The following is a 55,761-nucleotide window of genomic DNA, read 5'->3' on the forward strand; positions in this document are numbered from 1 at the left end:
CTACCAGTCCGGCTTTAACCACCATACCTACTTCAACCGGATGTTCAAAAAACAGGAGCGGCTCTCTCCTCTGGCATACCGGAAGAATGTTGAAAGAAGCCTGCCCGGGACCAAAAGGCAGTAACCCGTGGCTTAACCATGCCTCGGAAGCCTCCTACCATTCCGCCACAGAACCATCCTTATGCCGCCAGATGGGATTGCGCCAGCGGTGGCCTGTTTGCGCCATTTCCTCTACAAACTCCTCCGAAATTTCGATGCCCAGACCCGGACCCTGGGGAATGGCCACGTACCCGTCCAAGTAGTGGAACACCGCCGGGTCCCGGAGATAATCCAGCAGATCGTTGCCCTGATTATAATGAATCCCCAGGCTTTGCTCCTGGATAAAGGCGTTATATGCCCCCGCATCCACCTGAAGACAAGCCGCCAGCGCAATCGGCCCCAACGGACAGTGCGGGGCGACAGCAACATCATAGGCCTCCGCCATGGCGAAAATCTTCTTGCACTCGGTAATCCCGCCTGCATGGGAGAGATCCGGCTGGATGATGTCTACATAACCTTGGGATAAGAGCGTCTTGAAATCCCAACGGGAAAACATCCGCTCCCCTGTAGCGATGGGGGTGCTGCTGTGCATCGCAATATCCCGGAGTGCCTCATTATTTTCGGGAAGCACCGGCTCCTCAATAAACATAAGGTTGTAGGGCTCCAGCTCCTTGGCCAGCACCTTCGCCATAGGCTTGTGCACCCGGCCGTGAAAATCCACCCCAATGCCAAAATCAGGTCCCGCCGCTTCACGGATGGCCGACACCCGCTCCAGCACCTGGTCGATTTTGCCGTAGGAGTCGATGAACTGCAGCTCCTCCGTTGCATTCATTTTGACAGCCGTGAACCCCGCATTCTTCTTCTCCAGCGCCGCCAATCCCACATCCACCGGCCTGTCCCCGCCGATCCAGGAATACACCCGCATGGATTCCCGGCAGGCTCCGCCCAACAGCTGATGCACAGGGGCCTGATGGTACTTGCCTTTTATATCCCAGAGGGCTTGGTCAATGCCGGCAATGGCGCTCATCAGAATAGGGCCTCCGCGGTAGAAGCCCCCCCGGTACATCACCTGCCAGTGATCCTCGATATTCAGCGGATTTTTGCCCACCAAACCATCCATCATTTCCTCAACCGCCGTCTCTACCGTGTGGGCCTTGCCCTCCACCACCGGCTCTCCCCAGCCGGAAATCCCCTCGTCGGTTTCTATTTTCAAAAAAAGCCAACGGGGCGGAACCACATATGTTTTGTATCCGGTAATTTTCATGGAATATCCCTCCTGAGCGTTTGGCGAGCCTGCATAACCTCTGACACAAAGCGGCGCGATCTATCCAACAGCTCCTGAAGCTGCTGTTCATTCTTCCCTGCTCCGGGCTGATAAAGCGAGCTGCCCAAACCCGCAGCAGCAGCTCCTGCACGTACATAATCGGCAATGTTCTTCACATTGACTCCCCCTGTAGGCACCAGCGGAATCTGAGGCAGCGGTCCGTGAATATCCCGGATATACTGCGGCCCGAGGGAGCCTGCGGGGAACACCTTAACCATATCCGCTCCCAGCTCATAGGCCTGCAAAATTTCCGTGGGCGTCATAGCACCAGGGATGATAACGGCTCCGTACCGTTTGGTCAGAGAAATGGTTTCAGCCCGCAAGGTGGGGCAAAGGACAAATTGTGCACCTGCCAAGAGCGCGCTGCGGGCAGTCTCCGGATCCAGCACGGTACCCACACCTACGATCAGATCCGTTGGCATCTCTGCCCTGATCCCTTCTATCAGGGACATAACCCCAGGAGTGGAGGCGGGAATCTCCAGCACCCGAATGCCTCCTTCGTACATCGCCCTTACGGAAGCCAAGGCCTCCTCTTTATTTTCTGTCCCCCGGATAATGGCCACCAGAAAGTGGCGGCTGATCTCCTCCGCCAGACTCATACAATCCCTCCTTCAACTGATATGAGCGGATAATGCGCTAGTCTTTTCTTTGCAAAAAAAGCGTAGCATAATCTTTCCGGAAACCCGTGCACATATTTTTGCGATTTTTTATACTCTGTTTGGATTTTTCTCATTTCCGCTTCTCTTTTTAACAGAGCAGAAAAATCCATGTTTTTTGGTTGGGATGTCCATGTAAAGAACTCTGCTGCGCCGTTAAGCTAATAGTAAAGCGTTTCACAAAACCTTTACATGCAGATGAGCATGGGCAGGAAAGGACAAATTCCACCATGAAAATTTCAACACGCATTTATCTGGATGCGGCCCTTCAGAATGTGAAAAGCGTTGCATTCTTTACCTTTTTGCCCGTTTTGATCGCGCGGCTGGGGGCCTCGGATTTCCAGATTGCGCTCTCCAATTCACTTCCCCCGCTGTTCTGCGCCTTGTCTCTGGCTTTCCTGACCCGGCAGCTGCCGGTCACCCGGGGCGTCTACCTCACCAGCGGTTATGTTCGGCAATTCGCCTTCCTCAGTATGGCGGTTTCCGTGATGCTGCCCAATCCCATTCCGGTGCTGCTCTTCTTCTGGGGGCTCAACGCCGTTTCCGTTATGATCACCGGCGCCCAGCAGCCCGCAATTCTCCGGCGTGTGGTGCCTCAGGAGGATTTCCCTAAGCTGTTCAGCAACAACAAGCTGATCGGGATCGTGATTCTGGTTGTAGGCAGCTACGGCATCGGTTATGCCCTGGATGCTACCCAGCAGTTCTTCCCGAAGAATTACGCCATCTCCATGCTGATAGGCTGTTTGGCCACCTTTACCGGGATGAATCTCATCGCCACCTTGGCCCCCCATGAGAAAAAACCCATCCGGCTGCACATGGTCCGGCCCTTCCAGGAATGCAACCGCAAGCTGTGGTGGATGGCCATGAACAACATGGGCATCGCCATGGTTGCGCCTTTGTTTACCATTTACCACGTCAAAAAGCTGGGTTTGTCCAATACGGATATCGCCTTTTTCGTCATCGCCTCAGGCATTCTCTCGGCTATTCTGATGCCGCTCACCCGGCGGGCCATCGAGCGCTTCGGCACCATGCGGGTGTATGCTATCGCCCTGGTGGGTATGGCACTGGTGGTTTTACCCTACGGCAAGGTCAGCCATTACGCCGTGCTGGTGATCCTGCAGGCGATTCTGGGCGGATGCGCCGCGGTAACGGAGGTAGCCACCAACTCGGTGATGATGGAGGAGGCCCAGGCCCACAAAAAAGAGATGGACTTCTTCTCCGACTTCCAGCTCCTGATGAACGGAGGCAATGCCGTAGGCGGACTGCTGTCGGGCCTGCTCCTGACGTTTCTGCCTATCTGGGGCTGCTTCCTCGCCATTGCGCTGGTCCGTCTCGCCGTGCTGTTCCTGCTTAAGCCTGGTCCGGAACGGGCCGGAGGGCTGAAGGAAGGCCAGCGGATGCTTTCGCAGCGGGTATAAATAAGCTCAATGCTTGATGAGAACATTTGATTATAAAAAAATTTCCTCTTCCCAGTTTCTGCAACCCCCCTTATAATGAGGGAACGAGTGTTTGGGAAAGGAAACCTTTTACATGAAATTCGCAACGAATATGAACCGTCTTTGGAAAACCTATGACGCCGCCATCTGGATTCGTGCCATCGGAACGGCACTGACCTCTGTCACCAATTTTATGATGCGGCCGTTTTTGGTGCTGTACCTCTTCGGCCAGCTGGAGGGCAATGTGTTCCTGTCCATGCTGGTGGTATCCCTGTCGCCCTTTATGGGGATGCTGGTGGGGTTATTCGCCGGCAAGCTCAGTGACAAAGTAGGCCGGAAGCCGGTTATGCTGGCCTCACTGTTGATCCAATGCGCCTCCATGCTGGCTTTTATGGCCGCTACCAGCGTCTGGCATTATGCTTTGATCTCCGTGTTCAGCGGCGTCGGCCACGCCTTGTTCTATCCGGCGGCCAACGCCCAGGTTAGCGATGTGGTGCCCGAGGATAAACGCCCCGAGGTGTTCGCTCTGTTCCACACCGCCCTGAATCTGGGGGCTGCCGCGGGACCGCTGTTGGGACTTTTGCTTTTTAACTGGAATATGCATCTTGTCTTCTTCGCCTGTGCCGTTACCACCGGGATTTACGCCCTTCTGGTGTGGTGGAAGGTGCCGGAGACCCTGCAGGCCGTGCCGCAGGCTTCGGCTTCGGCGTCTGCCGCAGGAGAGACAGCTTCCCTGGCAGCCGTAGAGTCCGGCCCCTTCAGCTTGCCCGGCTGGTTCAGAAAGCACAAGCTGCTGGTGTCCATCACCCTCTCCTCCATGCCGGTAACCCTCCTGTATGCGCTGGTGGAGTCCGCTTTCCCGCTTCATTTGCAATCGCGGTTCACCAATTACCAATCCATCTTCGCCTCGCTCATGACCTTCAACGGCCTGATGGTCATTCTGCTGCAGATCTGGATTGCCCGCAAAACAGCCAACATGGCCCTGCACCGGGTCATGGGAGTGGCCTACATCATGTTTGCGTTGGTAGCGCTGGGTTACGGCTTTGCCCCGTGGATTGTGCTGCTGTTCGTGGTGGAATTCGTGTTTACCATCGGAGAAATGATGAACGGCCCCCACTCCCAAAAGCTGGTGTCGGTTATCGCACCCGCCGAGGAGCGCGGCTTTTACTTCAGCTTCTACAGCATGAACTGGCAGGTGTCCCGCTTCTTAGGTCCCCTGTTGGCCGGACTGGTGCTGAGCAAGCTGAACGGGGAGTGGCTGTTCGGGCTGCTGGCGGTGCTGATTGCCGCCGGAGGTGTATCGATGTTTTTTGTATGCAGAACGTATTACCGCCGCACCGTCTCGTCGGCAGCAGAAGCGGCCCGCCCCTGTGAGGCGGTTGCCGCAGCGGAGGCCTCGGCCTAAAGGCAGCGCAGGGCTCTGCGGCTAAATAGAGGAAGGACCGTCGGGCTATGCGCCTGGCGGTCCTTTTTATTGGATTGGCAGCAAGCTTGGCGGCGGCTTGGGGTAAGCATTGCCGAAACCCTCCAGCTTCAGGTACTCCTCCACCTGCCGGGCTTTTTCCTCCACCTTCAGGGCGAACAACCCTAACCTCACATATTCCTTCACCTTCAGCCAAGTCAGCAGCCGGTGCTCCTGAAAAACTATCCCCCCCCCGGTCATTCGCCAGCTTCAACGCCCCTCCAAATGCAAAAGTGCAGTTATTCTACCTCCGCCTCCCCCGTAGAGTGCCCATAATGCAAAAGTGCATCTATTTGGCGGAAAATGACTGCTGGAGAGGAGAACGCCAGGAAATAACTGCACTTTTGCAGGGACGGCCACGAATTGAGGACTTTTCCTCAAAAATAACTGCATTTTTGCAGTTGAGCAAACTAAACAGACGGGGAGGTGCGTTATCGCCAGCCCGCGAACAGGCTTTCTATACCAGATTCCTCGGAATCTTCCGAATGGCTATTCGGAGGCTGGCGTAACAAAAAAACCGTCCCGGAGGACGGCAAAAAGAGAAGGATGATCACGTACACTTCAATTTGTCTTTTATGCTTACGGAAAAGTATCCCCGCAGTCCTGCTCCTTTGCAGCTGCGGCGGTCTGCCGGATAGCAGCCATCCGCTCCACATCAAACAGCTGCCGGATCTCATCGCACATAACAAGCACCCGCTCGGCATCCCCGGGAGTGGGCTCCCCGTGAAAATAATCCTCCAAAGAGCAAATGCCGAAGATAAAATCCAAGGAGCGGATTTCCTTGTTCAGGTCCGGCGGAATATCCGCTACAAGCTCAACCGCATTCATGAGGCAGATAAAATTATGGTTTAGGGGCATCACGCCGTACAGATGGCACATGGCAACCAGATACCGCTCCAGAGCCACAGCCCCTACATTAAATACCAGGCTGAAGCGTTGGCCGCTCCGCCGGAACTGCTCCGTCCGGAGATGGTAACCGATGGCATCCCCGTAATTTTCCTCGAAGGCCTCGTAATCCGGGTCCTTGCTTATAAGCTCCAGCATGGTCGTCATGCGTTCCGACTCCTTTGGGCCGGTCATTTTCATTTTGGGGAATATTTATTACCACACGTTCAAAATCCATTCCTTGTTCTTTTTGTATTCCATATCCGTGAACAGATGGTTGGCCATTTCCTCCGCCAGCCAGATGGCTCCGGCATACCCCACAACCGGATGGCGGTACAGACCGGCCCGGTCATAGGTGGGGAATCCGACACGCACCATGGGGATCTGATTATCGATAGAAATAAACCGGCCCTTGGAATGGCCCAGAATCAGGTCCAGCTCCACCTTCTTGCTTTTGATCCGCTCCTCCAGAGTCATCAGGTCCGCATTCAGCACCACTTCCATATCGAAAGCAACATTCTCCTGAAGCTCCTTGATTCGGGGGTCATTCTTGTAATGGACATTGTCGTCGCCCAGCATCAGCAGCACCGGCTTCATCTCCAGATCCAGACAAAATTGCGCCAGGCCTATGACCAGATCGGGATGCCCATAGATGGCCACCTTCTTGTCCGCCAGGAACATGTGCACCAGGTCCGTCAGAGCATCGATGGCAATGCCCCGCTCCCGCACAAGCGTCGCCGGAATGGCTTTGCCGGTGAGCTTCTTCACATTCTTCAAGAACGCATCGGTATTGCGGATGCCAATGGGGGTGGGTCCGATCACCGTTGGAATAGCAAACTCATTCTCCAGATATTTGGCTGCTTTACCGCCTTCGTAACGGTTCAGGCAAATGGTGCCCAAGGCGTTGGCCGTTCCCTCCAGATCGGCGATAGTGGTGCTGCCGTGGGATTCGCCGGTTTTGTCGGGCAGAAGCGGGGAATCGAAGCTTTCGATTTCGAAGAGAACCGTCGCCTCCACCTCCATTTCCTTCAGCAAATGCTTCAGCGCCGTTACATCTCCCGGATTGACCCATCCGGTAATCAGGTTCAGCTTGCCGTTCGGCTCGCTTTTTTTGGCAAAAAACCGTACAAAATCATGCACTGCTACATCGTATCCCGTCACATGGCTGCCCACAAAGCTGGGGGAATGGATGGGAATCAGATGGACCTCGCGTCCGGCAAACTTTTCCTTCAACAGGCCATTGTTCAGCTTGGTCACAACGCCGTCCACGTCATCTCCGATGACCTCTGTCGAGCAGGTGGTGATAATCGGGACCACCTTCACATCGGGATAGCGCATCAGGAGCACATCCACCGCTTCCTCTACCCGGTTCAATGCACCGAATACAGCACCGTCCTCATGGACGGAAGAAGAGGCCATCAGGAAATTATCCTTGAAATGCTGGGAAAACCAGAGACGGACGAACATGACGCAGCCTTGCCCGCCATGGACAATGCCGATGCAATCCTTAATGCCGATGGCGGCAAATTGCGCTCCTGCAGGCTGGCAGGTAAAAATCGGATTGATGACGCCTGCCCGGTCTTTTTGAATCACTTCACAGCTCATAGGGTTCCCTCCGATTTTTGCTGGATCAATATGCTTTTACCTTCAGCTCCTCATTCAGCGAGCCGGTAATGGTCAGGAAGTCAATACGCTCCCTTAAGGCAGCCATCACTTCCTTGATATCCTCCTTGGTTGCGGAAACGATCCAATCGAAGCGCTCCTGGTACGCCTCAGCCAGCACAACCGCGTCCACCCAGTGGCACCGGTCAGCCGGACTGTCCTTTTCCACCGGCTCCCCGCATAGAATTTGCATGGTTTTCGTCAAGATACCCTCGTTTTGCTTCTCTCTGTCCCAGGCGCGGGAATGAAACTGCCACAGACATTTTTTCATAATATAGTCCTCAAGCTGAGCGACTCTCGCTTGTTTTACCGCCTCATCCATAGAGTTGACCTCCTTAGCAAAATATCCATTACGCCTTTATGCCTGCACGCCTTCCGGCTGCTTCTTCATATACGGATAATCCCGCTCCCGCAGCTTGGTGACGGAATCGAACCCCCCGGTGTATTGGCGCAGGCTGGGCGAGGTACGGACCTCCTCCTTTAACCCGGCATCCGAGATCCTGGCTTGGGTCGCGAATTCCACATCCGTATCAAACTCATCTTTGCTGATATCCAGGCCTGACAGATGATAGATGGGGGAATAGATGGCATTATAGATGTCCCGGGCAAAACGGACCCAACCCTCGTAGCCCTTATACGGCCCGTTATGATAAGCATGGGCGTTCAGATACGGCACACGGACCTTCTTCGCCACCTCGCCGGGACGTTTGCCGGTAAAGATAATATCGGGCTTCAGCTTTTCCATGGCCTCCAGTCCCTCCAGCTCGTTGGGATCGTCGATGGCCAGGGCCCCTTCCTCGCAGCGGGCAATGCCTTTTTCCATATCACCCTGGTGCCCGAACTTGGTATAAACCGAAACCACCTGCAGCCCCATCTCCTCATGGATGGCATTGGCCCAGTGCCACAGCTTGGAGCCCCCCGGCCACAGGCAGACGCGTTTGCCCTTCAGGCGCTCCTTGTACCAGTCCAGCTCCGGCTTCCAGCGTTCGGTTTCCTCCTTGATAATCGCCTCGGCGCGGTCCTCAATCCCGAAGAAAAGACCGATTTTGCGGAGGGATGCAGACAGGGGCTCAAAGCCGAAGCCGTCGATATCCAGACGGGGGATGCCGTAGCGCACCCGCAGCTCATTGCAGATATATTCCGCGGAGCGGGCACATTCCAGCACATTCAGCTGGGCTTTATGCATGGCGCGCAGATCATCATAGGAGCCGTTGCCGGTGAAGGTGGAGAGGATCTGGATGCCCATCCGCTTAAAATAATCCTGCATGACCTCCTGGTCACCCTGGATATTGTATTCGCCCACATAATTAATCACATAATCGCTGGTGATTTCCGGCTCCACTGTACCAACCTTCTGGTTGATCCAGGCAATATTGATTTTATGGTGGCCGCCGGATTGGCTGGGACCGCCAAAGCCCGGAGAGTTGCAGACGAAGATATCCACATCGGGCATTGCCTCCATTACTTCTGCGGCAATGGCGTCAATATCATCGCCGATCAGCGCGGAGGCGCAGGTTTGGTAGATGGTCATCCGTTTAATGGCGGGAAACGCCTTAAAGGCCTCCACAATATTCTGCTTCAGCAGCTTCTCTGCTCCGAACACGATGTGCTTTTCCTTCATATCGGTGGCAAAGGTGTTCTTCAGCTGGAAGTTGTCGTTATCACTGATATAGCGTTTGGTCTGCCAGGTGTCATAGGTACAGCCCACCGGACCATGGCTGATGTGGATCACATCCTTCATCGGCGTGCCAATCACGTGTTTGGCTCCGCAGTACGCACAGCCGCGTTCGGAGATGGAGCCGGGAATGGTGTTCAGGTAACCGAGGGGGAGAGCCATGGACAGGTCCTCGCCGGGTCCCTTGACAACCGCATGCTTTGTTCTTTCGGGAATACATTCGCTGACCTTAAAGGTATGATGAGGCATGGCTTGTTCCTCCTTTTAATCGGCTATGCCGTACTTGGCGACCATTTCCTCCAGGGCATCCATGGACAGAGGCTTCGGGATGACAAAATTTTCATTTTCGATAATTTTTCGTCCCAGCTCACTGTATTCATGGGCTTGATTACATGCGGGATCAAACTCCACCACCGTTTTTTTGTTGAATTCGGCCTTTTGCACAATGTTGTCCCGGGGCATAAAGTGGATCATTTGGGTGCCGATAGCCGCCGAAAACTCCTCCAGGAACTCCCGCTCCCGGTCCACCTTCCGGCTGTTGCAGATGATGCCGCCCAGGCGTACACCGCTTTGTTTGGCGTATTTCAGCAGGCCTTTACAGATGTTGTTGGCTGCATAGATGGCCATCATTTCGCCGGAGGCGACGATGTACACCTCCTGGGCCTTGCCGTCCCGGATCGGCATGGCGAACCCTCCGCAGACCACGTCGCCCAGTACATCGAAGAAGACGAAGTCCAGGTCCTCGGTATAAGCCCCGTTGGCCTCCATCAGGTCAATGGCGGTAATCACACCCCGGCCGGCACAGCCTACACCGGGCTCCGGTCCGCCGGATTCCACGCAGCGGATGTCCTTGAAGCCTACGTTGACCACCTTTTCTGTGGTCACATTCTCCGCCCCGATGTCCCGCAGGGTGTCCATCAGCGTTTTTTGGTTCATGCCGCCGAGAATCATCCGGGTGGAGTCGGCCTTGGGATCGCATCCGTGGATAAATACCTTTTGGTTGTGAAAATAAGCCATAGCCGCTGCCGTGTTCTGCTGTGTCGTGGATTTGCCGATGCCGCCTTTACCGTAGATTGCGATTTTTCTGGTCATTGTAATTCCTCTCCTTCGTTTTCTGAATTTTCTGATTTTTTAATGCGAGATAACGTCTGCTCTCTCCTCAAGTGAGTTTGTAAACACTGTCTATATGCTGCCGCTGCCTCCCATCGTATCTCCATATGGAATTGGTTTAGTGATATCTTATCTTCCATGCGAATAAATCGTCAATGAATTGACGCTGTTTTACGGGGCTAAAAACAATAAATTCAAAGTTTATGTTATGTTAACTTACATATCCCAAGAAAGACGGCTCCACCTGCGGAATGCATTACGTTTTCATACTCATACGTTTGATTTGGGCTTCAGCGTTTTAGGATTCACGGTTATTTTCCCGTCCAAAAGAGAGTTTCAGGCCTTCTCCGGCTTCTTGGCAGCCGCAGGGAAACGCTGTATAGTAGCACCATTCCTATCTATCCCATTCTTGTCCGAAAGGAGAAACGGATATGCCCCTTATTGCGCTGGGCAGCAGCAACGGCGAATGGATCGACGAGCATTTCGTCAGCTGCGGCCGCTTTTACATTTACGATGCTGTTCCCGGACACGCCTGGACGCTGGTGGAGATCCGCACCCATGATACCTCCGCCTGGGGCGGGCAGCATCAGGAAAGCCTGCTGCTGCAAGCCGCAGAATTGGTGAAGGACTGCTCCATTGTGCTGGTCAGCCGGATCGGGCCGGGCGCCCAACAGCTGCTGAAGGAGTCCGGCATCACGGCCATGACGCAGTTCATCTCGCTGGCGCATGCCCAAGACAAGCTGGCGTTGGGTTGAGCGGGTGGTCAGCGCCGCTTCCCGCTGCCCATGGCGAAGGGCCGCCCTTGCCGGGGGCGGCCCCTCTTCTGCGCCGGGGCCACAGCCCCTCCGGCGGCAAACCCAAACAAGCTCCCGGCGGCTACCGGGAGCTTCAACCCCTGCGGCGGCGCACCGCTTACGCGCCGCCGCAGCCAGAACCGTCGGTGCTGCGCAGCACCGGCGTCGGCTCCCCGCAGGCGGAGGGCGCGCAGGCGCCGGGACTGCAGGCAGCGGATGCGCCTGCGCCGGCGGTGCCTGTGCTGCAGGCGCCGGAGCCGCAGCTTCCGCCATACTGCTCCGCAAATTTCATCCGCCGCTCCTCACTGGCGATCTCGGCCCACGCGGTGGCTACGCAAGAGCGGATCAGACCATAACGGGGATGGGCGCGGTTGATTTCACCGTCCTCCCCTACGGCAAACTCCTCATGCATACAGTCATAATGCGCCAGATATTTGCGCAGCTGGATGGCGAACATCACCCTGTGCCTGGCCAGCAGAACAGGGTCATACCCAATCTGAAACCCCTTCAGCAGACTCTCCGAATCCAATGATTCCCCCATCGCCCTTCTCCCCTTTCCCGGCCTCCGGGTGCCCAAACAGCGCCTCCGGCTCCGCCGCATTTTCCTTAGCGGTGATCAATACCGGCGTAAGCCGGATAACGGAGACGGCATTGCCGTCCATGGCGGAGCGGTAACCCTCCACCATCCTTGGCGACATCGCCTGCTTGTAGAAGCCGGGGGTAAACTTCTCCAGCAGCTGCTGGAGCACCTCCGCCGCCTCGACGAAGTCCTGCACCCGCTCCGCCTCCCCAAATACCATCACACTGAAATAGGAGGTGTCCGCATGGCAGGGCACAGGATCGGTTACCGTCCCGTGCTCCCGGTATACCGTAAAGGACACCTTCGGATGGTCCGCCAGAAGCCGCAGCTTTTTTCCCGAGCCCATACCGTGGAAATAGATGCAGCCCTTGTGCCAGACATAATTCACCGGCACCGCATAGGGGTAGCCGTCCCCTGTGATCCCCACCACTCCCACGCGGGAAGCGGCGAGAAACCTATGGATTTTATCCGGATCGCGGCAATCCCGCTTGGCATAGCTTACATGCTCCATCATACCCCGCTGCCTCCTCCCAAGATCCGCTCCTCCAGCCGGTCCAAAAACAGCTCCATCCACATTTGGCAGAAGGCCGCATATTCCGGATGGCCCAAAAGCTCCTCCGGCGTCTGCACATAGTCCGACCTGACCAGCTCTCCGCCGCATTCCTCCACATACCCCCGGAGCAGCTCGGCGGTATTCTCCAGATGGAATTGAAGCCCTACCACCCGGTCCCCCACCACATACGCCTGCTGGCGGCATCCCGCACTGGCCGCCAGCAGCTTGGCCCCGGGAGGCAGCACACTGAACGTATCATAATGCCAATGAAACACCACGGACTCCCGGGGAAAACCGGCGAACAGCGGGTCAGCTCCTGCCGCTTCATTCCAAATAACCGGAAACCAGCCGATTTCCGGCAGAGGATTGGCTGTTACCTTGCCGCCCAGCGCATCCGCGATCAGCTGGCTCCCGAGACAGATGCCCAATACACCCTTGCCCGCCTCCACCGCTGCCCGGATCAGCTTTTTCTCCGCAGCAAGCCAGGGGTACCTTTCCTCCTCATAAATATTCATCGGCCCGCCCATAATCAGCAGCAGATCGAAGCTCTCCGTCCCGGGCAGACTCTCCTTCAGATAAAAACGGGTATAGGCCAACGGGTGGCCCCTCTCCCTGGCCCAGTCCCGGATACTCCCGGGATGCTCCAGCTCAATATGCTGCAAAACATGTATTCTCACAGGCTCCCCCCTCCCAGTCTCAGCGCGTGTTTGCAATGCCTGGCCTGGAGCGAAAATCCAGTTGAATCCGCTCCCCCCGGAGTTATCGGGCATGCCCTAAATAATGGCCCGGATGCCGGTTTCACCCGTTCTCACCCGCAGCGCGTCCTCGATTGGACATATAAAGATCCGCCCGTCCCCCACCTGCCCCGTCCGGTTGATCTTCATTAGCGTGTTCACCACCAGATTCACATCCTCATCCTGCACAATAAGGTTCAACAGCCGCTTGGGAATATATTTCATCCCCGTGCCGGGAAATGCCGCCGCCACGCCGTGTCCGAGGTCACCTTGACCTCTCCGGCAATCCCTCTTTGTTTGCCTCTCCCCAATACCGGAGACACCGTCATGGACGGGTAACCCAACGCATCCAGCGCCTCCTTGGTGGCGGTCATTTTGTTGGGACGGATAATGACAATCAGTTCCTTCATACCTTTTCCCTCCGCTCTGTTCGTCTGCTATAAGCCCTTGGCCCCTGTACGTACGGTAATGGCTTCCTCCACCGGGCTGATAAAGACCTTGCCGTCGCCGAAATGGCCGGTATATGCCTTGTAGCTGATCACCTTCACCACTTCCTCGACACTTTCGTCCTCAACCGCCATCAGGAGCATTACCTTGGGCAGCTCATCATAGTGGACATCCCCCAGGGTAATCCCTTTTTGCTTCCCCCGCCCGAACACATTCAGCTTGGTCAGGGAATAATATCCCGCATCCTCCAGTCCGCTTACCACATCCTCCGCCTTATCCGGTCTGACAATTGCCCGGACCATTTTCATACCTGTCCATCCTCCTTTTTTTGGATAAAAAAAAATGGCATTTCAACCGTGTCCCCCGTCAGCCGATGACGGCATCACCCCCTCTCCATGTAAACTTATGTCCCTTCGCCCCCCTCCTCCAAGGCGGAACGGACAAGCGCCTTTGCCAGCCACAGGGGCGGACGTTCCTTCAGCATGGTCCGCATCTTGTCCAGTTGGCCGATCACCTCCGCTCCCGGCTCCGTTTCCAGCAGCATAATCCCCGCCTTGGATACCCGGCGGGCAGCCTCGCTGCCGATTCCCGACACCATCAATATCCTGCAGCCTTTCAACAGTCTCAGCCGTGCCGCCACGGCACCGGCCTCCTCCCTTTCCCGGAGAGCGGTCTCGGGAAGGGTCAGCGTTTCCAGATACCGGTATCCCTCCGCCGTAAAGTCGAACAGGGAAAAGGACACACACTCCTCAAACGCGCAATCCAGATATTTGCCCTTCAAGGACGCGAATGCCACCCTCATGGCTACACACGCTCCCCGTTCATCAGGACGTTGCCCACACTGTTCAGCAGCTCAGCCATTCCCCGGTATCCCAGGCTTACGGAGTAAGGAGAACCATAGCGGTTCAGCACGGGAAAGCCCATGGGCATAAACCGGATGCCCGACGCCTTGGCCACATGCTCCCCGTATGAATTGCTGATCCATAAGTCCGCCCCCCGGCCGGCCATCAGCTGCAGATCCTGGAGATCCCCTTCCGCCTTCTCTCCCTTCACCAGCTCCAGTGCAGGTGCAGAGAACGGCGCCACTGCCGATAAAGCCTTAATCCCCGCTTCCTGCAGCCAGGCTTGCAGAGCGACCAGATGATCCGGCTCCAAGGCGGCCACCACCCGTTTTCCACGGAAGGCTGCCCGGGTATCCAGAAGGCAATCCAGGGCAAACTGGCGCTGCCACCTGTACTTCATTTGAACGGCATTGCGGCTGTACCGCTGCAGAAAACCGAAGAACTCATCCGTAGCCTCCAGTCCCGACACACTTGGGAAAACCCGGTACGCTATGCCGAATTCTTCCTCCAGCAGCTTGGCCCCAGGCTCCATGCTGCAGCCCACAGCCAAGGTAAAACCTGACGCCGCCATCTCCCAAAGATAATCCAACGGCACACCCCCACGGGAGAGGGACATATGCCCGGCAAGCAGATGACCGGCAAGAGAGGAGGAGAGGTCCGGCAGCACAATGACCTCCAGGCCGAAGGAGGAGATTATCTCCTTCAGCTCCATCACGTCCCCCGGAGTGAGATGGGAGCCGGCTAGCAGATTAATCCTGTCCTTGTGTTTTGTTTTGGAACCGCTTCGCCCCCGGCACCGGGAAACCAGCTCCCCAAGGACCGCTGTGGCCATCTGGGCATAGCCGGACTCCAGGGAGCCCTCGTAATCCGGAAGATACAGATCCAGGAGAAGCTTGTCCTGGAGCAGTCTCTCATGCCGCTTGCGGAAGGAGCGCACCGCACCGGGCAGATCCTCACCCACTGCTTCCGTCATGGAGGAGCCCACTACGGCAACCACATCTGGCTTATGCTTGGTGAAGACAATCTCCAGTACCTCGTGAATGGTTTTTTCCCCGCCAAAAATAAGATTATATTCCTGCATCGCGATATTCTGCAGCGGGACCGGCTCCCGGAAATGACGGGATAGGACGGTCTGGATGGATTCAGCGCAGCCCTGGGGTCCGTGCAGCACCGGCATGGACCGGAAGATACCCTGCAGCGCCAGCACACCGCCAAGGGATTGGCTGACCCGGAAGGGGTTGATGGCTAACGGACGGTCCTGCTGTTCAAAATCCGCTTCCATAGCCGTCCCCCTCCCAAGGCGACTTACGGTGAACCAGCCGCCACACCGGCTGCTCCAGCACATCCAGAAGATCCTGTCCCATTCGCCTTATGCCCGCATAGCCGGAGTAGGCGCTGGTCCGCTCCTGGTCAATATCGAGAAACGGGATTTTTTCCTTTAAGGGCACATATGCGTTACGGCTGGAAACGATCATCAGGTCCGCCCTTCTTTCCCGGTACAGCTTCAGCATCTTCTTCTCGTCGGCGTCCATCTCCAGCACCGTTTCCGCCGCCGCCCGCTCCCTGATCCGGGACAGGTCCTCCTGGGCATTCTTATTGGTGCCGATGCCTACGATCTTCAATCCCAGCTCCTGCAGGGCGGACAGAAAAACCCAGCTTTCCCAGCCATCCGTGAAAAGCACCGCCTTTTTGCCCTTCAGCTCCCGGAAGGAGAGGGCGATATCCTTCTTCAGGCGTTCTTCCTCCTTGCGGATAAACCGGTGGATCTTCCGGTCCAGCTGCGCATCCTGGAAGTGGAAGGCCAGCTGGCGCAGACTGAACCGGATCTCCCTGCTCCCGTAGAAGGAGCCTTCAAAATAAGGAATGCCGAAGCGGTCCCGCATTTTGCGGGCCAGCGTAATCATGGAGCGGCTGCAAACCAGCATATTCACCTTGGCGCAATTGGCGTTTTTCAGCTCCCGGTAGGTGCATTCCCCGGCAATCCGCGACAGAACACGGATTCCCACCCTTGCCAGGAGGGCTTCAATCTCTTTGCCTTCTGCGGCAAAATGATGCTCTCCAATGAGATTGATTTCGTAGGCGGCAGACTTCAGCGGCTTGCCCGTTGCCGTGCCGACCACCTTCTCGAACAGCGCCTCTCCGGCAAGCCGGTGGCCCATATTCATGCTGCCGGCAAAACCGGGATTATGGACGGGAATCACGGGGAGACCCCAGCGTATTTCCGCCTCTGCACATACGGCATCCAGATCCTCCATGGCCAGCAGGGTAATACATGTGGCATAAACGAAAATACAGGGAGGATGGTACCGGTCGGCAATGTATCCGATGGCCCGGAGCAGTTTCTTTTCCCCTCCCAGCACAATGTCTTCTTTGGTCAAGGCCGTGGTGAAGGCAAACTTCGTCATTGAAACGCCAAAAGAGCCGCGCAGGAGCATTCCCCAGCTGTTCTCCAGACATCCCGGTGTGCCGTGCACCAAATGGGCGGAGTCGGATATAGGCACCAATGCACCCTGTGAGCCCTGAAAAGCGCAGCCCTTAATCACTTCACCCGGTTTCGGCCGTGAGCAGCCCTTATGCTCCTGCGAGTTATGCTCACAATCCGGTTCAACAAACAAATTCGCGCCTTCCTTCGGCATCACAATCCCTCCCCTTCTAGAAATCAAGAAAATCGATACTACTTATATCTATTTATAATAATTTATAACATAACCAAACTCAATGCTTCTCTTGGATGTTTCCAACTTTGGCAGAAATTCTGTCAGATAAACTAACACATGTATTACACTAAGCGCTTTCAAATTGAATTGGTACGGCTTTCTTCCCCGGCAAAATACAAAAAAACCGCATCCCCGGCACTGAGGCCCGGTTATGCGGCAATATTCCTTTCCTTGATCAGAGTACAACATAAAAGCTAGTTTCCTGCGGATTGCTTTTGGCATTGATTTCGCCCCGGTGCTGCTGGACAATGGATGCGGCGATGGCCAATCCCAGGCCATATCCTCCATGCTGCCTGGAGCGGGACGGATCCGCCCGGTAGAACCGGTCGAATATTTTATCCAAATGCTCCTGGAGGATGCCTGCCCCCGTATTGGAAACCGCCAGCTGGACACGGCCCTGCAGCCTGCACAGCTGCAGGCGGACCCAGCCTTGGGGCCGGTTGTATTTCACCGCGTTGTCCAGGAGAATCAGCACAACCTGTTTGAGCTGCTCTTTGTTGCCTGTAACCGATATGCCGGGTTCAATGTCATATTCCAAGGTCAGCCCCGTCTCGTAGATAACCGCCTCCATGGAAAGCGCCACACTCTCCACCGCTTCGCTCCAGTCAAACGGGACATGCAGCGGCAAGGAGCGGCCATCGTCCATCTCGGTCAGATAGAGGAGATCATTGGTCAGTTTTTTCATACGCTCCGTTTCGGATTTGATCCGCAGCAGCCATTTTTCCTGCTGCTTGACCGTATCCTCTCCATTCTGGAGGACTACGTCTGCATTGGTGCTGATCACCGTCAACGGCGTTTTCAGCTCGTGGGAGGCATCCGCAATAAATTGCCTCTGCTTCTCGAAGGCTTCCTTGACCGGCGCAATGGAGCGGCGGGCAAAATAATGGCTGACCGCATAAATCACCCCCAGCATGAATAATGCCACAAAGGAGAAGGTATAGATCAGATTGACCAGTATTTTACGCTGGGCCGTAACATCCATGAATACAATGGAATAACCTTTGGAATTCCCGCTGACACTGTATGCCCATCTGGCCCCTTCCAGACTGAATTGGCCGAAGGTTTCCGGCTTTTGGGAGGCGTATTTGACAGCTTCATCATAGAATGCCTCCGATAAGGAGGTAAACCGTGTATTCTTGTCCACAATCGCCCACTTCTCATCGGTCCGGACGGAAAAGGAAAGAGACCGTTCATGCGCCGGTTCAATCCCTTCCCGCGCCCGTTCTCCTGCTCCCCCCAGCTCTCTGCCGGGCTCCCGCCGTCCTCCTCCTCCGCCGCCTCCGCCTTTGGCTTGGGCCTCTGCCTGCCTGTACAGCTCCATCCGGATTTCATTTTGGGTATTGCGGTAGGTGATGGTATAAATGGTACCGAAGGCCACCAGCATAATAAACGTGATGATGACCATATTCATCAGCAGAAACCGGTTGTGCAGCTTATTGAACATGCCGTTCCCCCTCCAGCACATACCCTACTCCGCGGATGGTGGCGATACGGACAGCGGAGCCGAGAAACAGCAGCTTTTTCCTCAGGAAGGAAATATAGACCTCCACATTGTTGTACTCCGCCTCCGAATCAAAGCCCCAAAGCTTCTCGATAATCAGCTCCTTGGGGGAAACCGCCTGCTTCCGGACGATAAGCAGCTCCAGCAGCTCGCATTCCTTCGGAATCAGCTTCAACTCCTTTTCCTGGCAGACAAGCTTCAGGACAGCAGGGTTTAGCTCAATATCCCCATACCTGAGCTCAGGCCCAACAACAACCTCCCCGCGGCGCCGCAGAGCCGCCCGTATGCGGGCAAGCAGCTCCTCTGTGGAGAAGGGTTTGGGCACATAATCATCCGCACCGATGTCCAGCCCCGCTATGATGTCCGGCGTCTCTCCCTTGGCGGTCAGCAGAATAACCGGAACCCCCATTTTTGCTTGACGGATGCGGCCCAAAACGGTCAAGCCATCCATCTCCGGCAGCATAATGTCCAGCAGCAGCAGATCATAAACACCGCTTAAGGCGTAATCCAGCCCGGTCAGTCCGTCATGAACCACATCCACCGCATAATGATGATGCTTCAGAATGTGTGAAATGGCCTCAGCCAAATGAACCTCGTCTTCCACCACCAAAATTTTCATCACACAGCTCCCCTTCTGATCCCCATGCTACCAGTTAAACCTTTAAGCAAGCTTAAATTCATTCCCTTCCTCATTTAAGATTCATTCAAGGTTCAGCCATTATGATTCACTCACGAGCTTTGACAATGAAGGAGGACGTTTCCCAATGAAGACAAAAAAGAAAAACGGATTCAAGCTGGCGCTGGATGTGGCCATGGGCATCACCTTCGCCCTTTTATTCAACAAACGGGTATTGGGAGGTTTGGCCTTCCATGAGATTGCCGGAATCGCCATCGGCTTCGCCGTACTGGTTCATATCCTGCTGAATCTGAAATATGTGCAAAAGGTCAGCTCCCGGATTTTTGACCGCTCCTTGCCCCACCGGACCCGGCTGGGTTATGTTTTGAACCTGCTGCTGCTGGCGGGGATGGGCTTTATCCTCATAAGCGGATTGTTTATTTCCAAGGTTATTTTTCCCAACTTGCGGATAGGCAATGAAAATTGGTTCAAAATGTCCCATATGGCGGTTTCCTATCTCACCCTGGTTCTGATCGGCGTTCACATCGGTCTGCATTGGCATTGGGTGATTGCCGTGCTCCAGCGGATTCTTCATCTCCGTATGCCCAAAGCCTTGGGAAAAACCCTCATGTTGGCCCTCGCAGGAGCAGTTGTGGTTTACGGAGGCTACCAAATGTACACCACCCAATTTATCTCCAAGCTGGGCATGGTACAAAACGTATTTGTGAACTCATCCGAGGGCAAACCCGGAATCGGGCACAACGGCGGTGAAGTCCGGGGCGGCGGAGCCGGAAACGGCAATGATGCCGGCAGACAAGGCCGAGGGGCCCGGGAATCCGGCAACGGAGGAGGCGAAGCCGCAAACGGTGCACAGCAAAACGGCAGACCAAACAACGGTCCAGGCCTCGGCAAGGAAGGATTTACAGGAGGCGGCAATCTGCCTGGCATAAGCGCTGTATCCGTGATCATGACTCATTTCGGAATCTTGGGCGTGTTCGCTGCGGTGACCTATTATGCGGATAAATGGATCACACGAAGCCGCAAGCGTATACGGACTGCGGTTTCCTGAAGCCCTCTGCCGCACCGCCAATAAAAAACGCCCGGTGCGTTCTTTCGAACGCCGGGCATTGGTTTGCAGGCTGGCCTCTCATTCACCGGGGATAGCCGATTTCAGTAAGAACCGCCTGGTATTGGCATCATAAACCGCGAAATCCCCATAAAGCTTTTGGAAATCCGCATAATCGATACAGGTTCTTTTGTTTTTGGTTTTCAGCGGTTTGGAGAACGTCACTTTTTTCCCGTCGGAATGGACAGCCTCGGTAGGACTGATGAGCTTCCACTTTTCTTTTCCCAGGTACAATTCAAGCTGGTTATCCGCATTCTTCTGCACGGACCCGCCGACTTGCTCCATCACATTGCGCAGCGGCAAGGTTTTCAGCGGTTCATCAAAGCTCATCACCTGGCTCTGGATTTTCTCCATTAACATGTCCGGAGTGATCCAGGGCCCTCCCGCATTGATTCTGGGAATTTGATAAGGATCCATATCCCGCTCGAGAATGCCGGGCTGGACCGTAAAGGCGTAACGGATCCCGGCCTGCTTCACCAGCTCCGTCGCCTGTTTATGGTAAATTCCAAAAGGATAGGCCAACGCATCAATTTCATTGATTTGCAGCGGCTTGAGTTTATCAACGGAGGTCTGAATATCCGCAACAATCCGGTCACGGTAAGCAGCATCCTCTTCCGTTTTGCCCTCCGCAGCTTTGCCCTCCATTTTAAGCCGGGTGGTTAAATAGGCTTTTTCGGATTGTTTGTTGTGCAGGTTGTTGGTGTGAGTCTGGACCTCGATAAAATCTCCGGCGCCGGTCATTTCCATAATCTGATCCTTGGACAAAGAAGGAATGCGGCTATGATGAGGGTTTTCCAGATCCTTCGTAATAATGAAGTGAACAGCCGGTACAGATAATTGCTTCAGAACGGGGTAGGCGTTGGTATAAAAACTGCTGTATCCGTCATCGAAGGTGACCAGCACCGCATTATCCGGAACCTCCCCTCCTTCCATAAACCGTTTGAATTGCTGGAAGGTAATAAACTGAAAGCCCTGTTGCTTCAGGTGGGACAGCTGCTCCCGGAACAAAACAGTGGTGATGGTGCCTCCGCTTTGGGCCTGGTCATCAATGTGGTGATAAAGCAAAACGGCAATCTGATCCTCATAATGACGGGCCCCCTTTTGGGAATAGGAATACCCTACACTGCAGGTTGCCAGCAGAACAACCACCAAAAAAAATGTAATAAAATAACGGTTTGTAACAAGGCGCATGATGCAAGTATTCTCCTTGAGCCAGTATAACGCATGCCTATTATACTATGCGGCTTCAAGTTTTCACAGATCGAATTTTCGCCCCTTTATCCTCTACTCCTCGTCCTGCAAATCCGGCACCGTCCGGGTGCTGCGTACCCCGTCCAGCAGCTTCATCAGCTCATCCGGCTCGATTAAGCGTTTGTTCCGGTCTGCCTCTAGACGCACCTCCCGCATCAGCTCATCACTAAGCTCCCGCTCGGGGCGGACCCCCTTCTGGCGCAGAATATGGGCTACCGTTTTCCAGCCGGAATGTTTGCCCAGCACAAAACGGTGCTCCGCACCAACCTCCACCGGGTCAAAGCTTTGGTAGGTTTCCCTGTTCTTCAGCATGCCGTCCACATGGATACCCGATTCATGGGTGAAGACCATCGTGCCCACAATAGGCTTCGCCGGGGGCAGCGGACGTCCTGCTGCAGCACTGACCAGCTCCGCCAGCTCCTTGAACTGGATGGTATCCAGTCCTGTACGGCCGCCGTACAGATGCTTCCAGGCCAATGCAACCTCCTCCATGGAGGCATTGCCTGCCCGTTCGCCGATGCCCGTCACGGTAGTGCTGGCCCACAGGGCACCCGCTTCCAGCGCAGACAGGGTATTGGCCGTTGCCATGCCGAAGTCATTGTGGCAGTGAACCTCCAGCTCCACATCCTCAGGGCATTCCCCCAGGATAGACCGGATTTTCTCCCGCACCGTCACCGGCTGAAGCACGGACACCGTATCGGCATACCGGAACCTGCGGATTCCGTCGCTGTACAGGCTGAGCACCAGCTCCGCCAAAAAAGGCGTATACGCTCTTGATGCATCCTCGAAACCTACTGAAACCCCCAGGTTAAACTTCTGCGCGTAGCTAACCGCTCTGCGGATCATGGACACAATCTCCTGCCGGTTCATATGCAGCTTCGCCTTAATTTGCAGGTCCGAGGTGGGAATGGTCAGATGCACCCAGTTCACTCCTGTAAGCAAGGAGGCGTCGATATCCTCCTTTAGCGCGCGGTTCCACGCCGACAATTGAATGGGCAGACCCATCTCCACAATGGAGCGAATGACCGCACGTTCTTCCTCCCCCATGGCCGGAATGCCGATCTCTGCCTGCTCGACTCCGGCTTTGGCCAGCCCCCGCACAATTTCCCGTTTCTCTTCGGGCGAGAACACTACACCCGCCGCCTGCTCTCCGTCCCGCAATGTGGTATCGCAAAATTTGATGGGTTTCATGAGTGATCTCTCCTTTATGTTATATTATCTTACATAACTTACTTGATTTCAATATTATTTCTCCATGATACGCAGAGTTTTTCCACTTCGTCAATCGTCGCTTTAGTCAAAAGTCCCGTTTTCACATATTATTCACGATTTTGTGTTATGTTTTTTAACATTAAATTTATGCAGCATATTTGTTTGGGGCACCACGCAGGGCGTTTCGCATCACGCAGGTTCTGCGCATCATCTTGGGTTCTCCGCCTCATCTAGGGTTCTGCGCAGCATAATGGCGCATCCCGCTTCTAACGGCGGTGAGCGCCGCTATTTGCCTCCAAAACACCCATCTCCCATTCTAACGGCGCCATAAGCCTCTATTTGACCAAAACCAGGCCTCCAGCCCATCTTTTTGATCAAATAGCGGCTCTCACCGCCGTTAGAATTTAGAAACCCGCGTTTCAGCACAAATAGAGTCTCTGGCCGCCGTTAGAAATTCATCCACGGATCTACGCTCCCGCACCAGCTACCACACGCACCCAAAAGCAAAAAAAACACCGCGTCCGCCGCGGCGTTTTTCCTGTTCAACTTTAGTTTTTCTACACTTGTTTCTACCCTTAGTTACTCTAATTTTAGTTTCTCTACATCGAGCTTCTCTCTATCCGTTTCTCCACATTTAGCTTCTCTCTTTTTACCCACCGGTCCCTTAGCCGCAGCTGGACTTGCAGGAGGCGCAGGCCGAGGTGCCAAAGCAGCCTGACGACCAGGCGGCCAGCTGCTGTCCGCCGTCCTGGTCGGCGCCTACATCCTTTACCGCCTTCTCCAAACACCAGCGCAGCGCCGCAAAACGCTCCTCCTCCGTAGACTCCGCCGTCACCTTACCCTCCAGCTCCACCGCCTCCAGATAAAACCGGAACCGGAGCATCACCGGAATCCGTTTGCCCTCCAGGGACCCGGCCGTATACGGGATGCTGCAGTAATCCAAAAACTCTTCCACTTCCACCACATTATCGGGCAGCTTGATGTATTCCGGCATACGTATGCCTCCTCTCCGCACATGCGGGGCATAATGGAGTATCTTCCAGCTTGATCCGGATGGAACTCAAATCCAATGTATTGATGCGCACCATCTCCCCGGCGGCGGGCCGGCCAATGCCGGTGATCCACTTCACCGCCTCCAGCGCCGCCATAGTGCCCGCCATGCCCGAGGTAGCCCCCAACACCGGGAAAGCCAGAGGCTCCCAGCCCTGATCCGGGACGGGATACAGGCATTCCAGGCAGGGGGTTTCTCCCGGCACAATCACGGACAGCGAAATCTCGAAGGCGTACATAGCCGCCTCCACCATCGGCACCCCCACCTTCCGGCAGGCATCGTTTAGCGCATACCGCTCCGGGAAATCATAACGTGCGTCAATCACGATATCCGCAGCGGCGGCCCATTCCACAGCCCGGTCCACCGTAATCCGCTCCGGGTAGGCCTCAATTTCCACGCGGGGGTTAATCCGTTTGATGCTTTCCACTGCGCAGGGAATCCGGGGTTCGCCGATCCGTGAGGCATCCATGAGGATTTGCCGGTTTAAATCCGGGGGTTTGATGATCCCTTCATGGACCAAAATCAGCTTGCCCACTCCCGCCGCAGCCAGATACAGGGCGGCCGTACCGCCCAAACCTCCGACACCCGCCACGAACACAGTCGATTTCTCCAGTAGCTTTTGCCCTTCCTCACCCACAAGCTTGAGCTGCCTGGCGAAGGGGCTCATATCCTCCTGAAACGTCCCACTCTCTTTATCCATTCCGTATCCTCCCCGTTAATCCGTCACAATTGCGCGATGTCCGGGTATTTCTCCAGCCATTCCAAACCTGCTGCAATAAACCGTTCGCCTTCCTCCACTGCCTTGTCCATGGATGTAAAGCCGAACTGCCCCTGCCGCCAGCCATGCACTGACAGCACCAGCCTGCCGCTGTATACCACCGCTCTGCCCAAACCCTCGTCATCCATCTCCACAATACTGCCAATGCGGGCGCCGGTCCGGATCTCCAGAGCCATGGCCACCGCCTGGAAAAAGATCGCCGCCTGCCGCCGGATGGGAGCCGAATCGGTGCCGCACAGAGTATTCGCCCCTTTGAAGGCATCGGAGTCCAGCAGGAAATATTTCCTCAGCCGTTCTTCCTTGGGCTTCTGCGCCCACAACCCGAATTTATCGTAGGAATCCAGTATGCTCAGCACACAATTGACAAACGGATATACCCTGCCGCTGGTTGGTCCGGCTTGTGTTGCGGTGTGTTCCGGCATTTACACTCCCTCCTCCGCCTTGCGCATGGCCTTCACCAGCCACAATGGGGGTTTGTTAGCCAGCATGGCTACAAGCCGCTCCAATTGGCCCACGATTTCCGTACCTTCCTCCACCTTCAGCGGCATCACACCGGAGCGGGTAACCTTGGCCGCCGCCGCAGGACCGATCTGGCAGACAAACAACAGAGTGCAGTCCTTAATCAGATCCACCCGCCGCTCATTCTTTTCCGACTCCATCTGGATATTCTGCTCCGAAACCTCCCGGGGCTCCAGCCACCTGTAGCTCTGGCTATCCACCTCGAATACCGAGAACACCCTGCACCGTCCAAAATGGGAGTCCACCCGTTTTCCATCCTCTGTCGCAAACGCTACCTTCACGCATGAATCCTCCTCTCACCCGACAACAATACATTCCCCAGCCCGTTCACCCACTGGGTAGCGCCTTTATAGCCCACACTCACATTCATGGAAGCCCCGAACCGGTCGAAGATGGGGAAGCCGCACGGGTAAAAGGGAATACCCAAACGCCCCGCTCCCTGCTCGCCGTGAGAGCAGCTGACCCAAACATCCGCATGGCAGCGCTTCGCCAGCTCCTCCAGATCCCCCAGATCGCCGATCACCACTTCCTCCTCCATCCGGTCGAACAGCGGGGAGATAACGGGGGCCACCAGTCCTCCGGGAACGGCGCCCATTTCCTTCAGCCATCCGGTCATGCTGTACAAATGGTCCGGCTCCAGCGCCATGGCCACCTGTTTGCCGCCATAGACAAAATGCGCATCCAGCATACTGTCCAACAGAAACTCCCGCTCCCACTTGTAACGAACCTGCACATCCTGCCGGCTGAGGGAGGCTAGATAGGCAAACAGCTGATCCGTGGGCTGCAGGCCCATGAGGGTGGGGAACACCTTGTAGGGAATCCCCGCACCTGTCTCCAGCAGCTTCGCCGCCGAAATCATACTCTCCCCGGCCACAATCGTGGCCTCTGCCGTCATCAGATGCCGCGCGTAATCCAGCGGCAGCCCGCCCCGGGACAGCGGAGTGTGCCCGGTGAGAAGATGCCCCGACAGGGAGGTGGAGATATCCGGAAGAGCAATCACCTCCAGGCCGAAGGAGGAGATTATCTCCTTTAACTCCATCACATCCGCCGGTGTGTAATGGGAGCCCACCAGCAGATTGACCCGGCCCTTGGTTTTTTTGCGGGGACGTTCATCCTTCACCATCTCCAGAATCCCGTTGATAATGGCCTCCGTGGTTTTGGCATAACCCGATTCCAGCGATCCCGTAAAATCCGGAATGGACGCCGCCACCAGCAGGGTGTCCTTCACCCCCCGCTCCTTGCGGTATTGGCGCAGCTCCCCCTCCACATCCTCTCCCGCAACCTCCGTAAGCGCCGTACTCAGCACAGCCACAAGGGATGGGCGGTGTTTTTCGATCACCGTATCCAAACCCTCTCTCAAGCTTTTGCCCCCGCCGAAAATGACGTTGAATTCCTGGAGCGCGGTGGTTTGGGAGGCAACCGGCTCGCGGAAATGCCGGGTCATCATGGCTTTAATGAAGGCGGAGCACCCTTGGGCCCCGTGGATCAAGGGCATGGACCGGTAAAACCCCTGCAGGGCCAGCACACCGCCCATCGGCTGCCCGGTTTTGAACGGATTGATGGAGACCGGCTTTGCGCTACATTTCCATCCCATAGGTTTCTCCCCCTTGCCATGGAGCCGGACGGTTGACCAGCTTCCACACCGGATTTTCCAAAGCAGCCGTCAGATCCTTCGCCAGTCTGCGCAAGCCCACGTAACCCGTATACGCCACATGACGCTCCTGATTGATGTCCAGAAAAGGAATCTGTTCCTTCAAGGATACGTACATGTTCCGCCCGCCGGCGACGATGATATCCGCCTTGCGGTCGCGGACAACCTTCAGAATCCGGGCGGCCCCGCCCTCGGGAATCAGCTCCGCCTCATTGCCCACCCGTTCCTTGATCCGGGAAATATCCTCATCCGAGCTTTTGTTGGTGCCGACGCCAACCACCTTCATGCCCAGCTCCTGCAGGGCGCTGATCACCGACCAGCTTTTGACGCCGCCTGTATAGAGTACCACCCGCTTTCCGCGGAGGACCTTCTTATAGGGCGCCAGCTCCCGGGCCAGCTCATCCTCTTCCTGGCGGATCAGCCTGCCGATCCGGTCATCCAGCTCCTTGTTCTGCAATTCATAGGCAATCTGCTGCAGCGAAAAGCTGGTTTCCCTGGCTCCGTAGAAGGAGGCTTCTACATACGGAACGCCATAGGTTTCCTTCATATTCCGGGCCAGGGAAATCAGCGCCCGGCTGCAAACCACCACGTCCAGCTTAGCCCTGTGGGCGTACCGGATATCCTGGAAGCGCCCGTCTCCGGTAATCCGCGACAATACGCGGATGCCCGCTTTACCGAGCAGCGCCTCGATATCCCACTGCTCACCGGCAATGTTGTATTCCCCGATCAGATTGATATCGAGCGGCGTCAAGGTGCTTTCATCCGGCTCGGCGGTGCCGATTACATGCTTGAACAGTGCATTGCCGGCCAGACGGTTGCCGTAATTTTTGTTCCCCGCAAAACCCGGGCTGTGCACAGGCACCACAGGAACTCCCCATTGATCAGAGGCTGCAGAGCATACCGCATCCAAATCCTCGCCGGTCAAAGCCGTCACGCAGGTGGAGTACACAAACACGGCAGGGGGAGAAAACCGCTCTACAATCATATCAATGGCCTGTCGCAGCTTTTTTTCACCGCCCATGATGATGTCCTGCTCCGTCAAATCCGTATTAAAGCCGTACCGGTAAAGGGTCGGACCGGAGGAGAGGCTGCCTCTTGCCTCCCAGCTGTTGCCCGCGCAGCCCGCAGGGCCGTGGATCAGATGCGCGGCATCCGCGATAGGCAGGAGGGTAATCTGGGCGCCGTCGAAGGAACAGCCCCCCGCCGAGTCCCCCGGCTTAGGCTTTGGACAGCCTTTTTTCGCCGGTGTGCTGTGCTCGCAATCCGGCTCGGGAATCCACCCTGATTTTCCAATTGTGCCCACGATAATCCCCTCCTTGTTTTCTGTCTATTATACAGCGAATAAACCCGCGCCAATGTTGCAATTGTTTGTCAATTTGGCATCAGCCGCCACCCGTGGCGGGTTGGCGGCTGGACCTCTTTTTTGGTTATGGAATTCCCTTATATACCTTTATCTTACAAAGTCGAAGCTGTGGGGCTCGGCTTGGTCATCCAGCTGCTGCAGCAGAGTGTTGACCACGGTGGTCAGCACATGCAGGGCGCCTTGGTACCCCAGGATCGGGAAGCGGTGCAGATGGTGGCGGTCGAAGATCGGGAAGCCGATACGGACCAGCGGAATGCCTGCTGCCTTGCAGTTTTGCTTCAGGTGAGTGCTGCCGATGGCGAAGTCAACCGGGTCCGTGAAGAGCAGGGACCGCAAATGCCACAGGTCATGGCCCACATAGACCTTAGCGTCAATGCCATGCGGGGAAGCCTTCAGAAGTCCGTAAGCTTCTTCTTCGAATTCTTTGTCCCCGTTAGAACAAAGGATATGCACCGGCTCCAGCCCAACCTCCAGACAGAAGGAGATGAGACCAAGAAGAATATCGGGATCGCCTACCAGCGCCACACGTTTGTTATGCAGGTACGGATGGGAGTCGGTCAGGGCATCCACCACTTGGGCACGTTCCTTGATCAGCTCCTGCGGCACCGGCTTGCCGGTAATCCGGGAGATTTCCTTCAGGAGCTTGTCGGTAGCGGTAATGCCGATGGGCGAATAAACCGCGGAGGTCGGCTGCTTCCAGGACTCCTCAATATATTCACGGGTTTTCTTCGTGGAATACTTTTGCAGGGCCAGGGTAGCCTGGGCGCCGGGAGCCAGAGGCACATCCGCCAGCTTGGTGCCGCCGTAGTAATACTTGTAGCTGCCGTCCGCCGGAGAGTTCAAGCTTTCGCTGTGGTCGCCCAGGAAAGTATATTCCACACCGAACAACTCCAAAATCCGCTTGATTTCCCCAAAATTCGCTGTATAGGTATCAAAACCCGAAATGAGGTTGAGCTTCTCGGTTTTGGGAGCATCTGCCGGACGGAGATCGCCATGACGTTCTGTCAAATAGCTGATGATTCCCTTGATCATATGATCGTAGCCCCAGGTATGGGAGCCAACGAAGCTGGGCGTATTGCAATATGCAACCGGGAAATCCTCGGAAATGACACCCTCCTTGCGGGCGTTGCCGATAAAGGCGTTCAGGTCATCACCGATTACCTCGGCCATACAGGTGGTATGAATGGCTACCATCTTGGGCTTGTAGAGGGTGGTGGCGTTCTGCAAACCCTCGATCAGGTTCTTCATGCCGCCGAATACGGCGCCGTCTTCCGTCATGGAGGAGGATACGGCAGGTACAGGCTCCTTGAAGTGACGGGCCAGATGGCTGCGGAAGTAGGCGATGCAGCCTTGGGAGCCATGGGAGAAGGGCAGTGTGCCTTCAAAGCCGAGGGCGCCCAGCACCGCACCCAAAGGCTGGCAGGCCTTGGCAGGGTTGATTACCGTTTCTTTCCGGGAGAAGTTGATCTCCTGATATTCAGGAGTCTTCAGATATTCCTCAATTTCCTTGGCTTGCTCGCGGGAGCAGGCTGCTTCGAACACTCTTTTCTTCTCGGCGGATTCCACATAAGGAGCCGTTTCGAAGAGTGTATTATGGTCTTTGTATTCGATCTCGTCTTTTGCCATCGTTATCCCCTCCGTTTCCTAAAATGGTGATTTCACAAGATTCCAGGCCGGGCTGTTGATAGCCATATCCATGTCGCGGGCGAAGATCTTGAAGCCGTCGAAGCCATGGTACGGTCCGCTGTAATCCCATGAGTGCATTTGACGGAAAGGGATACCCATCTTGTGGTACACATACTTTTCCTTTACGCCGGCGCCGACCAGGTCAGTACCCAGCTTTTCGGCCAAGGCTTCCATCTCGTATGCGGTGGGATCATCATAAATGATGGTGCCTTCCTGAACATCCTTGACCATCCGTTGGTAGTCGTCCTTGTGACCGAACTCGTAGCCGGTGCTGATCACATCCATCCCCAGATCCTCGTAAGCTCCGATGGTATGGCCAGCACGAAGGCCGCCGACCATCAGCATCACCTTTTTGCCTTCCAGCTTGGGACGGTATTTCTCAATCACCTTGTCGGCTTCAGCCTGGTACTTGGCAATGACACGTTCGGCATTTTCCTTGATGGTATCGTCGAAATGTGCAGCAATGGCCCGCAGGCTTTCAGCGATTTTGGTAGGACCGAAGAAGTTATATTCCATCCAGGGAATACCGTAGCGCTCCTCCATGGTGGTACAGATATAGTTCATGGAGCGGTAGCAGTGCAGCACGTTCAGCTTGGCCTTATGGGAGATGGACAGCTCGTTCATGGTGCCGTCTCCGGCCCATTGCCCGATTACGCGGAGGCCGATTTCCTCCAGCAGAATCCGGGAGGCCCAGGTATCGCCGCCGATGTTGTATTCCCCGATCATATTGATATCGTAAGGAGTGGTATCTTCGAATTCGCCCTTGCCCAGCAGGTGGTCGCGTACTGCATCATTGGCAATATGGTGACCGAGGGATTGGCTGACGCCCCGGAAGCCTTCGCAGCGTACCGGGATAACCGGCATGGAGAGCTCCTTGGCCATTTTCTTGCCAACAGCCTCGATATCGTCCCCGATCAGACCGACAGGACATTCGGATTGAACGGAGATACCTTTTGCCAAAGGGAAAACCTTGGTAATTTCACGGCAGATGGTTTCCAGTTTCTTGTCGCCGCCGAATACGATATCCCGTTCCTGGAAATCACTGGTTACCTGCAGGACACCAAATACGTCCACACCTTGGGTGCCGTTGGCATAGTTCCGGCGGGTACCCCAGCTGTATTGGCCGCAGCCTACCGGGCCGTGGCTGATATGGACCATATCCTTGATTGGGCCCCATACCACACCTTTGGAGCCGGCATAGGAGCAGCCGCGGGCTGTCATGACGCCGGGGCGGGATTTGGTGTTGGATTTCAGCGCGCACTTGCCGGTTTCAATGGTCGGCGCTTCTGCAACCTCATAATGTTTGGCGCGGTCCTTGGCAGTTTTTTCCGGAAATGCTTCAAGCACTTCCTGCACAATTCTTTTGCGCGTCTCCACGGTCAATTTGTCCATAGCTGTACTCATCAGTACGCCTCCCCTCTCGTATGCGGGAGCTCCCGGGGCGGTCTGTTCTCCACCTGGCGCCGCCTCGGGCTCCCATCGCTATTTATTGGCCTGCAGCTTCCTTCTCAGCCAGCTTCTTCAGGGCGGTCTCTTCGTCCTCTACTACACCAAAGTCGATCAAAAGCTGTTCCAGCTCATCCATTTCAATCGGGGTAGGAATAGTCATCATATCGTTGTACAGGATTTTCTCGGCCAGCAGCTTGTATTGGGCAGTTTGGCTATGGTTCGGGTTGTATTGGGTAACGGTCATTCTCCTCAGCTCCGCATGCTGTACCACATTGTCACGGGGCACGAAGTGGATCATTTGTGTATTCAAACGGCGGGCAAGCTCCATGATGAGCTCATCCTCGCGGTCCGTTTGACGGCTGTTACAAATCAAACCGCCCAGACGAACGCTGCCGGTGGTTGCATATTTCAGGATACCGCGGGCGATGTTGTTGGCAGCGTACATGGCCATCATTTCGCCGGAGCAGACGATGTAGATCTCTTGCGCCTTGTTCTCCCGGATGGGCATTGCGAAACCGCCGCATACAACGTCGCCCAATACGTCATAGGATACGAAGTCCATATCCTCATAAGCGCCTTGCTCCTCCAGGAAGTTGATGGAGGTGATAATACCGCGGCCCGCACAGCCAACACCAGGCTCCGGACCGCCAGATTCCACACACAGGATGTCGCCGAAGCCGGGAGCCACTACGTCTTCCAGCTCCAGATCTTCAACTGTGCCGCGTTCTGCAGCCAGATGAAGCACGGTTTGCTGTGCTTTGGTATTCAGGATGAGACGTGTGGAGTCAGCCTTGGGGTCACAGCCGACGATCATAATTTTTTGGCCGAAGGTGGTAGCCAGTTGGGCCAGTGTATTTTGGGAGGTGGTGGACTTGCCGATACCGCCCTTACCGTAGAATGCGATTTGTCTCAGTTTCTTTGCCATAATGTTCATCCTCCATTTTTTGAATATTCTGATTTTTATAAATAAAATAAGGCCTGATTCAACTTATGTCTTATGATACTGTGGTTGCACCGCCGCAGCTTCCGGCGAAATATTGGTGGAATTTCACACTTTCCAATAGCAGCTCATCGATCTCGCCTTTCCGGACCACAGTGACAATCCCCTTGTCCTTCAGCTTCTTGCTTGGCGATTCCCCGATACCCGAGCAGAGGAGAATTTCGCAATCAGCCAGCATGGTGGCCGTATCGTCGAGAATGGTCCGTTTCCCGTCGGGATTGCTGCAGTCTGCCGTGCCGTTGCAATAAGCCTGCACCTTGCGGACACCCAGGAGCTTGATGCTTTTGCCTGCCACCTCGTAGATCAGGAACTCCTTGGCGTGGCCGAAATGGACATTGACCTTGCCTCCGCCTCTGGTAGCCACCGCCACCCTCACGGATGGAGAGCCGGGTTTGTGGACCACCGCCGATTTAGCAGAACGTCTTTCCTCCAGCAGCTGATCCAATTCCTTCAACTTATCTTCACGCTGTTCCATGGTGTACACCCGCTTCACAGAGGTGTTGCACTTGCCCTTATCCGCTACGCTTGTATCCTCCCCGAGAAGGCCAACCGCGTCCGCTCTGCATTGCCTGCAATGCCGCATGATGGGAAGCACCTCAGCACATTTCTCCTGCACCTCCAGCACCCTAAGCGGGGAGGGCTCCTTCCTGCCGTCTTTCTCATAGGGACTGCCCGGTGATATAATAAGGGGCATAATATTGTGGGTAAAGGCTCCCAGCTCCTTGACCTTCTCCGCAACTGCCGGGAGATGGTCATCATTGACGCCGGGGATGAGTACGGAGTTGATCTTGCAGGCAACTCCCCGTTCCGCCATAGCCTTGATGCCTTCCAGCTGGCGCCCGATCAGCAGCTTCGCTGCGTCCAGGCCGCGGTAAATCTTCCCTTTGTCGGCCACCCAATCATAGATGTGCTGGCCTACCTCCGGGTCAACGGCATTGACAGTGACCGTCACGTGGTTGATGCCTGCCGCCGCAATCTCATCGGCGAATTCCGCAAGCCGCAGGCCATTGGTGCTGAGGCATAGGCTGAGTCCGGGAATCCGGCCGTTCAGCAATCCGAAGGTTGTGAATGTGGCATCGGGATTGGCCAGGGGATCCCCCGGTCCGGCGATGCCGACGACCGTCAGCTGAGGCAGCGTCTGCAATGTTTCCTCCACGCTTGTGAAAGCTTGTTCAGGGCTTAGCACCTTGCTGACTACACCAGGACGACTTTCGCTGACACAATCGTATTTGCGGTTGCAGTACTTGCAACGGATGTTGCAGGCCGGCGCTACCGCTACGTGCATCCGGGCGAAATAATGATGTGCGTCTTCGTCATAACAGGGATGACGAAAACCGATCGGTTCCATTCAACCACCTCCTTGTTAATGTTAGATTTTCTAACATATGTGCTCTTGCTTGATTACTCACATCTTACTCCGGCTCATCCAAAGGGTCAACGATTTTCCGGCACTAATAGGTAGTTGTAAAAATTCAGACATAATCTATGTTAGATTAAATTACATGAATATGCCATGAAGCGTTTTCTTAAATTCCGATTATTCGGATTCAGCTCCATTATCCTTGTGATAACAGCTCTCAATCCAGTGAAAACGCTTCAAAAAACGAACATTCTCTTGAGGTTGTGAAAAATGGTACGAATCAAACACGGCAAATAACGGTCTATTCCAGAAAGCCTTTTCATAATTATTGGAACGTTTACGGTCTGAGACGGAGGATGCCAAGCCACATTAAATAAGCCTCAGGTAATTCATGTTATATAATATGACATTATGCATTTCCCCCCACTTCAGCCGGAAGCGGACCAAACCCATAATAAAGGAAGGGTGTTTTCCGCTATTGTCCCTTTTTTCCACCCTGCAACCTCCTTAACGGGCCATTAAGGGAAGGATGACTTCCCTTATCCGTACAATTTTGCCTGCTACATGCGGATAGCGGAACAAAGGCTTCCGCTATTCTGAAGTTACAAAAGCCGCAGGCTAGATGTGTGAGGTCAGCCTGGTTATTCTAATATAAGGGATGTGAGAATATGGAGAGACTAGGCCGGGATTTTTTCCGGAGACATACGGTTGAGGTGGCTCAAAGTCTGATCGGCTGTATTCTGGCGCGGAGATTTGAGGATGGCATTGCGGCGGCGGTCATTACCGAAACGGAGGCTTACCGCGGAGCGGATGATCCTGCCAGCCACGCCCACAGAGGCGTAACCCCCCGCAACCGGATCATGTTCGGAGAAGCGGGTATGCTGTATGTGTATTTCAGCTACGGCATGCACCACTGCATGAATGTGGTGACTGAGGAGGACGGGCAGCCTGGAGCTGTGCTGCTCCGTGCGGCCATGCCGGTGCAGGGGCTGGAGCACTTCCGTGCCAACCGCCCCAAAGCGCCGGAGAAACAATGGATGAACGGCCCCGGCAAGCTTACGGCGGCCTTCGGTGTGGATCTGAGTTTCAACGGCCTGGACCTGGCCAACGGCGGACAGGAGGATCTGATGATCCTATCCGGAGCCCCCCTGCCGTGGACCGCCAGCCCCCGCATCGGCATCAGTAAAGGAGTGGAGCTGCCTTGGAGGTTCCTGGCAGCTCCCGGTGCAGCAGCAGGCATAGCCGGTTCCCTTTCATTTCAGTGAATCGCCTGCTCGAAGCGTTCGATCATCTGATTGGTGCCGATAAGCACCATCACGTCCTTCTCGTATACCCGGTCCTCGGCGGACGGCGACACAATCACCTCACCGGGTTTGTTGATAGCCACAATGGTGCAGCCGAATTTCTCCCGGGAGTTCAGCTCACGGAGGGTCTTGCCGGAAATCCGGGACGGAACGGCCAGCTCGGCGATGGTGTAGTGGTTGGACAGCTCGATATAGTCCAGCAGGCTTGGTGAAGCCAGGAGATGCGCCACCCGCACTCCCATGTCCCGCTCGGGAAAAATGACCCGCTCCACGCCGATTTTCTCCAGCACCCGCCCGTGCAGATCGGACATGGCCTTGGCCACCACCTTTTTGACTCCCTGCTCCTTGCACAGAATGGCTGCCAGAATGCTGGCCTGGATATCTTCGCTGATGGCAATGACCACACAATCGAAGTTGCGGATCCCGAGAGACCGGTACACATCCTCATCGTTCCAGTCGGCCTGCACCGAATGAGTCAAGACTCCGCTCATATCATCCACATTGGCTTCCCGCTTGTCGATGCCGAGCACCTCGTACCCCAGACTCATTAGCTCCTTGGCGAGACTGGAGCCGAAGCGGCCCAGGCCGATGACGGCATATTGCATTTTCTTCATAACATACTCCTTGTCCGGTTATCCTGCAGTTGGAAACTGCCGGCTTGCTGTGATATGGTTAGAATTGCCTTACTTGCCCGACACACCCTAGGGTTTGCCCCTGTCCGGCACCTGTCCAACGCTGGCCTATCTCCGTCCAATCGCTGGCTAATCACTGGCTAATCGCTGGCCACACTGGCCAAAATCGTTGGCTAACCGCCGGTCATCCGCTAACGGAACTCAGACACCCTTAGAAGCGCAAACTCGATGGTTTAAAAATGTAACGGAACTAAACGACCGTTAGGAGCGTATTTTACCGCCAAGGAAGCCTTAAGAGCACTTTAAGCGCTTCTGTGTTCCCTTAGAATCCGATCGAGCTCATTTTAACCCCCTAAGGGTCGCTAAGTTCCGTTAAACCGCGGGCACCCTCTCCGGTCACCACCTGTGAGGTGAATATTGGGTGCAAATTTCAGATGAGAGGAACGCTGCCGTGATCCCTATCCATTGGAATAAAAAGCTGATAATGCTTGCTGTTCTCGGAATTATTCTTTATTTCGGCTCCAATATTACGCTTTCCCTGGTGAAAGGCAATACCACGGAGGGCGGACTGGAAACCCCGGCGGTCAAACCCGCGCAAGCAGGAGAAGCCGCACTCCAATATGCCTCAAGCAAGCTTGGCCTCACGGCGGAAGCCCCGGAGGCGGCGCTTCTATCGGATAAACGCGCCAGCGGCTTCATTGCTAAGTATAACCTGCGGAAAGCCTATGAGGACAATCTGTCCGCTTACATGCACCTGGATTATTGGCTGGTATCCGCCGATTTGCCCAACGGGGAAAAAATCCGGGTGAAGGTAGGCCTGGATAAACCTGAGGTGCTGGGCTGGGAGCTGCTTACCGACCAGCCGAACCGCACTCCCGGCAGCGGATTGGCTATCGCATCGGAGGCGCTTCGTGCGGCCGGTCATAACCCGGAGGAATTTGCCTATCAGGGCAGTTCAACCATTTCAGCCCAGGAACCTGCCAGCTTCACCTTCATCTCCCACAACTTGGGAGTTTCGGATGCCGCCTTTGCCGTAACCGTGAAGGTCAGCGGCGACCGGGCGGTGGCGGTAACTCCGGAGCTGCGGATGCCCCAGTCCTATCTGGACTGGATGGACCAGCAGGAGCGCATTGTCCGCTTGACCTCTGTCGGCTTCCTGATATTTACCGCCGTTATGGGCATTGCCGCATTAGTATTGGCCATTGTCAACCGGAAGCGGGTGTCCTGGTCACGGGGATTGCTTCTCACCGGAATCTTCCTGGCCCTGTTCCTGATCCAGAACTTCAATGTCACCCAAGCCATGCTGATGGCGGAAACCACCGCGCTGACCATGGAGGCTCTTGCAGCCATTATCATGAACGTCATTATTATGGGGCTGGCCCTGCTGCTGGCGTTGGCAGTCTGGTTCAGCCTGCTGTCCGGCGAGCAGCAGCTCCGGCGCCTCGATCTCAAGCTGTGGCCGCGCTGGCGGGATCCGGAATTCGGTCGGGAAATGTTCTACGGCATGGGCCGGGGCTACCTGATTTGCCTGTTTATTCTGGGCATCCAGCAGGCAGCCTTCCTGATCGCGGGCCTGGCCTTTGATTCCTTCACCATCAATGATCCCTCCCAATCCACCTGGAATATGAAGTGGGCCATACTGTTCCCGGCATCCGCCTGGGTAGCCGCCATTATGGAGGAAGCCATCTATCGGGTATTCGGCATCGCTGTCTTAAAACGTCTCTTCCGGTTTACCTTCCCCGCCGTGCTGGTGTCCAGCTTCATCTGGGGACTGGGCCACACCGGATACTCCATCTTCCCCAGCTACACCCGGCTGATGGAGGTTACCGTGCTGGGGCTCATATTCGGCTACGTGTTCCTGCGTTACGGCTTTTTCACCGCCGTCTTCGCCCATGCCATCATGGACAGCCTGCTCATGTCCATCTATCTGATGGTGGAGCAGCCCACGCTGTCCCATATCCTGGCCGGCATCTTCTACATCATTCTGCCGGCGCTGATTGGCTTCATCATTCGTTATCTTCATCCTCGCTTTGGAGGTCCGAGGCGGCGTCCTCCGGAAGCGACAGAGCCTCCTTATGGAGTCCCGCAAGGATAGTGCGCGCCAGCTTCTCCCCGATTCCCAGGGGCCGGAAATCCTCGATTCCGGCCTCTTTGATTTTTTTGAGGGAGCCAAAATGCTTCAGCATCGCCTTCCGCCGTTTCTCGCCTACCCCCGGAATGGCGTCCAGCTGGGAGGCGATCATGGACTTGGCCCGGGTTTCCCGGTGGAAGGTGATGGCGAAGCGGTGAACCTCATCTTGAATACGCTGGAGCAGATAGAATTCCTGGCTGTCCCGCGGCAGGGGAATAATCTCCGGCGGGTCACCGGCCATCAGCTGCGCCGTTTTGTGCTTGTTGTCCTTGACCAGTCCGCAAACGGGAATGTACAAGCCCAATTCATTCTCCAGCACATCCACCGCGGCGGAAATCTGCCCTCTGCCCCCGTCCACCACTACCAAATCGGGAGGCGTCAGATTCTCCTTCAGCACCCGCTCGTAGCGGCGGCGGATCACCTCACGCATGGTTTCGTAATCGTCCGGCCCTTGGACGGTGCGCACCTTGTACTTGCGGTACTCCTTGCGGTCCGGCTTGCCATCGGTAAACACCACCATGGCGGAGACGGGATCGGAGCCCTGGATATTGGAGTTGTCGAAGGCCTCGATCCGCCGTACGGTACTCGAGCCCAGCCAGCTTCCCAGATTCTCCACAGCGCGGACAGTCCGCTCCTCCTCGCGTTCGATGAGCTTGAACTTCTCCTCCAGAGACACGCGGGCATTGTCACAGGCCATGTCCACCATCTTGCGCTTGGGGCCTCTCCGGGGCACATATACCTTCACCTTAAGCCAGCTTTCCAGCGACTGCTTCACATCCAGTTGCTCTTCGTTGGCGGCTTCGGCTGACTCCGGCGTACCGCCGGCACCCGCCTTTTCCGCCGGCTCCACTTCTGCCGGCGTGTCCGCTTGCGGAGTCAAGACCGCCGCATCGTCCGCGGCAACCGCGCCAGCCTCCTCCGGCTCCTCCGGGGCCGGCAGGAAAATCTCCCGGGGCAGGGCCGGATTTTCGCTGTAAAACTGAGCCACGAAGGTCAGGAAATCCTCGTACGCCTCCCCATAGTAGGGGAATGCCGTTGCCCTGCGTTCGATCATCTTGCCTTGGCGCATGTAGAGAATCTGCACACACATCCAGCCCTTGTCCGTCCAGTAACCGAACACATCCCGGTCGGTCAGGTCCATGGTGGTGATGGTCTGCTTTTGCATCACGGCATCGATATTAGCGATATGATCCCGGAGCTCCTTGGCCCGCTCGAAATTCAGCTCCTCCGCCGCCTCCAGCATCTTCTTCTCCAGCTCGTCGCGGATGGCTTCATGCCCGCCGTTCAGAAAACGGGCGATCTCCCCGGTCATTCGTTCGTATTCCCCATCCGCCACCGGGTACTCACAGGGTGCGATACATTGGCCCAAGTGGTAATACAGGCATACCTTGTCGGGAAGCACCTTGCATTTGCGCAGGGGGTAGAGCCGGTCCAGCAGTTTTTTGGTCTCCTGGGCGGCATACGCATTGGGATACGGGCCGAAATATTTGGCCTTGTCCTTCAGCACCTTGCGGGTAACCTCCAGCCGCGGGTGGGCCTCATGGGTGATTTTGATATAAGGAAAGGTTTTGTCGTCCTTCAAAAGTACGTTATAACGCGGATGATACTGCTTGATCAGATTGCATTCCAGAATTAAGGCTTCCATGTTGCTTTTGGTGACTATATATTCGAAATCGGCAATTTCGCCTACCAGCTTCTGGGTCTTAATATTATGGCTGCCGGTAAAATAGGACCGGACCCGGTTCTTCAGGACCTTGGCCTTGCCTACATAAATAATGGCACCTTCGCTGTTCTTCATCAGATAGCAGCCGGGTTTGTCCGGCAAAAGCGCCAGCTTGTTGCGGATATGCATGTTTTCCATAATGGCTTTCTTCTCCCGGTTGTGAATGTTTGAATCCACTTTCAAGTATATCATTTTGCAGGGGGATTCGAACAGACATTCGAGGCGGGATACCCTGGCAAAAGCAAAAAACGCCATCCCCCTGGAGGGATAGCGTTCTGCATCTAAGACCGGCGCCTTCCGTTAAGCCGGCATCTTGAACCAGATGACCGCCTTCTGAAGCTCATCCGCCAATAAGGACAAGGATTGGGCCGTTGCCGCCATTTCCTGGCTGGCCGCCGCCCCTTCCTCCGTAGCAGCAGAGATATTCTCCACCGCATTCAGCACATTGGCGCTTTGCGCCGCCTGCTCTTCACTGGCTGCCGCAATCTCGGAAATTTTTGCGCCGGCATCATTGACCATTTTGGAGATATGATGGAAGGAATTGCCCGACTGCTTGGAGAAATTGCCGCTTTCCTGCACCGTCGCCACACTTTGGCGGGTATTGTCCTGCATGATCCGGATAATGCCGGTGATCTGCTTGGTGGCGTCACGGCTGCGCTCCGCAAGCTTCCGGACCTCGTCGGCGACTACCGCAAAGCCGCGTCCCTGATCCCCGGCCCGGGCTGCTTCAATAGCCGCGTTCAAGGCCAGCAGATTGGTCTGGTCGGCAATATCCTCAATCACATCGAGAATCTCCCCGATTTTGTGGGAATCGTCCTCAAGCTTGGCCATCTGTGTGCTGACCGCCTCCATGGAAGTCATGGACGACTGGATCACGTCCCTGCCCTCCATGGCCAGACGGATGGATTCCTCCGCCAGCTCGGAGGTTTGCTCCGTATTGGCCGCTACGGAATGGATAGCTGCCGACAGCTCCTTAAACAGCTCGCTGATGGTTTGGGCCGCCTCCGCCTGATTGGCGCTGCCCCCGGCGATTTCCTCGCTGCTGGCCGAGATTTGCTGGGCGGAAGCCGCCACATTCTGCGCATTGGCGAGAATGGAGCCTACTATGCCCCGCAGATTCAGCACCATGCTGTCCACAGCTTGGGCCAGCTGTCCGATTTCGTCCTTGGTTTTGATATCGGAGGTACGGCTCAGATCTCCTCCGGCCACATCACCGACAATCACCATCACCTTTTTCAGTGGGTTGGAGATTGCCCGGGAAATCACCCAGCCCAGCAATCCGCTGAGAAGCACCGCCCCGATAATCACCCCTACCGTTAAATTACGGGAGCGGGTATACAAATCCTTCCCATCATTCCTCGCATGCAGCGCCTCATCGTTGTTGATTTTCAAAAGCTTGTCCAACGAATCGGTGAGCTTGGTGCGCGTAATATTAATTTCGCCCCCATTCAACATTTCAAGCAAACGCTCGAGATTATTGTTAATGCCGTGTTGGGATGCCTCCTCATAGGATTTTCTGTAGTCCGCCAATGCCTTCTCCAGATTCGGCAGCTCAGCAGTGGATGCTTGTGAGAGCTCCGTTTGCTTGAAGGTGGCAAGCTGTTTTCCCGCCTCTTCCAGGAGCTTAAGTCCTCCGTCCGAAACGGCTGCCCGTTCCTTTTGCTCCACCATATAAACCTTCCGCAGCTCATGGCGCGCTTCTTGAACGGCTGCGTCGATTTCCTCCAGGGATTGGACCGCCACCAGCTGGTTTTTGTACATATCATCCAGACTATCATTGATTTTGCTTAAGTTCATCAATCCGAATAACCCGACTACCGCCACAATAACCGCCAATACGGCGAAGGATGAAATCAGCTTTGTCCCTGTCTTCATGTTGGCAAACCACATCATGTTCTCCACTCCTTGTTGTATCTCGCAAATGGGTTTTTTACGTCTCTAGCAGGATTTCATCCAGGTTTATGATGCCGACTAATTCACCGGCGGCAATGCCGATGCCGGAAATGCAAGCCATACTCCCGTTTCCGTACTGGGAGGAGGCTTCGTGAATGTTGGAGAATACCACCACCTTATCTACTTTGTCTACAATAATCCCCATTGGGTTACCACGGTAATGAACCACCATAATGCGGGAGGCTTTGGTAGGCTCCGCCTCTTCCATAAGAAACAGGCTTCTCAAGCTGATTACCGGAATGATGCTCCCGCGTAAATTGATGACTCCTTTCATATATGTCGGTGAATTGGGGATGAAAGTAATGGGCTGCATACGAATAATTTCATGAATGCCGGAAATCCGGATGGAGTAATTCTCCCCCAAGATACTGAACTGCACATACTGTTCCATTAGAGCCGCCTGCATAAGAATCCCTCTCTACACAAAGTAGTCTGTTTGCTCCCGCCGCTCCTGGGGATAGATATCGCGAACGCGGTTAAGGATACAGCTGAACTTGATGACAATCGCGGTGTCAAATTGAGTTTCCACATGCTCCTGAAGCTCCTGGAGCGCTTCCTCGAAGCTTTTGAGATCATTGTAGGGCCGGTGGGAAACCATGCTGTCAAAGGCATCCGCCACGGCACAAATCCGGGCATTCAGCGGGATTTCCTCCCCTTTTAAACCGGCGGGGTATCCCGTCCCGTCCCAACGCTCATGATGATGGCGGATGATACTGAGAATCTCCTCGGATAAAGGAAGAAGGCTCGAAACCAGTTCTGTTCCGATAATGGGATGGAGCTTCATAATGCGCCACTGATCTTCTGTCAGGCGTTTGTCGCTATCGAGAATATCATTGGGAATCATCAGTTTGCCGATATCATGGAGAAGACAGCCGAGCAGCAGCTTTTCCTGCTCCTCCTGGCTGAATTTAAGGATATGGGCCAACGCCTGACTGATTCTGCCTACCCTCACGGAATGATGATACGTCTCTACATGCTTCCTTTTCAAAATGGCTAAAATGTTGGCCAGCCCGTCGTCATGGTATTTCAGCCGACTCTTCTTCCTGAAATCCAGTATTTTCCCGTTCATTGCCGCCTCCTACGCCGTTAGAAGTATTTATTATCCAGAAAAAGCGTTTGTAGGGAAATAAATTACTTCAAATTATCCAAGTTATTCCAATTTTTTATAGGACAATCGAACGATGTCGTGCAATAATAGTTATACGACATCCACGAAAAGGAGTGTAAAAAAATACCATAATGTTAGACATGAGGCGAGATTCCCGGATTATAGAAATGGTCAAAATGACAAGCCCTGAAGGGGAACTGGATGATGAACAGATTATTGATCTCTATCTAGCCGTACATGGCCATTCCCCGCAAACGGCCCGCAACTACCGGAGAGCCTTTTTACTGTTCCGCGGATTTGTTACGAATAAGCAGCTGGCCCAGGTAAATTGGAAGGATATTGAGGCTTTTAAAATGGGCTTGGCCAAAGGATATTGCAGCTATTCGGGGCAACCGCTTGCCCCTGCCAGCATCTCTGCACTGATTGCACCGCTGAAATCCTTGTATAAATGGGGGAGTGATCCCAACATCGGACTTTTTCCGCAGAACCCGGCTACCGCTGTAAAAATTCCCAGTGTTCCCGTGACCAGCACCAAGCGCTATCTGACCCAAGAAGAGGTGCTTATCCTGCTGAAACACTTGAAAAAGGGCAAGGAACGGAACTATTTGATTGTTTTAGCCTTGGTAATGCTGGGTTTGCGGGTATCCGAGCTCGTGTCGGTCCGATGGGGAAATTTCCAGCCGGACCCGTTGAATACATCCGTTTGGTTGACGGTGGAGAAGGGAAAAGGGGGAAAGCAGCGCGGGGTGAAGGTGCCGGGACGCTTATGGTCAATGCTGGATAAATACAAAAAAAACCTGCAGGAAAAAGGAATGGCCGCGGATGCGGACTACGTATTCCCGATTTCCCCCAGGCAGGTAGAACGGATCATTCAGGCTGCTGCCAACCAGTGCTTTCCATCCAAAAAGCCGACGCCCCACTGGCTGAGGCACACCAATGCGACTCTTGCATTATTGAGCGGAGCAACCCTTCAGCAGGTGCAAAGCACGTTAGGACATTCCCATATCAATACGACACAGCGGTACCTCCATACCGTCGAGCAAATTGAAAAAGCAGCCCCGGACTATGTCGAAGACTGTCTAATGGTTCATGAGGAATAAGTCAAAACTTTAGAAAAAAGGCTGCAATTTGATTTTTTGTATTGATATATCCTCTGTAAAAACCTATAATTAACCAATATGTAGCAATAAAATTACAAAAATCTCTATCGATTTGTGTCGGATGTCGTATAACTATTATTGCACGACCTATCATTTTTCACCCGTCGATACACAAAAAAGAAAGGCAAATTAGTGTCCTTTCGAGCAAAAGAACCGCTGTCCGGAGAGGATCAGCGGCTCTTTTTTATGAAAGAAAATGGTTACGCATGTCGATTGAGCACATTTTTGAGTGCATCCTTCGATTGGAATCCCACAATTTTATCCACGGGCTGGCCGTCCTTGAACACAATCAGAGTGGGAATGCTCATCACGCCAAAGCGGGATGCCGATTCTTGATTCTCATCCACGTTCACTTTCGCGATCTTCACATTCAACTCCTGGTCCAGCTCCTCCAGTACCGGCGCGATCATCTTGCAAGGGCCGCACCATGGTGCCCAGAAATCTACCAGGACTGTACCCGCGCCTTCAACCTCCGCCTTAAAGGATTGGTCCGACACGTTGACAATTGCCATGGATATCCTCCTTCTGTATCGTTCATCATGAATTATGGCGCCTGCTGGACGCCAACACGTACATGTAAAGTATACCACATTCCTGCCAGAATAGCCCGCAGAATAGACATCCGGTCAGCCCAAATGCTCTCCACTGCCTCATTATGCACACATAACCTCCTGCAAAATAAAGGAAGGTGAACTTCCGCTATCTGCTGCCTCTTCCGCAAAAATCCCGTTTAGCGGAAGCGGATTTTCCGCTATTTGTAGCTTTTGCGGCTGAAATGCCCGTAAATCCGCCAATAGCGGAGGTTTGCATTCCGTTATAGCCCATTTGTGACCGGCGCGGCTGAAATAGCGGAAGCAAACTTCCGTTAACCCCCTGCCAGCAAGCTGTGAAGGTTGATAGCGGAAGGCCTTTTCCGCAATTCCACCGCGGATGCCTCTGACCGGCAGCCTTCTGTCCGGATAGCGGAAATTCCTTTCCGCTATCGATTAAGCAGCGGCTCCCCCGCGGAGATTAGCGGAAATCTGTTTCCGTTAAGCGCCGGATTTTTCGCAATATGCGGTTTAAGCAGCGAAGACAAAGCACTTCAACGGTTTCGCCTTTACAATCCGGGGTAATAATGCGTATACTATTCCCAACAAATTGTAATCATTATAATCTGGTTACAAAAATTCTATTATATTAACGGTGTCTGCACCGGAACAGGAGGTACCGCCAGCTATGTATGATCCCCGGGAACACATTCATGAAGACCCTCGCAACCAGTCTGACTCTACTCTTGGGTTTGCCATTTTCTTCGGCTTCAGCTTCCTGCTTGCGGCCGCCGCTACCGTCGCTTCCGTGCTGTAGCACCTCAACGAACAGAAAAACCCGGCCACCTGGCCGGGTTTTCTTTGGCTATTCATTGGCATCACGGGAGTTTCTTGCATCACGGGAGTCACTTGAATCACGCACGGGAATCGGAACGAACGGCGACGGTCACTCCCCCTCCAGCTTCCGTTTATTGGTCCCATGCACCTCGATAATGTCCACGTAATGACGGATGCGGTCCATAATCCGCTGCCCCTTAAACTCCTCTTCCCCGTCCTTGCTGGTGAAGCTGAAGTGCTTTTCCAGCCCGCCGAACTCGTAATTGGAGGTAAAAAAGGTCGGTTTGCGGTTCATCCGGTAATTCAGGATCGTCCCCAGCACATGATCCCGGAGCCAGGGGTTCATATTCTCTGCGCCAATATCGTCAAATACCAGCAGATCCGTCTCCTTCATCAGCTCAATGGTATCCTTCAGCTTGTGGGGCTCCCCGAACATAGCCTTAAGATCCTCGGAGAAATCCGGCATATACACAATTACGCCGCTTAAACCTTGTTTGGCCAGCTCATAAAGCATATAGCACATCAAAAAGGTTTTCCCAGTGCCGAGTGGTCCCTGCAGATACAGTCCTCTTGTGGGCAGCCCGGTCTCCTTGGCACGGTCGATGTAATCCACCAGATAACCTACGGCCTCGGCGCGTTCGCTGTCCGCCCGCACAATCTCCTTCAGATCATAACCCCGGGTCAGCGTGCCCTGGTCTACATAAAAGCTGGTGATCCGGCGCTTCACCGCCTCCTCCGCTTCCCACACGGTATAGCGGGGACAAGGGACCTTCTGGTCGTAAATCTGCTGGCGCCCGTGAATTTCGTCCACCATGAGCCGTGTGGCATGGCCCTCCAGCTCGTTGGGGCACTTGTCCAGCCCCGGACACTCCCGGCAGGTCCGGTATTCCTTGACATACTGGTACATCTTATTGAGGTTTAAGTTGATATCCTCATCTGTAAGCTCGGGGTATTTGGCCCGCCACTTTTGCACAAGCGGGTCCTGCAGAACCGCACGGTACCGCTCCTCCGCCTGCTTGCGCAGGGCCGCGAACGGCAGAGTGCGGAGGACCTCCGACATGGATTCCATTCACGTCACCTCCTAAGGGCCTTGCCGATAGGCAAAGCCAACTTCGTAAGCATTAGCTAAGGCTTTTGCCGTCAGGCAAAGCCAACTTCGTAAGCATTAGCTAAGGCTTTTGCCGTCAGGCAAAGCCAACTTCGTAAGCATCCACTATGGGCTACGCCCTTCCTTCTTCCCATCTGCTGGCCTTCTTGATGATGGCCTCCATCTCTTCATCCGACAGCTGCTTGCGGCCGCCGGCTTTGTCCAGGGCCACCGGGATTACCGGCTTCTGCTTGCCCCCGCCTCTTGCCCCGCGGGACCCGCCTGACGAAGCTGACTTCCCCGTGGCGCCTGCAGCCGCCGCCACTCCTTCGTCCTTGCGCCTGGCGCCGGCCTTGGCCTTATAACGCGCCTTCTCGCGGATATACTCCACCGCATCCTCGTAGGTGCCTACCTGCTTGCCCAACAGGTCTGAGGCAATGGCCTCAATGGAGTTTTTGACCCAGGAACGGCGGTCCGTATGAAGGAAATGGATAAGAACATTGATGACCTCGCCGTTGAGGCCGTAATTCAGGTCGATTTTCTCGAAAACGTCCAGCACCCCGTCCGGCACTGTACCGTGAGGGAAAAACCGCTTCAGCACCAGCGTATAGGGTTCGTTCCGAAGCAGCATGTTGTACTGGTGGACATCGCATTGGCCCTGGAACAGCGCCGGCACCTCCAGATAATACTCCATCTGGACGCCTTTTTCCTGAAGCTCCTCATCCTGCCCGTCCTCGGCAGACTGCGCTGCCACCAGCCGGTGCACCTTGCGCCCGGCGAATTCATCCCGCCGCTTGGCCTGCCGGTACAGCAGATTAGCCCGGTATTGCAGCTCCTCAAACAGCAAATTACCTTCCTCGTCAAAAATCCCGTCCTCATCCAGCAGCCTGCAGGTTTCCTGAAGCTCCAGATTGTACTTGCTCTTCGCTATGTTAATGGCTGCCAGATGTCCTTCCCGGAACTGCAGCGCCTCCACAAAAGGCCGGTTGCGCGAGCCCTTGGGAAAACGGCGGATAATATCCGTATAGGTAAAACCTTTGGTTTCGGTGTCCAACCCACCCGATTTGTCCCGGCCGGCAGCCGTCTCATACAGCGCCTCCTCCAGATCCGGGTCCATCACCTTGGTGTTCAAGCGGAATAAATCATAGAACGGAACAGACAGCTGCTCCGCCGCGGCTCCATTCAGCTCGGCAGGCTCATCAGCCAGCAGCTCGTCACGCAGCTGCAGCAGCATCATCTTCCCTACCTTATCCCGGAGCAGCATAGCCAAATGCTGGTTCCGGAAAAATTCCGCCGGGGACAGCGGCTCAAACAGCCGGTATTCGTAGACGCATTCCTCCGATTCCGGGTACAGGCGGCGGCTGGTGGACAATAGCCCCACCGCTTCCAGTCTGGAGGTCAAATCCATAAACTGCCGGCGGCCCTTTTCCCCGGGCTCCAGCTCCATCTGCAAAAACAGCCTGCGCTGGGCTTCCAGGGGTGAATACCCCGCCTTATCCACGGGAAGCTGTTGGTGCAGCGTGTGGTACAAGGCAATGGCTCCCGGGCCGATCATGGGCTGATAGATGGAGGACAGCATCCTCAAGCCGAGACTTCCCACTGCGAAGCTCCGGCTGACGGTGAACCGGTGATGTTCCGTAAAATGCAATAAATTGGTTACTTTCATCCGGTTATTCTCCCACCCGTTTCAATAGAGATCACCCTCCATTCTACCACAAGAATCGACACCGCAGATAGGAGTTTTCGAGAAACGCCAAAAAGCCTCCACACCCCGGCATACTTCCATGGGCATGAAGGCTTGATAATCACGGGTTTACAGCTGATGTGTGGTTTCTCTTCCGGCGGATATATCTCCGGCAGGCACAGTGACCATTTCTTCCGCTGGGCTTGCTGCTGCTCTGGCCGGCTTCCGGACAGCCCCTCCGAAGTGCCGGGACACCCATTGCTCCACAATCCGGTTCATGGTCCGGGGGGCTTTGGTGGGCAGCTGATGGGTTGCTTTTTCAATAAAAATCAGGTCCCTGTAGGGCAATCTCGCCTCCAACAGCCTGGCATAACGGTGGAAGCCGACATCCTTCTCCCCGTACAAAAGGAGCACCGGCTGCTGAATGGACGACAGCTGGTCGGTACAGGCATACGTCAGGCTGTGGTCATAATACTCGCGGATATTGCGGCTGTCCCCTTCCACCGCTCCTTTATAAAGATTGCTGAAGGTAAGGCTCATATCCGCGTTGCCCCAGCCCACCAAACCGCCCAGAAGCCGCTTGGCTTTAATCCGGGACAGTCCCGATGCTGCCCTGATCCTGCCCTTCAGGTACCAATCCGAGGCTTCCGACATAGCCGAAATGAGGATCCCTCCGGTGAAGGTCTGAGGATGGGTCAGCATGGCTTCCAGCGCAATGCCGCCACCTGTGGAATAGCCGCATACCACCGCTTCCCGGATATCCAGATGCTCCAGCAGCTGCCGCATATCCTCCACGATCAGGGAGTAGGTGACTGGGGCAGGCGAAGGTTCGGACAGACCGTGTCCGCGGATATCGAAGGTAATAATTTTGAAGGAGTCCGACAGCTGGGCCTTCTGGTAATTAAAAATTTCCTGGTTCAACAGCGGCGGATGAATGAAAACAAGAGGAATGCCGCGGCCATCCACATGGTAATGGAGCCGGGTTCCGTTAACGAATGCCATGGGCATAAGAGATCACCTTTCTTTTACGGATTGGCTTGATGTCCTTAGCTTGGCACCCCTGCCTTCCGATCATACATGGGACCCTTATCCGCAACCCTGAAATATCATGTCCGTTTGCCCTTTTATTTCAATTTGTCTACAATGTAATAGTGATTATTAAGTACATAAACAGCAGGGAGGATGTTCCATGAGCGAAGCGGTTCAAACCCTGGAGGGCTGGTATGCCCTTCATGATTTTCGGAGCATTGATTGGCAGTCCTGGAAAGCAAGTCCGCCGGAGCTGCGGGAGCAGGCGATGGAGGAGCTGGAGCAGTTCCTTCGCCAATGCGCCCAAGCGGGAGAAGCCAAAACCGGCAGCACTGCCTTCTATTCCATTGTCGGCCAAAAGGCGGATATCGTGTTTATGCACCTGCGGGAAACCCTGGATGAATTGAACGAGCTGGAAGCCAACTTCCAAAAAACAGCTTTCGCTGACTTTACCATCCCTGCTTATTCCTACGTATCGGTGGTGGAGCTCTCCAGCTACATGGCCAAACCCGGTACCAATCCTATGGAGGACCCGGAGATCGTGGCCAGACTGAAACCCCAGCTCCCCCAGTCCAGGCATATCTGCTTCTACCCCATGAACAAAAAGCGGGACGGCCAGGATAATTGGTACATGGAGCCTATGGAGCGCCGCCGCGAAATGATGCGGAACCACGGCTTGATCGGACGCAGTTACGCCGGGCGCGTGAAGCAAATTATTACCGGCTCCGTCGGCTTCGACGATTGGGAGTGGGGCGTAACCCTGTTCAGTGATGACCCGTTGGTGTTCAAAAAGCTGGTATATGAAATGCGCTTCGATGAAGCCAGCGCCCGATACGGCGAGTTCGGGGGTTTCTATGTGGGCAACCTGCTGGACAAGCCGAAGCTGGACCGTTTGTTTACGGTGTAATCGGGCTCTACGGCTAACGGAACTGGCGGGGTCTCTACGCTAACGGAACTCAGCGGCTCTTACGGGCCAAAAACAAACGTTTTTGCATCCTAACGGAACTCAGCGACCCTTAACATGGGTGAACACCCTACTTTGGCCCTTCAGCCACCCGCTAAGCGCTTCTGGGTTCCGTTAACCGCGAGAAATAGCCCATTTAGCCGGGCTAAGAGTCGCTGTTCCGTTACATGTTACCGGTGCCGCACCGCCGCGTGCGTCCAAAACAGCACCGCTGCCTGCAACCAAACCAAAACACGCAGCAATTTGGGCAGCAAAAAAAGCCCGCTTTAGCCGCTAACGGCCAAAGGCGAGCTTTTTTTATTCTTCGTCTTCCCCTTCAGCTTCCGTAGGGGCAGCTTTACTGTTGAGATAAGCCTCGGTGTCGCGGTCACGCTGGCGGCTTTTTTCCTTTAGCCGTTCAATGGCAGGCATAATCAGCAGGTCCACCTCACGCTGGACGGTGTACACCAGGTCATAGCGGGTTTGAGACTCCAGAAAGCCCCCCACCTCCATCAGCGCATTATACCGGTCCAGCTCCTCACGGGTCAAAAGCCCCCGCACCTGTACGCTGCAATGTCTCATAACCGGCCCTTTTTGATAACAAGGGGGATTCCGCCGATTTTGTAGAGGTAGCGGATTTCCACAACTTTTTTGAGCATGGCGGCAATAAAGCCCTTCAGCTTCTTAGTACCCACCACGCCAATGGCCTCTCCTTTGCCCAGAGAAGCAATAATGCCGCGGTTAATGAACTTAAAGTCCTTCATCGGAGTATTGCGGATGGCCGCCACCAGATTATAAGCGGCAATCTCCCCCTGCTGGGTGGCAATCTGGGCGGTAGGCGGATAAGGCTTGCCCTCCTCGTTCAGCACGATAGAGCAGTCCCCAACCACATACACATTCTCGAAATCCTTGGTCCGCAAGGTGGAATCCACCACAATCCGGCCGCGTTTGGTATCGAAGCCCGCTTCCTCCACCATGCGGTTGCCCCGGATGCCTCCGGTCCAAACCACCGTAGAGGAACGGATGGTTTCCCCATCGGACAGAATCACGCCGTCCACTGTTACTTCCTTAATGGCGGTGGCAATCTTGAAGGTAACGCCCTTCTTGGCCAGCACCTGCATGGCGTATTCCACCAGATCCGCATCGAAGCCCGGAAGTGCCGTCGGCGCGGCCTCCACATTATAAATGTGGACCAAAGCAGGATCTACATCAAACTCGCGGCACAGCTCCGGTATACGGTCAGCCAGCTCGCCCACAAATTCAATCCCGGTAAACCCGGCTCCGCCTACGACGAAGGTCAGGAAATCCGTGCGGTGGGGCTCCTGCTTAAACCGGGCAAACTGGTACTCGATATGCTCCCGGATCAGCCGGACGCTGTTGATGCTCCGGATATTGAGGGCATACTCCTTCAGCCCCGGAATACCGAAGGTTTCCGGCTCGCCGCCCAGGCCGATGACCAAATAATCGTAGGACAGGGTGCTGTCCTCGAGAATGATCTTTTTGTCATAAGGCCGGATTTGAACCACCGTGGATTTGACGAAGTCAATTTTGAACTCGTCAATGAGCTTGGAGATTTCGATCCGCGCATTCTCCGGATTATCCGTGCCTGCCGCCGGCATATGCAGATGCGTCGTAATAAAATGATAGTCATGCTTGTTCACAAGCGTGACGTCGGCTTCATTATAGTTCAATTCCTTCTGAAGCCCGATGGCAGTGACGATCCCGCCATATCCCGCTCCCAGAATCACGATCCTTGGTATTCGGCTCATTGGTATCCCTTCCATCTATAGAGGTTCTGAAGTACGGTGGCAATGTTTGTGAAAATTCTCACGTTAGTGCACAATCGGAAGTTTTCTGTTCATTAGCTTTTGCAAACGTTCCGGAATTATCTCCGGCATGTTGTGGCATTGAAATCATATAATGTTCCCATCAATTTATCAAGGCAAAAAATTCGGTTATTTCTAATGATTATTATCACAAATTAAACCTATAAAAATCAACAATTTCTAGTCTTTTTTTTGAAAAGGGTATTTTCACAAGAAAAAGGAGGGCATGAAATAGGGCTTTGAGTCAAAAATACCCTTGTCCGGGGCTTACTAAACCGACTCCAGGGTAAAGCTTGGGGTTTCTTTCTTGAGGCTGGAGCATTATAATAAAACATGGATTAGAATGGATACATTGTGAAATTTATTGCAAACTTCTAAAGGGGAGCTATACTCATGGATGATTCGAACGTACAAAACAATACCGATTTAATCGTGATCGGAGGCGGTCCCGCGGGGATTTTTGCCGCATTCTACGCCGGCATGCGCCATGCAAGCGTCAAATTAATAGAAAGCATGCCTCAGCTGGGGGGCCAGCTGGCTGCTTTGTATCCGGAAAAGTACATCTATGATGTAGCCGGCTTCCCGAAGGTACGGGCCCAAGAGCTGGTGGATTCCTTGGTCAGCCAGATGAAGCAGTTCCCGGTGGAAGTGCAGCTGGAGGAAAAAGTCCTGAACGTGGTCAAGAAGGATGACCGTCTGTTCGAGGTGACCACCGACAAGCAGGTGCACACAGCCAAAGCCGTTATCATTACAGCAGGCGCAGGCGCCTTCGAGCCGAAACGGCTGGATCTGCCTGAAGCCCGGCAATACGAGAAGAAAAACCTTCATTATTTCATTCAGGATCTGTCCCGCTTCGAAGGCAAGCGTGTGCTGGTCAGCGGCGGCGGCGACTCCGCAGTGGATTGGGCGATGATGCTGGAGCCGGTGGCCGCGCAGGTAACGCTGATCCACCGCCGGGATAAATTCCGCGCCCATGAGCACAGCGTAGAACAGCTGATGAAGTCCAAGGTGCAGGTGGTTACCCCTAAGGAAATCACAGCTTTGCACGGACAAGAGTATATTGAAGCAGTCACCATCAAGGACACCAAGTCCGGCGAGGAAACGCAAATGCCGGTGGATGCCGTGATTGTCAATTACGGATTTAACTCCTCACTCGGACCCATCGCCGAATGGGGCATTCATATTGAATCAGGCTCCATTGTGGTGGATACCAAGATGCAATCCAACATTGAGGGAATTTTCGCCGCGGGAGACATTACGACGTATCCGGGCAAGCTGAAGCTCATCGCGGTAGGTTTGGGCGAAGCGCCGACTGCCGTGAACAACGCCAAGGTCTATCTGGACCCGGACGCCCGGCTTTCCCCGGGACACAGCAGCAGTATGAAGTTCCACTAAACCGCCTTCTATAATAAAACCGCCGGTTAACCCACACGCCGCCTCCCTGCCAGATGAAATGCCTTTGCAGGGGGCGGCTGTACGGTAACAGGCGGTTTTTTTCATGGAAACGTTGGCTATTCCATGGTCATCCGGAGCAGGGTTTCCACCAGGATATCCGTGCCTTTGGCGATATCGCCGTATTCGGTAAACTCATCCGGATTATGGCTGATGCCGTCCTTGCTGGGGACAAAAATCATGGCGATAGGGGCAAACCGGCCGACCATCATGGAATCGTGGAAGGCGCCGCTGACCATTTTGTGATAAGGAATGTCCTTCTTTATACAGGCTTCCTCCAGCAGGCCCAAAATAGCGGGATCGGAGTGGGTGGGTTTGTCGTCGTTGATCTGCCGGATGTCCAGCTCCACCTTCCTGCGGGCCTCCACCTCCCGGAAGAACGTCTGGAGGCCGGCCACCAGCTTGCTTTTGGTTTCATAATCGCTGTCGCGGATGTCGATAGAGAATTGGACCAGGCCGGAAATCACGTTGGAGGCATTGGGCACCACCTCCACCTTGCCCACTGTCCCCACCGTATCCGGGCTGGTGGAAGCCTTGGCCAGCCGTTCCAGCTCCAGAGCAATCTCACAGCAGGCCAGGAAAGCGTCATGGCGCAGGTGCATGGGTGTGCTGCCGGCATGGGATTGTTTGCCCCGGACGGACACCTCGAAATTGGTAGGCGCCGAGATGGTTTTCACCAGCCCGATGGGCAGGCCCAGAGATTCCAGCACGGCTCCCTGCTCAATATGGAGCTCGATGGCTCCGTGGACGGCTCCCCTGGCTATGGGGATATCCTTGAAGCGGGCCAGGTCATAGCCCAGATCCGCCAGTACCTCCGCCAGTGTCCGGCCCTCCTCGTCCTTCAGCCGCTCCGCATCCTCCAGAGTGAGTGCCCCTGCCAACGCGCGGCTGCCGAGGCAGTTCAGCCCGAAGCGGGTGGGCTCCTCGGAGGTGTACACCACAACCTCGATGGTCCGTTTGGGGGTAATCCCGGCGGCCCGAATCAGGCGCACCGCTTCCAGCCCCGCCACCACACCGGCCATACCGTCGTACATGCCGGCCTGGAGCACGGTGTCAATATGGGACCCGGTCCATACCGGGGCAAGCGACGGATCAGTGCCGGGCAATGCTGCAAAAATATTGCCAATAGCATCCTCCCGGACGGTTAAGCCCAGGGCGGCCATCTCCTCCTTGATGTAATTGCGCCCGGCAATCTCCACCGGAGTGAACAGCACCCGGGTCGTTCCCCTGGACGGGTCGGAATTAAAGGTGTCCAGCTTCTCCAGAATCCGCGCAATATTATCGGCCGAAGCCTGTTCCGTCAGCAGCTTCATCCAAGCTCCTCCTCCCGGCTATCTATTAACAGACCACATTCTGGGGCGCTGCCGTCAGCCATTTTTCTACATTATCAAATACGATCTGCGCCCGGGTATCCAATGCTTCATGGGTAGCGAAGGCCACATGGGGGGCCAGCACCGTATTGGGCGCTCCCACCAAGGGATGGTCCGCAGGAACCGGCGGCTCCATCTCGTAAACATCAATCCCCGCTCCGCCCAGCTTCCCTTCATGCAGTGCCTGGGCCAATGCCGCATTGTCCACTACCGGTCCCCGGGCGGTATTGATCAGCACGGCACCGGGCTTCATCAGCCCCAGCCGCCGGGCGTCAATCAGCTGCCGGGTCTCCCCGGTCAGCGGTACATGCAGCGAGACGATATCCGACTCCTGCAGGAGTGTATCCAGGTCCGTGTATTCAATGCCGCTGTCCGCCGCCTCCTGCTTTTGGCTTCGGCTGTAGGCCAGCACCCGGCAGCCGAAGGCCTTGGCGATGCCGGCTGTTTTCAGGCCGATGGCGCCTGTGCCGACGATCCCGAAGGTTTTGCCGTACAGCTCGTAACCGATCAGTCCGTTTTTGGTCCCTTCTGCACGGGTGACCTTATCACAGGGGACAAGCCGCCGCAATACGGCAATGGCCAACCCGAAGGCCAGCTCCGCTACCGCATGGGTGGAATACCCCGCCGCATTGCATACCCGGATGTCCCGCTCCCGGCAGGCGGCCAGATCCACATGGTCCACCCCGGTGAAGGCTACCGAGATGAGCTCCAGAGACTGACAGGCTTCAATTACCCGGCGGTTCAGCGGCAGGTTGGAGATCAATAACACCTGGGCGCCCTTGGACCGCTCAATCAGCTCCTCATCCTCTTCCGTCCGGGTGGAGTAATACGTGAAGGTGTGGCCGGAGGCCTCCAGGCCCGCCGCCAATTCCCTTACTCTGGCCTCCGGTATTCCCAAAGGCTCCAGCAGCACAATATGCATCGTTTGTTTCCCCTTTTCCAGCACAAATTGGTTAGTTACAATTTATTTGATTTACGCGGTTTTCTAACGGCGGTGAGAGACGCTATTTGCCTCTAAAACTGGGATGTGAAAATCTAACGGAAACAGGAGACGTTATTGGACGACAATCGGGCTCCCGGAAGGCCAAAACGGTCAAATAGCGTCTCTGGCCGCCGTTAGAATTCGTGAAGGGGCATTTTCGCCGAAATAGCGGCTTCTACCGCCGTTAGAGCTTCCTCTAGCCCAACTCCGCCACTATCCCGGGCACAAGTCGGACTCCATGCCGGTCCGTCACTACAGCTCAAAGCTCACGTCCCGGTTGCAGTCCTTGGAGTAAATATACGTAAACGGACCTCTGCCCACCCCGTAGGAGGCTTGGGGCACATACGGACCGAACCAGACGAAATCGCCCTTCTTAATCGGAGACCACTTGTCGTCCAGCAAATACACACCCTCCCCCTCCAGCATGTACGCGCCATGCTCCTGGACATGGGTTTCCACAAAAGGATGGCAGCCCCCGGGGGCAAAGGACAGAATGTGCATGTTCATATCAAAACCCAGCTCCACCGGAAG

56 protein-coding genes (2 of these 56 only partly in view) are annotated in these 55,761 nt (G+C 55.0%); 11 read left to right on the forward strand and 45 right to left on the reverse strand.

The genetic code is table 11. The features are described from left to right. A protein-coding gene (locus ACI1P1_RS04985; protein WP_416215274.1) for an AraC family transcriptional regulator crosses the window boundary here: on the forward strand, positions 1-124 show its end. Its footprint begins 782 nt before the window's first position; the window shows 124 of its 906 coding nt (coding positions 783-906); the start codon falls outside the window, past its left edge; the stop codon is at positions 122-124. Positions 125-154: 30 nt separating this feature from the next. Here the strand turns inward: ACI1P1_RS04985 and dgoD are convergent, their stop codons facing one another. Together dgoD and ACI1P1_RS04995 are read right to left on the reverse strand one after the other, a co-directional pair. After that, positions 155-1,303: a galactonate dehydratase gene (gene dgoD, locus ACI1P1_RS04990; protein ID WP_416215275.1), complete on the reverse strand. Its 1,149-nt coding sequence runs from the start codon at positions 1,301-1,303 to the stop codon at positions 155-157. Beyond that, complete coding sequence (locus tag ACI1P1_RS04995) at positions 1,300-1,962, reverse strand: bifunctional 4-hydroxy-2-oxoglutarate aldolase/2-dehydro-3-deoxy-phosphogluconate aldolase (protein ID WP_416215276.1); 663 nt, start codon at positions 1,960-1,962, stop codon at positions 1,300-1,302. The genes dgoD and ACI1P1_RS04995 overlap by 4 nt, the downstream gene beginning before the upstream one ends. Before the next feature lie 287 nt (positions 1,963-2,249). On the opposite strand from ACI1P1_RS04995, the gene ACI1P1_RS05000 reads away from it, so the two are divergent. Further along, entirely contained in the window at positions 2,250-3,437 is a 1,188-nt protein-coding gene (locus ACI1P1_RS05000; protein ID WP_416215277.1) for an MFS transporter, read from the forward strand. A 112-nt stretch (positions 3,438-3,549) separates the two neighbouring features. Beyond that, positions 3,550-4,860: an MDR family MFS transporter gene (locus ACI1P1_RS05005; protein ID WP_416215278.1), complete on the forward strand. Its 1,311-nt coding sequence runs from the start codon at positions 3,550-3,552 to the stop codon at positions 4,858-4,860. 66 nt (positions 4,861-4,926) lie between these two features. On the opposite strand, the gene ACI1P1_RS05010 is transcribed toward ACI1P1_RS05005, so the two are convergent. The 6 genes from ACI1P1_RS05010 to nifH (ACI1P1_RS05035) form a co-directional block, all read right to left on the reverse strand. Then, positions 4,927-5,118: a P-loop NTPase family protein gene (locus ACI1P1_RS05010; protein WP_416215279.1), complete on the reverse strand. Its 192-nt coding sequence runs from the start codon at positions 5,116-5,118 to the stop codon at positions 4,927-4,929. A gap of 378 nt (positions 5,119-5,496) precedes the next feature. Beyond that, positions 5,497-5,970: a hypothetical protein gene (locus ACI1P1_RS05015; RefSeq protein ID WP_416215280.1), complete on the reverse strand. Its 474-nt coding sequence runs from the start codon at positions 5,968-5,970 to the stop codon at positions 5,497-5,499. Between the two features lie 48 nt (positions 5,971-6,018). Further along, complete coding sequence (gene anfK, locus ACI1P1_RS05020) at positions 6,019-7,407, reverse strand: Fe-only nitrogenase subunit beta (protein WP_416215281.1); 1,389 nt, start codon at positions 7,405-7,407, stop codon at positions 6,019-6,021. Positions 7,408-7,432: 25 nt separating this feature from the next. After that, positions 7,433-7,786 (reverse strand): Fe-only nitrogenase subunit delta, encoded by a 354-nt coding sequence (gene anfG / locus ACI1P1_RS05025; RefSeq protein ID WP_416215282.1) that lies wholly within the window; start codon positions 7,784-7,786, stop codon positions 7,433-7,435. 36 nt (positions 7,787-7,822) lie between these two features. Next, positions 7,823-9,388 (reverse strand): nitrogenase iron-iron protein, alpha chain, encoded by a 1,566-nt coding sequence (anfD, locus tag ACI1P1_RS05030; protein WP_416215283.1) that lies wholly within the window; start codon positions 9,386-9,388, stop codon positions 7,823-7,825. 15 nt (positions 9,389-9,403) lie between these two features. Further along, on the reverse strand, positions 9,404-10,231 hold the full coding sequence (gene nifH, locus ACI1P1_RS05035) for a nitrogenase iron protein (protein WP_416215284.1): 828 nt from the start codon (positions 10,229-10,231) through the stop codon (positions 9,404-9,406). 449 nt (positions 10,232-10,680) lie between these two features. Here nifH (ACI1P1_RS05035) and ACI1P1_RS05040 point away from each other — a divergent pair, with 449 nt between their 5' ends. After that, a complete protein-coding gene (locus tag ACI1P1_RS05040; RefSeq protein WP_416215285.1) occupies positions 10,681-11,004 on the forward strand; it encodes a NifB/NifX family molybdenum-iron cluster-binding protein in 324 nt (107 codons plus the stop codon). Between the two features lie 157 nt (positions 11,005-11,161). On the opposite strand, the gene ACI1P1_RS05045 is transcribed toward ACI1P1_RS05040, so the two are convergent. The 11 genes from ACI1P1_RS05045 to ACI1P1_RS05095 all read right to left on the reverse strand — a co-directional run bounded on the left by ACI1P1_RS05045 (position 11,162) and on the right by ACI1P1_RS05095 (position 19,036). After that, positions 11,162-11,584: a hypothetical protein gene (locus ACI1P1_RS05045; RefSeq protein WP_416215286.1), complete on the reverse strand. Its 423-nt coding sequence runs from the start codon at positions 11,582-11,584 to the stop codon at positions 11,162-11,164. After that, complete coding sequence (locus ACI1P1_RS05050) at positions 11,529-12,137, reverse strand: pyridoxamine 5'-phosphate oxidase family protein (protein ID WP_416215287.1); 609 nt, start codon at positions 12,135-12,137, stop codon at positions 11,529-11,531. The genes ACI1P1_RS05045 and ACI1P1_RS05050 overlap by 56 nt, the downstream gene beginning before the upstream one ends. Further along, a complete protein-coding gene (locus tag ACI1P1_RS05055; protein ID WP_416215288.1) occupies positions 12,134-12,853 on the reverse strand; it encodes a type 1 glutamine amidotransferase in 720 nt (239 codons plus the stop codon). The genes ACI1P1_RS05050 and ACI1P1_RS05055 overlap by 4 nt, the downstream gene beginning before the upstream one ends. A gap of 96 nt (positions 12,854-12,949) precedes the next feature. After that, positions 12,950-13,222: a P-II family nitrogen regulator gene (locus tag ACI1P1_RS05060; protein WP_416215587.1), complete on the reverse strand. Its 273-nt coding sequence runs from the start codon at positions 13,220-13,222 to the stop codon at positions 12,950-12,952. Continuing rightward, complete coding sequence (locus tag ACI1P1_RS05065; protein WP_416215289.1) at positions 13,132-13,320, reverse strand: P-II family nitrogen regulator; 189 nt, start codon at positions 13,318-13,320, stop codon at positions 13,132-13,134. Before ACI1P1_RS05065 ends, ACI1P1_RS05060 begins: the two co-directional genes overlap by 91 nt. Positions 13,321-13,347: 27 nt before the next feature. Beyond that, the gene (locus ACI1P1_RS05070) at positions 13,348-13,665 is read right to left on the reverse strand and encodes a P-II family nitrogen regulator (protein ID WP_416215290.1); all 318 of its coding nucleotides are present in this window, start codon (positions 13,663-13,665) and stop codon (positions 13,348-13,350) included. A 95-nt stretch (positions 13,666-13,760) separates the two neighbouring features. Beyond that, positions 13,761-14,159: a NifB/NifX family molybdenum-iron cluster-binding protein gene (locus ACI1P1_RS05075; protein ID WP_416215291.1), complete on the reverse strand. Its 399-nt coding sequence runs from the start codon at positions 14,157-14,159 to the stop codon at positions 13,761-13,763. Positions 14,160-14,161: 2 nt separating this feature from the next. Next, positions 14,162-15,481 (reverse strand): nitrogenase iron-molybdenum cofactor biosynthesis protein NifN, encoded by a 1,320-nt coding sequence (gene nifN, locus ACI1P1_RS05080; protein WP_416215292.1) that lies wholly within the window; start codon positions 15,479-15,481, stop codon positions 14,162-14,164. Continuing rightward, positions 15,465-16,835, reverse strand: a complete 1,371-nt coding sequence (locus ACI1P1_RS05085) for a nitrogenase component 1 (RefSeq protein ID WP_416215293.1) — start codon at positions 16,833-16,835, stop codon at positions 15,465-15,467. The genes nifN (ACI1P1_RS05080) and ACI1P1_RS05085 overlap by 17 nt, the downstream gene beginning before the upstream one ends. 256 nt (positions 16,836-17,091) lie before the next feature. Continuing rightward, positions 17,092-18,360 (reverse strand): sensor histidine kinase, encoded by a 1,269-nt coding sequence (locus tag ACI1P1_RS05090; protein WP_416215294.1) that lies wholly within the window; start codon positions 18,358-18,360, stop codon positions 17,092-17,094. Then, a complete protein-coding gene (locus ACI1P1_RS05095) occupies positions 18,350-19,036 on the reverse strand; it encodes a response regulator transcription factor (protein WP_416215295.1) in 687 nt (228 codons plus the stop codon). Before ACI1P1_RS05095 ends, ACI1P1_RS05090 begins: the two co-directional genes overlap by 11 nt. A 145-nt stretch (positions 19,037-19,181) precedes the next feature. Here ACI1P1_RS05095 and ACI1P1_RS05100 point away from each other — a divergent pair, with 145 nt between their 5' ends. Beyond that, positions 19,182-20,102, forward strand: coding sequence for a DUF4405 domain-containing protein (locus tag ACI1P1_RS05100; protein WP_416215296.1), 921 nt, complete (start codon positions 19,182-19,184; stop codon positions 20,100-20,102). A gap of 78 nt (positions 20,103-20,180) precedes the next feature. On the opposite strand, the gene ACI1P1_RS05105 is transcribed toward ACI1P1_RS05100, so the two are convergent. The 12 genes from ACI1P1_RS05105 to nifB all read right to left on the reverse strand — a co-directional run bounded on the left by ACI1P1_RS05105 (position 20,181) and on the right by nifB (position 33,467). Continuing rightward, on the reverse strand, positions 20,181-21,350 hold the full coding sequence (locus ACI1P1_RS05105) for a polysaccharide deacetylase family protein (RefSeq protein WP_416215297.1): 1,170 nt from the start codon (positions 21,348-21,350) through the stop codon (positions 20,181-20,183). 93 nt (positions 21,351-21,443) lie between these two features. Continuing rightward, positions 21,444-22,601, reverse strand: a complete 1,158-nt coding sequence (nifV, locus tag ACI1P1_RS05110; RefSeq protein ID WP_416215298.1) for a homocitrate synthase — start codon at positions 22,599-22,601, stop codon at positions 21,444-21,446. Between the two features lie 685 nt (positions 22,602-23,286). Beyond that, a complete protein-coding gene (locus ACI1P1_RS05115; protein WP_416215299.1) occupies positions 23,287-23,616 on the reverse strand; it encodes a nitrogenase-stabilizing/protective protein NifW in 330 nt (109 codons plus the stop codon). After that, positions 23,588-24,373, reverse strand: a complete 786-nt coding sequence (locus ACI1P1_RS05120) for a HesA/MoeB/ThiF family protein (RefSeq protein ID WP_416215300.1) — start codon at positions 24,371-24,373, stop codon at positions 23,588-23,590. Before ACI1P1_RS05120 ends, ACI1P1_RS05115 begins: the two co-directional genes overlap by 29 nt. Positions 24,374-24,396: 23 nt before the next feature. After that, positions 24,397-24,873, reverse strand: a complete 477-nt coding sequence (locus ACI1P1_RS05125) for a DUF269 domain-containing protein (RefSeq protein WP_416215301.1) — start codon at positions 24,871-24,873, stop codon at positions 24,397-24,399. After that, a complete protein-coding gene (locus ACI1P1_RS05130; protein WP_416215302.1) occupies positions 24,874-25,251 on the reverse strand; it encodes a NifB/NifX family molybdenum-iron cluster-binding protein in 378 nt (125 codons plus the stop codon). Further along, positions 25,248-26,564 (reverse strand): nitrogenase iron-molybdenum cofactor biosynthesis protein NifN, encoded by a 1,317-nt coding sequence (gene nifN / locus ACI1P1_RS05135; RefSeq protein WP_416215303.1) that lies wholly within the window; start codon positions 26,562-26,564, stop codon positions 25,248-25,250. The genes ACI1P1_RS05130 and nifN (ACI1P1_RS05135) overlap by 4 nt, the downstream gene beginning before the upstream one ends. After that, complete coding sequence (gene nifE, locus ACI1P1_RS05140) at positions 26,548-27,924, reverse strand: nitrogenase iron-molybdenum cofactor biosynthesis protein NifE (protein ID WP_416215304.1); 1,377 nt, start codon at positions 27,922-27,924, stop codon at positions 26,548-26,550. Before nifE ends, nifN (ACI1P1_RS05135) begins: the two co-directional genes overlap by 17 nt. A 147-nt stretch (positions 27,925-28,071) precedes the next feature. Further along, complete coding sequence (nifK, locus tag ACI1P1_RS05145) at positions 28,072-29,610, reverse strand: nitrogenase molybdenum-iron protein subunit beta (RefSeq protein WP_416215305.1); 1,539 nt, start codon at positions 29,608-29,610, stop codon at positions 28,072-28,074. An 18-nt stretch (positions 29,611-29,628) separates the two neighbouring features. Next, positions 29,629-31,074, reverse strand: coding sequence for a nitrogenase molybdenum-iron protein alpha chain (nifD, locus tag ACI1P1_RS05150; RefSeq protein WP_416215306.1), 1,446 nt, complete (start codon positions 31,072-31,074; stop codon positions 29,629-29,631). An 82-nt stretch (positions 31,075-31,156) separates the two neighbouring features. Then, positions 31,157-32,044, reverse strand: a complete 888-nt coding sequence (gene nifH / locus ACI1P1_RS05155) for a nitrogenase iron protein (protein ID WP_416215307.1) — start codon at positions 32,042-32,044, stop codon at positions 31,157-31,159. A 70-nt stretch (positions 32,045-32,114) separates the two neighbouring features. After that, positions 32,115-33,467, reverse strand: coding sequence for a nitrogenase cofactor biosynthesis protein NifB (gene nifB / locus ACI1P1_RS05160; protein WP_416215308.1), 1,353 nt, complete (start codon positions 33,465-33,467; stop codon positions 32,115-32,117). A 680-nt stretch (positions 33,468-34,147) separates the two neighbouring features. On the opposite strand from nifB, the gene ACI1P1_RS05165 reads away from it, so the two are divergent. Then, positions 34,148-34,744 (forward strand): DNA-3-methyladenine glycosylase, encoded by a 597-nt coding sequence (locus tag ACI1P1_RS05165; protein ID WP_416215309.1) that lies wholly within the window; start codon positions 34,148-34,150, stop codon positions 34,742-34,744. Here ACI1P1_RS05165 and ACI1P1_RS05170 read toward each other — a convergent pair. Continuing rightward, on the reverse strand, positions 34,738-35,397 hold the full coding sequence (locus ACI1P1_RS05170; RefSeq protein WP_416215310.1) for a potassium channel family protein: 660 nt from the start codon (positions 35,395-35,397) through the stop codon (positions 34,738-34,740). The two genes, ACI1P1_RS05165 and ACI1P1_RS05170, sit on opposite strands and share 7 nt — an antisense overlap. Positions 35,398-35,836: 439 nt before the next feature. Between ACI1P1_RS05170 and ACI1P1_RS05175 the strand changes: the two genes are divergently transcribed. Beyond that, on the forward strand, positions 35,837-37,510 hold the full coding sequence (locus ACI1P1_RS05175) for a CPBP family intramembrane glutamic endopeptidase (protein ID WP_416215311.1): 1,674 nt from the start codon (positions 35,837-35,839) through the stop codon (positions 37,508-37,510). On the opposite strand, the gene uvrC is transcribed toward ACI1P1_RS05175, so the two are convergent. The 4 genes from uvrC to ACI1P1_RS05195 all read right to left on the reverse strand — a co-directional run bounded on the left by uvrC (position 37,422) and on the right by ACI1P1_RS05195 (position 42,291). Continuing rightward, entirely contained in the window at positions 37,422-39,407 is a 1,986-nt protein-coding gene (gene uvrC / locus ACI1P1_RS05180) for an excinuclease ABC subunit UvrC (protein WP_416215312.1), read from the reverse strand. The genes ACI1P1_RS05175 and uvrC overlap by 89 nt on opposite strands. A 162-nt stretch (positions 39,408-39,569) precedes the next feature. Continuing rightward, positions 39,570-41,162, reverse strand: coding sequence for a methyl-accepting chemotaxis protein (locus ACI1P1_RS05185; protein WP_416215313.1), 1,593 nt, complete (start codon positions 41,160-41,162; stop codon positions 39,570-39,572). A gap of 37 nt (positions 41,163-41,199) precedes the next feature. After that, the gene (locus tag ACI1P1_RS05190) at positions 41,200-41,613 is read right to left on the reverse strand and encodes a chemotaxis protein CheW (RefSeq protein WP_416215314.1); all 414 of its coding nucleotides are present in this window, start codon (positions 41,611-41,613) and stop codon (positions 41,200-41,202) included. 27 nt (positions 41,614-41,640) lie between these two features. After that, complete coding sequence (locus ACI1P1_RS05195; RefSeq protein WP_416215315.1) at positions 41,641-42,291, reverse strand: HD-GYP domain-containing protein; 651 nt, start codon at positions 42,289-42,291, stop codon at positions 41,641-41,643. A gap of 206 nt (positions 42,292-42,497) precedes the next feature. On the opposite strand from ACI1P1_RS05195, the gene ACI1P1_RS05200 reads away from it, so the two are divergent. Next, positions 42,498-43,430, forward strand: a complete 933-nt coding sequence (locus ACI1P1_RS05200) for a tyrosine-type recombinase/integrase (protein WP_416215316.1) — start codon at positions 42,498-42,500, stop codon at positions 43,428-43,430. 260 nt (positions 43,431-43,690) lie between these two features. On the opposite strand, the gene trxA is transcribed toward ACI1P1_RS05200, so the two are convergent. Next, positions 43,691-44,035, reverse strand: coding sequence for a thioredoxin (trxA, locus tag ACI1P1_RS05205; RefSeq protein ID WP_258525678.1), 345 nt, complete (start codon positions 44,033-44,035; stop codon positions 43,691-43,693). A 673-nt stretch (positions 44,036-44,708) separates the two neighbouring features. Here trxA and ACI1P1_RS05210 point away from each other — a divergent pair. Beyond that, positions 44,709-44,837 carry a YqzM family protein gene (locus tag ACI1P1_RS05210; RefSeq protein ID WP_416215317.1) on the forward strand — a complete coding sequence of 43 codons (129 nt, stop codon included), beginning with the start codon at positions 44,709-44,711 and terminating at the stop codon, positions 44,835-44,837. Positions 44,838-44,966: 129 nt separating this feature from the next. On the opposite strand, the gene dnaI is transcribed toward ACI1P1_RS05210, so the two are convergent. From dnaI to ACI1P1_RS05225, 3 genes are all read right to left on the reverse strand, one after another. Further along, positions 44,967-45,926, reverse strand: coding sequence for a primosomal protein DnaI (dnaI, locus tag ACI1P1_RS05215; RefSeq protein ID WP_416215318.1), 960 nt, complete (start codon positions 45,924-45,926; stop codon positions 44,967-44,969). Between the two features lie 151 nt (positions 45,927-46,077). Then, entirely contained in the window at positions 46,078-47,610 is a 1,533-nt protein-coding gene (locus ACI1P1_RS05220) for a replication initiation and membrane attachment family protein (RefSeq protein WP_416215319.1), read from the reverse strand. Between the two features lie 147 nt (positions 47,611-47,757). Beyond that, the gene (locus tag ACI1P1_RS05225; protein ID WP_416215320.1) at positions 47,758-48,636 is read right to left on the reverse strand and encodes an alpha/beta fold hydrolase; all 879 of its coding nucleotides are present in this window, start codon (positions 48,634-48,636) and stop codon (positions 47,758-47,760) included. 181 nt (positions 48,637-48,817) lie between these two features. Between ACI1P1_RS05225 and hemQ the strand changes: the two genes are divergently transcribed. Then, on the forward strand, positions 48,818-49,564 hold the full coding sequence (hemQ, locus tag ACI1P1_RS05230; protein ID WP_416215321.1) for a hydrogen peroxide-dependent heme synthase: 747 nt from the start codon (positions 48,818-48,820) through the stop codon (positions 49,562-49,564). 354 nt (positions 49,565-49,918) lie between these two features. Here hemQ and ACI1P1_RS05235 read toward each other — a convergent pair whose 3' ends face one another. Then, complete coding sequence (locus ACI1P1_RS05235) at positions 49,919-50,182, reverse strand: hypothetical protein (RefSeq protein WP_416215322.1); 264 nt, start codon at positions 50,180-50,182, stop codon at positions 49,919-49,921. Beyond that, the gene (locus ACI1P1_RS05240; RefSeq protein ID WP_416215323.1) at positions 50,179-51,369 is read right to left on the reverse strand and encodes an NAD(P)/FAD-dependent oxidoreductase; all 1,191 of its coding nucleotides are present in this window, start codon (positions 51,367-51,369) and stop codon (positions 50,179-50,181) included. The genes ACI1P1_RS05235 and ACI1P1_RS05240 overlap by 4 nt, the downstream gene beginning before the upstream one ends. Before the next feature lie 450 nt (positions 51,370-51,819). Between ACI1P1_RS05240 and ACI1P1_RS05245 the strand changes: the two genes are divergently transcribed. Continuing rightward, positions 51,820-52,821, forward strand: coding sequence for an NAD(P)/FAD-dependent oxidoreductase (locus ACI1P1_RS05245; RefSeq protein ID WP_416215324.1), 1,002 nt, complete (start codon positions 51,820-51,822; stop codon positions 52,819-52,821). A 116-nt stretch (positions 52,822-52,937) separates the two neighbouring features. Here ACI1P1_RS05245 and ACI1P1_RS05250 read toward each other — a convergent pair whose 3' ends face one another. The 3 genes from ACI1P1_RS05250 to allE all read right to left on the reverse strand — a co-directional run. Beyond that, positions 52,938-54,191, reverse strand: coding sequence for a Zn-dependent hydrolase (locus ACI1P1_RS05250; protein WP_416215325.1), 1,254 nt, complete (start codon positions 54,189-54,191; stop codon positions 52,938-52,940). A 25-nt stretch (positions 54,192-54,216) separates the two neighbouring features. Further along, positions 54,217-55,170 carry a 2-hydroxyacid dehydrogenase gene (locus ACI1P1_RS05255; RefSeq protein WP_416215326.1) on the reverse strand — a complete coding sequence of 318 codons (954 nt, stop codon included), beginning with the start codon at positions 55,168-55,170 and terminating at the stop codon, positions 54,217-54,219. Positions 55,171-55,482: 312 nt separating this feature from the next. Beyond that, positions 55,483-55,761 carry the final stretch of a (S)-ureidoglycine aminohydrolase gene (gene allE / locus ACI1P1_RS05260; protein WP_416215327.1) on the reverse strand. 495 nt of this gene lie beyond the right edge of the window, so only the last 279 of its 774 coding nucleotides appear in the window; the start codon falls outside the window, past its right edge — the gene reads right to left on this strand; the stop codon is at positions 55,483-55,485.

It is taken from the genome of Paenibacillus mesotrionivorans (assembly GCF_046098205.1).
In the GTDB taxonomy this organism is placed as follows: domain Bacteria; phylum Bacillota; class Bacilli; order Paenibacillales; family NBRC-103111; genus Paenibacillus_AR; species Paenibacillus_AR mesotrionivorans.

What these genes read in the sequence shown, in the direction of transcription:
- ACI1P1_RS04995 (WP_416215276.1), bottom strand. Translation starts at nt 1,962, where the DNA reads ATGAGTCTGGCGGAGGAGATCAGCCGCCACTTTCTGGTGGCCATTATC.
- ACI1P1_RS05190 (WP_416215314.1), bottom strand. Translation starts at nt 41,613, where the DNA reads ATGGAACAGTATGTGCAGTTCAGTATCTTGGGGGAGAATTACTCCATC.
- ACI1P1_RS05040 (WP_416215285.1), top strand. Translation starts at nt 10,681, where the DNA reads ATGCCCCTTATTGCGCTGGGCAGCAGCAACGGCGAATGGATCGACGAG.
- ACI1P1_RS05120 (WP_416215300.1), bottom strand. Translation starts at nt 24,373, where the DNA reads ATGGATAAAGAGAGTGGGACGTTTCAGGAGGATATGAGCCCCTTCGCC.
- ACI1P1_RS05085 (WP_416215293.1), bottom strand. Translation starts at nt 16,835, where the DNA reads ATGCCGAAGGAAGGCGCGAATTTGTTTGTTGAACCGGATTGTGAGCAT.
- ACI1P1_RS05105 (WP_416215297.1), bottom strand. Translation starts at nt 21,350, where the DNA reads ATGCGCCTTGTTACAAACCGTTATTTTATTACATTTTTTTTGGTGGTT.
- ACI1P1_RS05000 (WP_416215277.1), top strand. Translation starts at nt 2,250, where the DNA reads ATGAAAATTTCAACACGCATTTATCTGGATGCGGCCCTTCAGAATGTG.
- ACI1P1_RS05075 (WP_416215291.1), bottom strand. Translation starts at nt 14,159, where the DNA reads ATGAGGGTGGCATTCGCGTCCTTGAAGGGCAAATATCTGGATTGCGCG.
- ACI1P1_RS05220 (WP_416215319.1), bottom strand. Translation starts at nt 47,610, where the DNA reads ATGAAAGTAACCAATTTATTGCATTTTACGGAACATCACCGGTTCACC.
- ACI1P1_RS05090 (WP_416215294.1), bottom strand. Translation starts at nt 18,360, where the DNA reads ATGTTCAATAAGCTGCACAACCGGTTTCTGCTGATGAATATGGTCATC.
- ACI1P1_RS05210 (WP_416215317.1), top strand. Translation starts at nt 44,709, where the DNA reads ATGTATGATCCCCGGGAACACATTCATGAAGACCCTCGCAACCAGTCT.
- dgoD (WP_416215275.1), bottom strand. Translation starts at nt 1,303, where the DNA reads ATGAAAATTACCGGATACAAAACATATGTGGTTCCGCCCCGTTGGCTT.
- ACI1P1_RS05070 (WP_416215290.1), bottom strand. Translation starts at nt 13,665, where the DNA reads ATGAAAATGGTCCGGGCAATTGTCAGACCGGATAAGGCGGAGGATGTG.
- dnaI (WP_416215318.1), bottom strand. Translation starts at nt 45,926, where the DNA reads ATGGAATCCATGTCGGAGGTCCTCCGCACTCTGCCGTTCGCGGCCCTG.
- ACI1P1_RS05225 (WP_416215320.1), bottom strand. Translation starts at nt 48,636, where the DNA reads ATGCCCATGGCATTCGTTAACGGAACCCGGCTCCATTACCATGTGGAT.
- nifH (WP_416215284.1), bottom strand. Translation starts at nt 10,231, where the DNA reads ATGACCAGAAAAATCGCAATCTACGGTAAAGGCGGCATCGGCAAATCC.
- anfG (WP_416215282.1), bottom strand. Translation starts at nt 7,786, where the DNA reads ATGGATGAGGCGGTAAAACAAGCGAGAGTCGCTCAGCTTGAGGACTAT.
- ACI1P1_RS05065 (WP_416215289.1), bottom strand. Translation starts at nt 13,320, where the DNA reads ATGAAGGAACTGATTGTCATTATCCGTCCCAACAAAATGACCGCCACC.
- ACI1P1_RS05005 (WP_416215278.1), top strand. Translation starts at nt 3,550, where the DNA reads ATGAAATTCGCAACGAATATGAACCGTCTTTGGAAAACCTATGACGCC.
- nifN (WP_416215292.1), bottom strand. Translation starts at nt 15,481, where the DNA reads ATGGAAGCGGATTTTGAACAGCAGGACCGTCCGTTAGCCATCAACCCC.
- ACI1P1_RS05245 (WP_416215324.1), top strand. Translation starts at nt 51,820, where the DNA reads ATGGATGATTCGAACGTACAAAACAATACCGATTTAATCGTGATCGGA.
- ACI1P1_RS05170 (WP_416215310.1), bottom strand. Translation starts at nt 35,397, where the DNA reads ATGAAGAAAATGCAATATGCCGTCATCGGCCTGGGCCGCTTCGGCTCC.
- ACI1P1_RS05255 (WP_416215326.1), bottom strand. Translation starts at nt 55,170, where the DNA reads ATGCATATTGTGCTGCTGGAGCCTTTGGGAATACCGGAGGCCAGAGTA.
- ACI1P1_RS05045 (WP_416215286.1), bottom strand. Translation starts at nt 11,584, where the DNA reads ATGGGGGAATCATTGGATTCGGAGAGTCTGCTGAAGGGGTTTCAGATT.
- ACI1P1_RS05200 (WP_416215316.1), top strand. Translation starts at nt 42,498, where the DNA reads ATGGTCAAAATGACAAGCCCTGAAGGGGAACTGGATGATGAACAGATT.
- ACI1P1_RS05250 (WP_416215325.1), bottom strand. Translation starts at nt 54,191, where the DNA reads ATGAAGCTGCTGACGGAACAGGCTTCGGCCGATAATATTGCGCGGATT.
- hemQ (WP_416215321.1), top strand. Translation starts at nt 48,818, where the DNA reads ATGAGCGAAGCGGTTCAAACCCTGGAGGGCTGGTATGCCCTTCATGAT.
- ACI1P1_RS05165 (WP_416215309.1), top strand. Translation starts at nt 34,148, where the DNA reads ATGGAGAGACTAGGCCGGGATTTTTTCCGGAGACATACGGTTGAGGTG.
- ACI1P1_RS05240 (WP_416215323.1), bottom strand. Translation starts at nt 51,369, where the DNA reads ATGAGCCGAATACCAAGGATCGTGATTCTGGGAGCGGGATATGGCGGG.
- anfK (WP_416215281.1), bottom strand. Translation starts at nt 7,407, where the DNA reads ATGAGCTGTGAAGTGATTCAAAAAGACCGGGCAGGCGTCATCAATCCG.
- nifK (WP_416215305.1), bottom strand. Translation starts at nt 29,610, where the DNA reads ATGGCAAAAGACGAGATCGAATACAAAGACCATAATACACTCTTCGAA.
- uvrC (WP_416215312.1), bottom strand. Translation starts at nt 39,407, where the DNA reads ATGGAAAACATGCATATCCGCAACAAGCTGGCGCTTTTGCCGGACAAA.
- nifD (WP_416215306.1), bottom strand. Translation starts at nt 31,074, where the DNA reads ATGAGTACAGCTATGGACAAATTGACCGTGGAGACGCGCAAAAGAATT.
- ACI1P1_RS05010 (WP_416215279.1), bottom strand. Translation starts at nt 5,118, where the DNA reads ATGACCGGGGGGGGGATAGTTTTTCAGGAGCACCGGCTGCTGACTTGG.
- anfD (WP_416215283.1), bottom strand. Translation starts at nt 9,388, where the DNA reads ATGCCTCATCATACCTTTAAGGTCAGCGAATGTATTCCCGAAAGAACA.
- ACI1P1_RS05185 (WP_416215313.1), bottom strand. Translation starts at nt 41,162, where the DNA reads ATGATGTGGTTTGCCAACATGAAGACAGGGACAAAGCTGATTTCATCC.
- ACI1P1_RS05015 (WP_416215280.1), bottom strand. Translation starts at nt 5,970, where the DNA reads ATGACGACCATGCTGGAGCTTATAAGCAAGGACCCGGATTACGAGGCC.
- nifH (WP_416215307.1), bottom strand. Translation starts at nt 32,044, where the DNA reads ATGGCAAAGAAACTGAGACAAATCGCATTCTACGGTAAGGGCGGTATC.
- ACI1P1_RS05095 (WP_416215295.1), bottom strand. Translation starts at nt 19,036, where the DNA reads ATGAAAATTTTGGTGGTGGAAGACGAGGTTCATTTGGCTGAGGCCATT.
- ACI1P1_RS05125 (WP_416215301.1), bottom strand. Translation starts at nt 24,873, where the DNA reads ATGCCGGAACACACCGCAACACAAGCCGGACCAACCAGCGGCAGGGTA.
- ACI1P1_RS05195 (WP_416215315.1), bottom strand. Translation starts at nt 42,291, where the DNA reads ATGAACGGGAAAATACTGGATTTCAGGAAGAAGAGTCGGCTGAAATAC.
- ACI1P1_RS05100 (WP_416215296.1), top strand. Translation starts at nt 19,182, where the DNA reads ATGAAGACAAAAAAGAAAAACGGATTCAAGCTGGCGCTGGATGTGGCC.
- ACI1P1_RS05050 (WP_416215287.1), bottom strand. Translation starts at nt 12,137, where the DNA reads ATGATGGAGCATGTAAGCTATGCCAAGCGGGATTGCCGCGATCCGGAT.
- nifB (WP_416215308.1), bottom strand. Translation starts at nt 33,467, where the DNA reads ATGGAACCGATCGGTTTTCGTCATCCCTGTTATGACGAAGACGCACAT.
- ACI1P1_RS05235 (WP_416215322.1), bottom strand. Translation starts at nt 50,182, where the DNA reads ATGAGACATTGCAGCGTACAGGTGCGGGGGCTTTTGACCCGTGAGGAG.
- ACI1P1_RS05115 (WP_416215299.1), bottom strand. Translation starts at nt 23,616, where the DNA reads ATGCCGGAATACATCAAGCTGCCCGATAATGTGGTGGAAGTGGAAGAG.
- nifN (WP_416215303.1), bottom strand. Translation starts at nt 26,564, where the DNA reads ATGGGATGGAAATGTAGCGCAAAGCCGGTCTCCATCAATCCGTTCAAA.
- nifV (WP_416215298.1), bottom strand. Translation starts at nt 22,601, where the DNA reads ATGAAACCCATCAAATTTTGCGATACCACATTGCGGGACGGAGAGCAG.